The following is a 56,957-nucleotide window of genomic DNA, read 5'->3' as shown; positions in this document are numbered from 1 at the left end:
CGTCCCGGTGCGGCCCTCCTCCACGGCCGCCGCCAGCTCCCGCACGGCCGCCGGGATCCCGGGCGGCAGCGGCCGGCCCCGCAGGTGCGCGGCGGGCGCGGCCTCCACCAGCGGGATCACCACATTGAGCTGGGCCAGCATCCGCACCAGCGCGGGGCTGCGCCCGTGCACCCGGGCCCGGCGGCCCAGCACCAGGTCATAGGCCTGGTTGAGGGCCTCGGTGAGCTGCTGGCGGCGTTCCTCGTACGCGGGCCCGCCCGCAGCCTCCAGAGCGTCGGCGAGCGAGCGGTAGGTGGCGGCGACGGCGGCCCGCTCGGGGCGCCGGCCGCGCAGCGGCCAGCCCAGCAGGGTCAGCGCGAGGACGAACAGGCCTCCCGCGCTGAGCAGCAGCGGCGCCGTCCACCAGGGCCGGGGCAGCGGCAGCCCGGCCCCGACCACGGCGTTGAGGAGGAGCAGCAGCCCGGACACGGAGGCGACCGTGCCGATCGAGGAGATCATCCCGGAGACGAGGGCGATCAGGGTGAGGACGCCGACGGCGAGCCAGCCGTGCCCGAACACCAGGGTGCCGAGGGCGACGCCGACCGCCCCGAAGAACTGCGGTACGCCGATGTTCAGGATCCGCATCCGGTAGGCGTCGGCGGTGTCGCCGATCACTCCGGACAGGGCGCCCATGGAGACGAGCGCCCCGTACTCGGGTTCGTCCAGGGCGAAGCCCACGGCGAGCGGGGCGGCCAGCGCGATGCCCGCGCGCGCCGCGGCGGCCCAGGGGACGGGGGCGCTGCTCGGCCGGAGCCCCTTGAGCAGCCAGGCGGGCGGGGCCAGCGGATGCTGCCGGGGGCGCCGGAACGGTATGTGTTCGGTGCGTCGTTCGGTGGTCATGCCCGCTTCCGTGCCGCCGCTCGCGAATCGGTTCTTCTGTGGAGTAGTACGGAGTAGTACGGAGTAGTAGGGGGTTGTCGGTATGTTCCGAGCTTATGGGGTGCGGCGCAGCCGTCCCGCGAGCCAGGCGGCGAGTGCGGCGGCGAGCCCGACCGCGAGGATCAGCCAGGCGGTGGTGCGCAGGAACGCGGTGAGCGCGTCGTACACCGCCTCGGCGGCCCGGGGGTCGATGTCGGCCGGCAGATCGTCCAGGGTGAGCCGGCGGCAGACGTACACCGCGATCCACAGCAGTACGGCGCCGGCCGCGAGCCCGAGGCCGGTGGCCACCACGGCCCGTCGCCGCCGGACGGCGACGGCGATCGCGGCCGCGGCCAGGAGCACGGTCAGCACGGGAAGCCAGACTCCGGCGTTCTGGAGCATGCGGAAGCCCTTCCGGAGCGCGCCGAGATCGTCGTACTCCATGACCTTCACGGAGAGGCGGGTCACCGGGATGAGGTCGGCGAAGGGCACCTCGTCGGCGACGAGTTCCCCCTTGACCTGGGCGATGACCGGCGCGAGGTCGATGGTGAGCGCGTCCCCCTGGCCGGTGGTGAGGGCGTCGAGGAACGCGGCGTGCGCGGCGCGGTTCGCGGCGTCCCAGGCGGTGCGGTAGGCGGGGGTCCCGGAGAAGGAGCGCAGGGCCTCGCCGAGCAGGGCGTCCACCCCGCCCTGGAAGGGGCCCGCGTCGATCTGACCGGAGAGCGCGTGGGCGACCTGGGTGACGACGACGCCCTGCACGGACGGATTCTCGGCGAGCGGGGACATGGCGGCGGTGTAGCGGTCGGCGTCGCCCAACTCGCGGTCGGCCCAGTACGCGACGGCGCTCGTGGGCACGAGGAGGACCACGAGCGTGATGAGTACCGCCGAGAAGAACGTGCGCACGTCACCAGGGAAATGCGGTACGGCGCCGGGCGCGAGCGGTGTTGCTGCGGGCGGGTGGCGCCGGCCCCGGCGCTGCCGGATCCGGCGGGCCCCGCGGTTGATCCAGTTGCCGGTCGGGGGCGGCGGGTGTGCTCTGGAGGATGGGAGAGAGGAGCCCGTCATGGCACATGCGGCACCCACCGCCATGCGGCGGTACCGGCAGACCTCGACGGACGACACGAAACACCTGAGCTGGGTCTCCTTCGCGGGCCCCCTGGTCCTCGGACTCTTCTACGGGCTCTGGACCGCCTTCATCGACCGCGACAAGGGCCCGGTCACCGTGGCCAACGTCTTCTACGGGATCCTGTGCGGCGCGCTCTTCGCCGCCTGCGTGTACGGCCTCGACCGGATCGGCTCGCGGCTGATGCGGGAGGTGCACGCCGCCGCGTACGGCGCGTTCGCCGCGATCGCCATGGGCTACCTGTACAGCCTCAGCGGGCAGTCCGTACTCCGCTCCACCTGCATCGGCCTCGCCGTCGGTGCCGGCGTCGGGCTGGCGGCGTTCTACCGCTTCTACACGCGCGAGCCCTGAGGGCCGGGTTCCGCGCGTCCGGGCGGGCCCCCTGGAGGCCGCGCTGTACGTCCTGCCGAGCGGGAACCGCAGTACGCCCGAGGCGTGCGGCGGTTCCCGCAGCCGTGCGCCTACGCGGTCGAGTCGGCCGGGGCGGCCTGCTGCCGTTCGCTCTTGGACGCGGTGGCGGCGTCCTCGTCGGCCGCGGATGCGGCGGCGGGTGCGGTGTCGTCCTCGGCGGCGGGTGCGGCGGCGGGTGGGGCATCGGGTGTGGCCGGGGTATTCGCCGCGGGCGCTTCGGCCTGGCGGACCGGCGGGGAGAAGCGGGCGACCTCGGCGCGGATCATCGCGTTCAGCGCGGCGTACGGGTCGATGGGCATGGTGGAACTCCACGTGTACGAGGGGGAGCGTGGGGGGTGTGCGCTGCTGCTCGGCCCGCTCAGCAGCGCAGGACCACACTCCGGACCGTCCGCCGGGACAGCGCCGGGTCGGCCGTCCCGCACGGGCCCATGCGGGTGGGCCCGTGCGGGTGTTTCACGTGAAACACCGCCCGCGGTAGTTGCCGTACGCCCGGCAGCCCGCGCGCGATGGTCCGTACGGCGGCCCGTACTTCGGGGTCGGCGGCGGGGTCGGACGGACTCTCGGTGGGCTCGGTCGGGGCGGTCGGGGCGGTCGGGGCGGTCGAGGAGGCCGGACGGGAGTCCGCGGCCGTCGCGGCGACCGGTCCGACACCGCAGACGCACAGCAGGACGACACAGGCCACCATCAGGGCCTTTGCCATCACCGCCCAGGGGTACCGGGCGTACCGCGCGCCGCTCATGCCCGCTCTGTGCCCCGCCACACCGGGGACTTCCCGCCCGCACCGGGTTCGTCCCCCGACCGGGGGAGGAAGACACCCCCCTCGGCTGACAGCGGGACTTCGACGACAGGGCCGAGCGGGCCTCGGCTTCAGCCGGTGCGGTGGCGGCCGGTGAGCCGGGCCAGGACGGCGGTCTCGCCGCCGATCAGCCGCAGCCCGGCCCGCCGCTGCCCCGGCGCGGACCGGGACCGGGACGCGGGCGCGGACACCGCCGGGGAGCCGAACCCCGCCGGATCCGGCTCGGCGGCGCCGACTCCGGCGGGCGAGACGCGCTCCACGGTGAACACGGCCGTACGGTGGTCCGCGCGGGCGATCTCGACGGTGCTGCCCCGCCGCAGCCCGGCGAGTCGCAGCCCGTTCCCGGTGACGACGGCGATTCCGGCCGCGCCCGGGGTCGGGCCGCGGGTGTCCCAGGTCGCCCCGGGCCCCTCGCCGGGCCCTTCTCCGACCCCGTCCCGCAGCCCTGCCCCGGTCCCTGCCCCGGTCCCTGCCCCGGTCCCGTCCCGCACCGGGTACGCGGCCAGCGGTACGTCAACTCCCAGGCTCGGGATGCGCAACCGCAGCGGTCGTGACGCCCGGAGCGGAGCGATGCCGGCCCGCGCGGGCCGGGCCCCCTTGCCGGGGGCGTGCTCCCCCGCCTGCTCCAGCTGCCGGACCAGGCGCCGGTGGCCGGACAGGCCCAGCGCGCGCGAGGGCAGCGCGTCCGCGGTGGTCGTGGTCGTACGCGTGGCACCCTCCGTGCTCCGCAACATCCCTACGCCGGTGCAGAGCAGAGTGACCGTCAGCCCGCCGGCGACCCACTTGGCGCGGGGCATGGCATTCCCTCCTGGCCGCCCGGCTCGGGTGGCCGGGTCCTGTGAGCAGTGGATCGTTCTCTGCCCATCCGCACATCGGGAAACGCGCGAGACTGACGGAACGTCACCGGTGTGTCGGATCGGCCTTCGCACGTCTCCGCAGTTGGCGGCGGGTGCGGGGTGCCGTCCCGAGGAATGTCAGGCGTACCGCCGAACGGGTGAGAGCGGTCCCCCGTCATGGGCCGGGAGAGGTCAGACCACCACGAAGGCCACCGTCGCCCCGCTCATCAGGACGGCGGCGAGGTGCATCGCGGGGTGGCCGTAATCGCCGAACCAGAGGTGGCGGGCCAGGCCGCCGAGGGCGGCCAGGGCGGTGATGACGCCGATCTGCGCGAGCAGGGTGACGGCGGTGAAAGGGGCCAGGAGCAGAAGGACCGAGTTCAGCCAGAAGGGGGCAGCACCCGTCCAGCCTCGCCACGCACTGATCTCGGTCTGCATCTGCTCCGGCCCCTTGTCGTCAACCCGTCGGCTGCACAGCCTCCTTGGCCGCGACACCCGGCACAAGAGCGCGTTCGGCTAGATAACCGAAGGCCAGGCCGAAAGTCGTCCAGAGCGCGGCCTGGATGGCCAGGGACGCGAGCCGGAACTGCCAGATGAGGGCGGCCGGGAAGTCCGCCGGGACCTCGTTGATACCGGGCAGGAGCGCGTACGAGGCGCCGATCACCGCGACGAACGCGAGCGAGGCGACGACCGAGGCGTTCCAGTTGCCCATCCTGGGCGCGAGGCGCCGGCCCAGGATCAGTGCGGCCGCGGCCAACAGGGCACTCAGGGCGATCATCAGCAGGTAGAGGACGGTCCGCCGGGTGGCCGTGTCGGGGTCGCCCACGGCCGGCGGATTGGCGGGGTACTTGAAGAACGGCACCAGGGTCATGGTGACGAACAGACCACCGGTGACCAGCGCCGCCGTGGCCCGGGGGCCGAAGCGGCCGATCCGGCCCAGGGCGTAGCAGTAGATCAGCGCGGCGATGCCGCCGAGCGCGACGCCGTACAGCAGGACGCCGGTGCCGAGGCCGGCCGTGGCCTGGAGGGCCCGGCTGACCGGGGCCTCCTCGCCGTGGTCGTGCCCGGCCGCGGCCGCCTCCTCGATGGCGATCGCCGCGTCCACCTTGGATTCGCCCAGGAGGTACGCGACGAGGAACGCGGCCGCACCGGCCAGCAGACCGGCCAGCATGCCGCGCACCAGCAGTACGCGGGGGGAAATGGGATTCACTTTTCGGTTTCCCTTGCGGAGATCGTGAGCGAGATCAGTGGCAGGGGAAGCCGAGCAGGTGGCGGCCGTCGTGCAGCCACTCGTGGACGGTCTCGCCCTCGAAGACCGCGGTGGCGCCCTGCTCGACGCCGATGAAGTACAGCAGGACCAGCGTCAGGACGCCGGCGAACACCGCCCAAGGGGCCAGCGCGGAAAGGGAAATCGGGGCGACGGCGGCGGGAGCCGTCGTGGGCACGGCGGAGTGGGCCATGGCAGAACCTCCAGGGGGAACACGCGTCCCGGTCAGTGGTGCTCTTGACGAAGGTGGCGGGTCTGACTTCCCTCCCCGTGTTCGTGCGGGAGGTTTCACAGTGGCGCGACCGTGCCGGAATCTCACCGGTACTTCCGTCATACCTTCGTCATGTCGTCCGCGACCGTACCGCGCGCGTGGCTTGAACACCACGGCGTGTGTCCGCCGTCTCACGCCCCGGGCGCGCGCTCTACGCTTCCCACCATGGCTTCAGCGTCCTCGGCGTCCTCGGTACGCGTCCAATTGGTGACCGCCCCGCTCGATCTCGCCGCCCGCCAGGGCCGTTTCGGGTACGGGGACCCCTGCCCCGGTCACGACGGGCTGCGCAGCCCGGACACCGGGGCGTGGGCCGGCCGCACCCTGGACGAGGTGGCCGCCGAGGACCCCGCCGCGGTTCAACGGTGGCTCACGGACCCCTCGTACGCGCCCCCGGGCGGGGAGTCCCTGGCCGCGCTGACCGCGCGCGTGGGCGCGCACCTGGCCGGGCTGGCCCCCGGCACGCACCGCGCGGTGGTCGAGCGGGCCGTCGTACGGGCGGCCGTGGTGCACGCCCTGGAGCTGCCGGCGGCGGCGTTCTGGCGGCTCGACGTCCGGCCCGGCACCGTCACCGCCCTCAGCGGGCGCGCGGGGCGGTGGAACCTCCTCGTAGGACAGCCCGAGTAGCGGGCCTCGCGGGGCTCGCGGGCGGGCCTTAAGCGATTTAGCGACTCAAGCGACGATCCAGTCACTGGTGGCGATCACCGGCTGAACGCCGTCGCGGTGGACGGTGCCCTCGATGAGGCCGTACATCCGGTCCGCCGCGAAGTACACCTCGTTGTCGTTCTTGAGGCCGAAGGGCTCCAAGTCGACGAGGAAGTGGTGCTTGTTGGGGAGGTTGAGGCGCACCTCGTTGACCTTGGGGCAGGTGTCGAGCACCCGCTCGGCCATCTGGTTCAGGGTCTGCTGGAGCGAGTACGAGTAGGTCTCCGCGAACGCCTCCAGCATGTTCTTGCGGACCTTCTTGTACGCCTGGTCCCAGTCGTACGAGGCGTCGTCCGCGGCGAGCGCCGAGTGCGCCCAGCGCGCGGTGACCTTGGTCGCGAGGATCCGGTCGTACGCCTCCTGGAGCGTCGTGTACTTGTCCTTGATGTACCCGTGGAACTCGGAGTTCGTCGAGTTCATCACGGTCAGGTCCTTCAGCCCCGAGATGACCTGGAGGCCGGTCGTCTCGCTGTAGGTGATCTGCGCGGTGCGCACCTCCTGGCCCTTGCGGACGAAGGAGTGCTGCTCCTTGCGCGTCGGGACCGGGATGCGGTCCCACACGTACTCCTCGATGCGGATCTGCGCCTCGCGGATCGGCGCCTGCGAGGCGACGAAGTGCTTGGCCAGCAGGATGCCGAAGGCCTCGGGGGAGTCGATGCCGTGCTCCTTGCCGAAGGCGTACACCGTGTTCTTGGTGGTGTCGGTCGGCAGGCAGTTGGCGTTGTCGCCGGTCAGGTGGACGTCGCGGAACTCACCGCGGAGCGCGACGGAGACGTTGAGGTCGCGGATCTCGTGCCAGGAACCGTCGTTGCCCTTGCGGGTGACCTTGACGATGCGGTTCTCGGCCTTGCCGTACTGGTTCTGGGCCAGGACGTGCTTGCTCATGGTGTCTTCCTTCGGGTTCTCGGGAACACGGAGTCCGGTTGTCTGGATCCCGTACGCCCGGCGTCCAGCGCCCGCCCCTCGAAGGACGTCCCGCTCCCCGCCGTTCGGCCCCGAAGGGCCGCCCCGGGACTGACGTGCATCCCGGTCCGTAGGTGCTTGGTACTGCTGTGTGCCGCTCCACGGATTGCAACACGCGCGCGGCCCGATCTCCCCCGCACGGAACATCCGAAGAGCAGCACCCACGGATTGGGCGACCGCACAGAGAGGGCAGGTCAGGCCACGTGCGCGTCGGCGACGGACAGGGCCTCGTCGAGGATCTCCAGGCCCTTGGCGACGTCCTCCGGCGTGATGTTGCAGGGCGGCGCGACGTGCAGCCGGTTCCCGGCGGCCAGCGGCCACAGGCCGCCCTTCTTGCAGGCCGCCGCCAGCTCGGCCATCGGCGCGTTGTCGGCGCCGGCCGCGTTGTACGGGACGAGCGGCTCGCGGGTCTCCGGGTTCCGTACGAGTTCCAGCGCCCAGAACGTGCCCAGACCGCGGACCTCGCCGACCGACGGGTGGCGTTCGGCGAGCGCGCGCAGGCCCGGACCCAGCAGTTCCGCGCCGGTGCGGGCCGACTGGGCGACGATGCCCTCCTCCTCCATGACGTTGATCGTCGCGACGGCGGCGGCGCAGGCGAGCACGTGCCCGGAGTACGTCAGCCCGCCCGGGTAGGGCCGGCGGGCGAAGGTCTCGGCGATGGCGGCCGAGATGGCGACGCCGCCGAGCGGGACGTAACCGCTGGTCACGCCCTTGGCGAAGCAGATGAGGTCGGGCGTGACCTCCCAGTTGTCGGCGGCGAACCACGCGCCGGTCCGCCCGAAGCCGACCATGATCTCGTCCAGGATGAAGACGATGCCGTGCCGGTCGCAGAGCTCGCGCACGCCCGCCAGGTAGCCGGCCGGGGGCACGAGCACGCCGGGGGCGCCGCCGACGGTCTCCAGGATGATCGCGGCGATGGACTGCGGGCCCTCGAAGACGATGGTGTCTTCGAGGTGGCGCAGGGCGCGGGCGCACTCCTCGGCCTCGGTGGTGGCGTGGAAGGGCGAGCGGTAGAGGAACGGGCCCCAGAAGTGCACGACGCCGGCGGTCGCGGTGTCGTTGCCGAAGCGGCGGGCGTCGCCGGTGAGGTTGATCGCGGTGGAGGTGGCGCCGTGGTACGAGCGGTACGTGGAGAGCACCTTGGGGCGGCCGGTGTGCAGCCGGGCCATGCGTACGGCGTTCTCCACGGCCTCGGCGCCGGCGTTGGTGAAGAAGATCTTGTCCAGGTCGCCGGGGGTGCGCTCGGCGATGAGGCGCGCGGCCTCGGAGCGGACGTCCACCGCGAAGCCGGGGGCCACCGTGCAGAGCTTGGCCGCCTGCTCCGCGATGGCGGCGGCGACCTTGGGGTGCTGGTAGCCGATGTTCGTGTAGACGAGGGCGCTGGAGAAGTCGAGGTAGCGCTTGCCCTCGTAGTCCCAGAAGTACGAGCCCTCGGCCCCGGCGACGGCGAGCGGGTCGATGAGCTCTTGAGCCGACCAGGAGTGGAAGACGTGCTTCCGGTCAGCGTCTTTCACGGCGGCGAGGGCGTGGGCTGCTTCGGCTGCTGGGTTCATATCTTGAGGGTAATTGTCCAGGATGCGGACACATCGGTGACCTGGCGGAGCGTGGCGGAGCGGACCTGTCAGGTCCGGGCGACCGAGGCGTCATCGGCCTCGTCCGCGGAGCGCTCGGGGTCGTCGAGGCCGGGGTCCTCGTGTTCGGGGTCCGTGAGCAGGCCGGTGCGCAGTCGTGCCAGGGTCCGGCTCAGCAGGCGGGACACGTGCATCTGGGACAGCCCCAGCCGGTCCCCGATCTCCGCCTGGGTCAGCTCCTGCCCGAACCGCAGCGAGAGCAGGGTGCGCTCGCGGTCGGGCAGCTCGGCCAGCATCGGCTTGATGGACTCCAGGCACTCGATCCGGTCGTACGCGGTCTCCTCCTCGCCGAGCGCGGGCCCGCAGGCGTAGGCGGCGTGGTCGTCCTCTTCCTGGGAGGGGGCGTCCAGGGAGCGCGCGGAGTACCCGTGCGCCGCCTTCTGCCCCTCGGCGAGCTCCTCGGGGCTCACGTGCAGCCGGCCGGCCAGTTCGGTGTCCGAGGGCGGGCGGCCGAGGTCCTGTTCCAGGGCGTCGTGCGCCTTGGCGGCGTCGAGCCGCAGCTCCTGGAGCCGTCGGGGGACCTTGACGGCCCAGCTGGTGTCGCGGAAGAACCTCTTGATCTCTCCTGTGATGGTGGGCAGTGCGAACGAGGTGAACTCGACCCCCCGCTCGGGGTCGAACCGGTTGATGGCCTTGATCAGGCCGATCGTGCCGACCTGGACGATGTCCTCCATCGGCTCGCTACGGCCGCTGAACCGGCGGGCCGCGTAGCGCACGAGGCTGAGGTTGAGCTCGACGAGGGTGTTGCGGACGTACGAGTAGTCCGCGGAGCCCTCGTCCAGCTCGGCGAGCCTGCGGAACAGGGTGGTGGAAAGGGCCCTGGCCTCGTGGGTGTCGACGGCTGTGAGGTCTGTACGGTTCATCGCTCTGCGCTCCTCCGACGGATGGTCCCGGGCCGGGGCCGGCCGGGGCCGTCGTCGAGCTGTCCAGTTGACCTGTCCAGGGAGATATACCCGGCCGGGCCGGGCCGTACCCGGCCGCGTTCCGTGCGCGGGCCTGTGCGGGCAGTCGCCCCCGGTGGCGATCTTGGGGGCCCGCTGCCATGGTGATCCAGTCGGCCGACGCCCGAACGTGGCAACGAGCGGCAGGAGAGCGACGATGGATGGTTCTGTCTATCTGGCCTACGACTACCCCGTACTGGGGGCGTTCTGGACCGTGATGTGGATCTTCCTCTGGGTGTTCTGGCTGGTCCTTCTGTTCCGGATCATCATCGACATCTTCCGGGACCACGAGATGAACGGCTGGATCAAGGCCCTGTGGCTGCTGTTCGTCATGGTGATCCCGTTCCTCGGCGTGCTGATCTACGTGTGCGTCCGGGGCCGGGACATGGGCAAGCGGGAGATCAAGCACGCCCAGGAGCAGCAGGAGGCCTTCAGCGCCTACGTCCGGGAGACGGCCCAGGGCGCCGGCAAGGGCACCGCGGACGACCTGGTGCGGCTCTCGGAGCTGAAGGCGCGGGGTGAGCTCAGCGAGGAGGAGTACCAGCAGGCCAAGCGGAAGCTGCTCGCCTGAACGGCGCGGGCCGGCCCGGATGCCCCCCGGCACCCGGCCCGGCCCGTTCCGTCACCCCGTCACCCCGTCACCTCACCGGATGCTCAGGTGGTCGAGGTAGGAGCGGACGTTGCGGCGGGTCTCGGGGACCGAGTCGCCGCCGAACTTCTCGACGACGGCGTCCGCGAGGACCAGCGCGACCATCGCCTCGGCCACGATGCCGGCGGCCGGAACGGCGCACACGTCCGAACGCTGGTGGTGCGCGACGGCCGCCTCGCCGGTGGCCACGTCCACCGTGGCCAGCGCCTTCGGGACCGTCGCGATGGGCTTCATCGCCGCCCGCACACGCAGCAGTTCACCCGTGGTGAGCCCGCCTTCGGTACCGCCGGAACGGCCCGAGGTACGCCGGATGCCCTCGTCGGTGGCCACGATCTCGTCGTGCGCCTTCGAGCCCGGCACCCGGGCCAGGTCGAAACCGTCACCGACCTCCACACCCTTGATCGCCTGAATGCCCATCAGCGCGGCGGCGAGACGCGCGTCCAGACGCCGGTCCCAGTGCACGTGCGAGCCCAGCCCGACGGGCACCCCGTAGGCCAGGACCTCGACCACGCCGCCCAGGGTGTCGCCGTCCTTGTGCGCCTGGTCGATCTCCGCGACCATCGCCTTACTGGCATCGGCGTCGAGGCAGCGCACCGGGTCGGCATCCAGCTTCTCGACGTCGGCGGGGGTCGGGTACACCCCGTACGGGGCCTTGGCCGCGGCCAGTTCGACCACGTGCGAGACGATCTCGATGCCCGCGACCTCCTTCAGGAAGGAGCGGGCGACGGCGCCGAGGGCGACCCGGGCGGCGGTCTCGCGGGCGCTGGCGCGCTCCAGGATCGGGCGGGCCTCGTCGAAGCCGTACTTCTGCATCCCCGCGAGGTCGGCGTGACCGGGACGCGGGCGCGTCAGCGGCGTGTTGCGGCCGGTCTCCTTCAGCTCCGAGGGATCGACAGGATCGGCCGACATGACCTTCTCCCACTTCGGCCACTCACTGTTGCCGACCATCACCGCGACGGGCGATCCCAGCGACAGGCCGTGCCGGACACCCCCGAGGAAGGTGACCTCGTCCTGCTCGAACTTCATCCGGGCACCGCGGCCATAGCCGAGCCGGCGCCGCGCCAGGTGGTCGGCCACCAGTTCGGTGGTGACCGGGACACCGGCGGGAAGGCCCTCCAGCGTCGCCACCAGCGCGGGTCCGTGCGACTCTCCGGCGGTCAGCCAACGCAACCTGCTCAGCACTTTTCTGCACTCTCCTTGCCGCGAAGCCGTTCGCCGTGGAGCCAGGCGACCTTGTCGTACATGTCCTCGGCCGAGAGAGCGGACAGCATCGCGTTGCGTTCGCGCGCGCCCTCGCCCGCCGGGTGGAAGAGCCGACGTCCCATCTCGCGGGCGACCAGCTGGGTCTCGGCGGTGCGCTCGCGGCGCTCCGCGCTGTACTTCTCCAGGCGCTGCACGAAGTCGTCCGCGGGGCAGTCCAGCGCGTCGGCGATGACCACCGCGTCCTCCAGGGCCTGGCAGGCGCCCTGCGCCGCGTACTGGAGCATCGGGTGCGCGGCGTCGCCGAGGAGCGCGACGCGCCCGTCCGTCCACACGCCGACCGGGTCGCGGTCGCACAGCACCCAGGCCTTCCAGTCCCGGCCGAGTTCCAGCAGCCGCCGGGCGATGTCGCCCAGCTCCGGGAACTCGTTCAGCACGTGCTCGCGCGGGGTCGGCTCGCCGACGACGGCCTCCCGCGCGGCGTCGTCGCGGGTCGCGGCCAGGTTCAGGTGGGCGCCGCCGCCGATCGGGTAGTGGACGAAGTGCCACTTGGGGCCGGCCCACAGGGTCACGGTGTTCCACCGCAGTTCCTCCGGCACCAGCTCCATGGGGATCACCGAGCGGTAGATGGTGTGCCCGGAGACCCGCGGGTCCCCGTCGCCGACCAGCTGGCGGCGTACGGCCGAGCGGATGCCGTCGGCGCCGATGAGGGCGTCACCGGTGATCCGCTCACCGCCGGCGAGGACGGCCGTCACCCCGACCGGGCCGTGGCCGGCGTTCTCGTACGCGAGGACCGGGCTGTTGCCGCGCAGCTCGACCAGCGGGTGGGCGCGGCAGCCCGCCAGCAGCGGTTCGTACACGTCGGAGCGCTGGACGACGGCGTACGGGTTGCCGAAGCGGGCCCGGTAGTCGCCGGTCAGCGGCATGGAGGCGATCCGCTCGTCCGTGGTGCCGTCCATGAAGCGCAGTTCGTCGATGTAGACGGCCCGGGCGCGGACCTGAGCGCCCACGCCGAGCAGGTCGAGGGCGTGGAAGGCGTTGGGGCCGAGCTGGATGCCCGCGCCGAGTTCCGTGAAGCCGTCCCGGCGTTCCAGGACGGTCACCCGGTGGCCGCGGTCGGCGATGCCGAGCGCCGCGGCGAGTCCGCCGATGCCGCCACCGGCGATGAGTATGTCCGCCATCGTGGTTCAGATCCCTTGTGAGGTCGCGGGTGAGGTTGCGTGTGAGGTCGCGGCGCCGGGGAAGAGCCGGCGCAGTTCGTCGTGGAAGCCGGGGAAGGTCTTGCTGACGCAGGACGGGTCGTCGAGGGTGATGCCGCCGGTGCGCAGGCCGAGGACGGAGAAGGCCATCGCGATCCGGTGGTCGCGGTAGCAGGCGATCTGCGCAGGCTTCGGGGTGCCGGGGTGGATGGTGATCCGGTCCGGGCCCTCCTCGGTGTGGATGCCGAGGGCGCGCAGGTTGCGGGCGACAGCCTCGATCCGGTCGGACTCCTTGAGCCGGGCGTGGCCGATGCCGTGGACGGTGATCGGGCCGTCGGCGAGCGGGGCGATGGCGGCGAGCGTCATGAAGGTGTCGGAGATGTTGCCCATGTCGACGTCGAACCCGCCGGTCAGGCTGCCGTCGGGGCGGCCGGTGACGGTGGTCGCGGACTCGGTGATCTCCACGTGGGCGCCGGTGCGGCGCAGGACCTCGACGAAGCCGAGGTCGCCCTGGGAGCTGGCGCTGCCGAGGCCGGGCACGGTGACGCTCCGGCCGGTCACGGCGGCCGCCGCGAAGAAGTAGGAGGCGGTGGAGGCGTCGGGCTCGATGGGCAGGTCCGCGGCGGTGTAGCCGCCGGGCAGCACCGTGATCGTGCCGTCGCCGTGGTCCTCGGCGCGGGCCCCGAAGTGGTGCATCAGCGCGAGGGTCATGTCGATGTACGGGCGGCTGACCAGGCTCCGCGCGCGTACGGTCAGCGGTGCGGTCATCAGCGGGGCCGACAGCAGCAGTCCGGTGAGGTACTGGCTGCTGAAGGAGGAGTCGAGGGTGATGTCGCCGCCGGCCAGGCCGCTGGCGGTGACGGTCAGCGGCAGGCCGCCGTCGGGGCCGGTGGCCACCTCGGCGCCGAGCGTACGGAGGGCCTCGGCGAGGGGGCGCAGCGGGCGGGCCCGGAGCTGGTCGGTGCCGTCGAAGACGAACCGGCCGCGGCCGGCGGCGGCGAAGGGCGGCAGAAAGCGCGCGGCGGTCCCGGCGTCGGCGCACCACACGGTGCCGGCGGCGGTGGCGGGGCCGTGGCTGGTGGCGTCCGCGTCAGCGTCGGCGGCGGTGCCGGTGCCGGTTGCAGGGCCGGTGCCGGTGGCGGTGCCGGTGGCGGGGCCGTGGCCGGTGCCGGTGATCTCCCAGGTGTCGCCGGCGTCGGTGATGCGGATGCCGAGGCCGGTGAGCGCGGTGCGGAAGGCGAGGGTGTCGTCGCTGACCAGGGGTGCCCGCAGCCGGGTGACTCCGGCGGCCGCGGCGGCCAGCAGCAGGGCACGGTTGGTGATGCTCTTGGAGCCGGGGACCCGGGCGGTCAGCGGGGCGATGGGGGTACGCACGGCGCTGCGTGCTCCTTGGTGGGATCGGTGGGGCGGAAGAAGGCGGGAGGGGGGCGGATCAGGGTTTGTTCGGGGTGGGTGGGGTGAGGGCCAGGCCTTGGCCGGAGAGGGTGGGGAGGGAGAAGACGCCCTCCACCGTGGCTTCCACGTCGAACAGGGTGCGGTGTGCGGGAGGGCGGCCGATGAGTTCCGCCGCGCGGGCGGGCAGGGGAGCGGCGGCGGCTTCGGCGGACTCCCACAGGAGCACCGCGCCCCACCGCTCGGTCTCCGGGTCGGAGATCCAGAACTTCAGGCGCAGGCCCTCGATCCCGGCGAACCGGTCGACGGCCTCGTCCCGGAGGAACGCGCGCAGCGAGGCGATGGTCTGGCCCGACCCGGCCAGTTCCCACCACACGACCGCGGCCTTCACCGGGACGACCGCTCGCGGAGCAGGCCGGTGAGGGCCTCCCCGACGATCCGCGGGCCGTCCTCGGTGAGCACCGCCTCCGGGTGGAACTGCATGGAGCGGAAGCCCCAGCCGCGCAGCGCGTGCACCTCGCCGTTCTCCGGGTCCCGGCTGACCTCGATCACGCCGATGTCGCTGTCGGCCTTCTCGCAGTCGCAGCGCGAGGCGAACGTGTTGTAGAAGCCGACCCGTTCCCGCCGCCCGAAGAGGTCGATCTCGCGCTGCACGCCCTGGTTGGGGTGTTCGCGCCGGACCAGGTCGAGGCCGAGCCGCGCGCTGAGGATCTGGTGGCTCAGGCACACGGCCAGGAACGGCCGCTCCTGGGCGAGCAGGGTGTCGATGGCCTCGCGCAGGTGCGCGATCTTCGGGTGGGCGGCGTCGCGCGGGTCGCCCGGCCCGGGGCCCATGACGACGAGGTCGTACGGCTCGAAGGCGTACGGCTCGTCGAACCGGCGGACCGTCACCCCGGCGCCGAAGGAGCGCAGCAGGTGCTCGATCATCGCGGTGAAGGTGTCCTCGGCGTCGACGATGAGCACCTCGCGGCCCACGAGCTCGGGCAGCGGGGCCTCCCGGTCGGCGTCGTCGGCCAGCCAGAACGCGGAGATGTTCTCGTTGCGCCTGCCGAGGGCCTCGCGTACGCCGGGGTGGTCGGCGAAGCGGGCCGGGCCGCTCTCGCCGAGGACCGCGAGCAGCCCCGCCGCCTTGGCGCGGGTCTCGGCGACCTCGGAGAGCGGGTCGGAGTTGCGGACCAGGGTGGCGCCGACGCCGATCTTCATGCGGCCGCCGGCGTCGATGTCGGCGGTGCGGATGAGGATCGCGGAGTCCAGGGTGCGCGTCCCCCGCCCGTCCTGGCCGATGAGGGCGAGGACGCCGCTGTAGTAGCCGCGGCCCTGGGGCTCGTACCGCTTGATCACCTGGCTGGCGCTCTCCAGCGGCGAGCCGGTGACGGTCGGCGCAAACAGCGTCTCGTGCAGGATCTCGCGCGGGTCGCGGTCGGTGCGGCCCTCGATGAAGTACTCGGTGTGCGCGAGGCGGGCCATCTCCTTGAGGTACGGGCCGACGACGCGGCCGCCGCTCTCGCAGATCCGGGCCATCATCTTGAGTTCCTCGTCGACGACCATGTAGAGCTCGTCGCATTCCTTGCTGTCGGCGAGGAAGTCGAGGACGCCGGAGAGGGTGGGCCCGGAGGCGGGGTACCGGTAGGTGCCGCTGATGGGGTTCATCACGGCCCGGCCCTCGCTGACGCTGACGTGCCGCTCGGGGGAGGCGCCGACGAGGGTGCGGTCGCCCGTGTGGACGATGAACGTCCAGTACGCGCCCTGCTCCCGCTCCAGGAGGCGGCGGAAGAACCGCAGCGCCGAGCCGACGTCGTAGTCGGAGATGTCGGCGACGAAGGAGCGCTTCATGACGAAGTTGGCGCCCGCGCCGGTGCCGATCTCGTCGGCGATGACCTTGCGGACGGTCGCCGCGTAGGCGCCGTCGTCGATGTCGAAGGCGCCGCCCTCCGCCAGGTGCACGGGAGCGTTCGGGATCCGCCACAGCACCTCGGCCAGCGGCAGCCTCCGCTGCTCGGCGATGGTCATCGCGAGCAGCGGAGCCCCGTCGTCGGGCGCCTCGTAGCCGCGTTCGGCGATCTGCCGGTACGGCACCAGGGCGAGCACCTCCTGGCGGGCGCCGGCGGAGTCCGCCCGGCCGGCCGCGCCGACCGGGCCGGCGAGGTCCGGGAGCGGGATGCCGGCCAGGGTCCGGACCTCGGCGATCTCGCCGAGGAACAGGTCGATCTCGTCCGCCCCGGTGGTCTCGGGCCGGTGCACGAGCGCGAAGGCGGGGGGCCGTTCGCCGAGCACCCGGCCCAGCAGGTCGTCCGTCATGACCGCTCCTTCGAGCCGTCGGCGGCCGTCCCGGGTTCCGGGAGGGCGCCGAGCAGCGCCTTGGTGGAGGTGAGGGTGGCGCAGCGGGCCGCCGCGTACTCCAGGGCCATGCGGTGGTCGGCCCAGGTGAAGTCGGCGACGGCGTCGCCGACGAGGAAGGGCTGGATGTCGTGGCTGAAGGCGTCCACGGCGGTCATCAGCACGCCGACGTGCGCGTACACGCCGACGATGACGAGCTGGTCGCGGCCGGCGGCGCGCATGCGCTCCAGCAGGTCGGTGTGGTGGAAGGCGCTGTAGCGCCACTTGGTGAACACCCAGTCGTCTTCGGCGGGTGCCACCGGTTCCACGACCTGGCGGTGCTCGGGGCTCGGCCGCATGCCGGGGCCCCAGAAGTCCTTGAGCAGGCCCCGCTGCCGCGGGGTCATACCGCCGGGCTGCGCCGTGTACGCGACGGGCATGCCGAGCGCGGCGCAGCGGTCGCGCAGCAGCGCGCTGTTGGCCACCAGGTCGGTGACGGGCTGCTCGCCCGCCGGGAAGGGGGCGAGGAAGAACTTCTGCATGTCGTGCAGGAGCAGGACCGCGCGGTCCGGGTCGATCGTCCAGCGCGCCGGCCCTTGGGGCAGGTCGCCGTCGGCCGGCATGGGATACGCGTCGATCGCGGGAATGTACCTGGGAGCTGTTTCGGAGTCAGACACCGAGCGCCGCACCGCCGTCCACTGTGAGGTCGTGCATCGTGATGTGCGAGGCCGCGTCGGAGAGCAGGAAGACGACGGCGTCGGCGACGTCCTGCGGCTGGGCCAGCTTGCCCAGCGGGATTCCCACCCGGAAGGTTTCGGGGTTGCCGTCGATGGAGACCAGGGCGTGGGACTCGTCCGCCCACATGGAGGTCAGCATCGGGGTGTCGGTGGAGCCCGGCGCCACCAGGTTGGCGCGGATGCCGTACTTGGCGATCTCCAGTCCGAGGCACTTGGTGAACATGGTCGCGGCGGCCTTGGAGGCGGCGTACGCGGACATGTCGGCGCGGGCCGTGCCGGCGGCGTTGGAGGCGACGGTCACGAGCGCGCCGCTCCCGCGCGCCACCATGCGGTTGACCACGGCGCGCGACATGAAGAAGACGCCGGTGGTGTTGACGGCGAAGGTGACGGCCCATTCCTCGTCGCTGAGGGTGCGGGCCTGACCCATGCGCAGTACGCCGGCCGCGTTGACGAGGTAGTCGATCGGGCCGAGTTCCGATTCGATCTCGGCCACCACCTCGTCGACCTCGGAGCTGCGGGTGACGTCGGCGGGGAAGGCCGTGACGTGCAGCCCGTCCTCGACGGCGGCCTTGGCGGACGCGCGCAGCCGTTCGGCGTTCAGGTCGACCGCTGCGACCCGGACCCCCCGGGATGCCAGCGCGCGCACGACGGCCTCTCCGATGCCACCGGCGGCGCCGGTGACCAGAGCGGTCTTTCCTTGCATGATGGGTGGACTCCTTCTCGGCCTGTTCGGCCTTCTCGGCTTCTGGGCTTCTCGGCCTTCTCAGCCGCGCCAGGCGGAGGCGACTTCGATCGCCTGCTCGGGGTTGAGCCGGGGGTCGCAGAAACTGGTGTACTTCTCGCCCAGTTCGCCGACCCGGGACCCGTTGGCGACGCATTCGTGGACGGGGTCGGGGGTGGTCTCCAGGTGCAGACCGGCCGCGACTGCGCCGTTGTCGTTGACGGCGGCCTGGAATTCCTCGACCTCGCGGATGACGGTTTCGGTGAACCGGGTCTTGTAGCCGCCCGCGCTCACGGTGTTGCCGTGCATCGGGTCGCACATCCAGACGACGGGGTGTCCCGCGTCGCTCACCGCGCGGGCCAGTTCCGGCAGCCGCTCGGCGGCGGTGCCGGCGCCCATGCGGGAGATGAGCGTCAGCCGGCCCGGCTCCCGCTTCGGGTCGAGCCGCTCGCACAGGGCCAGCAGCCGCTCCGGGGTGGTCTTCGGACCGACCTTCGTGGCGACCGGGTTGGCCAGCTCGGCGAAGAACGCGACGTGGGCTCCTTCGAGCTCACGGGTGCGCTCGCCGATCCAAGGCCAGTGCGTGGACGTCAGCAGGGTGCTGCCGTCGGGCTCGGTGCGCAGCATCGGGCCCTCGTAGTCGAGGAGCAGGGCCTCGTGGCTCGTCCACACCGGGGCCTCGGCGGCGCTGCGGCGGGAGTCGCCGTGCCAGCCCAGCAGCTCCATCACGTCACGGGCGGCGAGGTAGCCCTCGTACAGCCGGTTGGGGTCGGGGCGGCGCAGTACGGGGTCGGGCTCGGGGCTGTTGACCATGTGGCCGCGGTACGAGGGGAGCTCGACGCCGTTGACGACCTCGGTCGAGCTGGAGCGCGGCTTGCCGAACTGGCCGGCGAGCCGGCCCACGCGCAGGACGGGCTTGAACGAACGGGACTTCATGACGGCCGCGAGCGAGTCCAGGAGCGCGGCCTTGCGCGCCACGTGGCCCCGGGTGGATTCGGCCGGGTCCTCGGCGCAGTCCCCGCTCTGGATGATCTGGATCTCACCGGCGGCGGCCCGGGCGAGGAGCGCGCGCAGGGCGCGTACGTCCTCGCCGCGGACGAGGGCGGGTGCGGCCGAGAGCGTGCCGCGCACCTCCTCCAGTACGGCCCGATCGGGCCAGTCCGGCTGTTGGCCCGCGGCTAGAGCTCTCCAGTGTGCGATCTCTTGCACGTGGTACCTCCCGGTGCGAACCTGCCGACGTAGATGCACGAGGAGTCTGTGAAGCTGCCCGTGGGGCGAACCACCGGCGGCGGTCCACTTCGTCATGTGGTGGGCACTTGGTCAAGTCCCGGTGGAGTGGCCGTGGACTGGCCGTGGAGTGGCCTGAACAGGCCGTTGCATCGCGGTGCGGACGCATGAAATGGGCCGACTTGACAACAAGTTGTGCGCATTCTGTTCAGGCCTGAAGCGTCCTCCTACGCTCGCCGCATGCTGAGACAACCGGCCATCGGGCTGCTGAAGCGGCTTGCTGCCGAAGGGGTTTCGCCCTGGATGACCGTGGCCGACGGGGAGGAATTCATTCCGGGTTTTCACGGCGCGGTGGCGCCGGTTCTCGCCCTGGAAACCGTCCGCCGGGCCTGCGATGCACTGGGGAATGCCTTCGTGGAAAGCGGAGGACGGCAGGGGCGGGTTTCCGTGCCGGTGGATCCCTGGCTCGGGCACGATGCGGAATCCATGGTGTCCGCGGCCCGATCCGTTCACGGCGACGTGGGGCGGCCCAATCTGCTCATCCGCATTCCGGCGACCGGCGCCGGACTCGCCGCGCTGGAGGAGTGCCTTTCCCTGGGCATCAGCGTGCACGCGGACCTGATCTTCTCGGCCGAGCGGTACGAGGAGGTCCTCGGCGCCTATCTCGCCGGAATGGAGCGGGCCCTGTCCAGGGGGCTGTGGCTACGGCGGATCGCGGTCGTGACCTCGGTGCCGGTCGGCGTGCTCGACGCGGAGGTCAACTCCCGGCTCGCGGCGCCGGCGAACCCCGGTTCGGCGAACCCCGGGGTGACGGCCGCCGGGGCCCGGGACACGGCCGCCGTGGCGGTGGCCCGTCAGCTGTACCGGGTGCGGGAGCAGCGGCTCGGCGGTGAGTGGTGGCGGGTGCTCCGGGTGGCCGGTGCGGCGCCGCCGGGACTGCTGTGGACCGAGGTGCGGCCCCGGCACGTCAGCTCGCTCGTCGGGTGGAACACGGCGCAGGCCGTGACCAGGGGCGTACTGGAGGCGGCCGCCGCGGCGGAGCAGCTGCGCGGGGACACGCTGCTGAACGCGCATGCGGAAGCCCGCCGGGCGCTGGACGCGCTCGACGGGCTCGGGATCCGCATGGCGGACGTGGCGCGGGAACTGGAGGCGGCGGAACTCGACCGCCTCCGGCGCTCCTGGACGCTCAGGCCCTGACCTTCGCCGTGCGGCGGCCGGGTCACCGTCCGCCGGCAGGCCGGATCTCGATCAGCATGTGCTCGACCATGTCCTGGCCGTACTCGCCCTCGCGCACCCGCTGGGCGCGCAGCGTCCGCAGCTCCCGCCCGGTCTCCTCGGCGATCCGGTGGAGCGCGGGCAGGTCGCCCCGGTCGCTGAAGTGCAGCAGCGCCGACCCGGTCGGGGTGAGCCAGCGCGGCGCCTGCTCCAGGTAGCGGCGGTGGGCGCGGTAGCCGGTGTCCACGTACGCGCGCTCGTGGACCGACTTGTACTCGTAGCTCTCCGGCGCCATCACGTAGTTGGAGCTCCAGAAGACGGTGTCGAACCGCTCGTTCTCGGCCAGGCCGGAGAACAGGTCGCTGTGGACGGCGCTGAGCCGGTCGTTCACCCCGTGGCGCTCGGCGTTGACGGCCGTGTTCTCCACCGCCCGCGGGCTGATGTCGGAGCCGACGACCCGATGGAATCCGGCCAGTGCGGCCATGACCGCCGTCACTCCGGAACCGCAGCCGATTTCCAGGAAGGAGCCCCCGGCGGGCGCGGCGGCGGCCGGCTCGTTCAAGCCGAGGAATTCCAGCGCGATACCGGTGGACGGGGAGAACACGGGCGCGAACACCTCATCCAGCAGATCCCACTCACGTCCGCACATCGTGAAGAGCTTCGGCCTGTCGGGCCGGGTCAGCGACATACGGCTGCGGTGGATCGAGCGCTCGAAACTCTGGACCTGCGTCATCGGACCCCTTGTAAAGAACTTTCGGAAGAGCGCCTGGTCACGGCACTGCTCCACAGGTTTATCGTCCGGAGGCGGTCCGCCAGAAGGTGGCCCGGCAACAGAGTCGTTCACACCTGGTGGTGCCCCAGACACACTCCGCCCCATCTGACCTGGCACTCTTCCTTTTGCAGAATGTTGACCTTGAGGGGCCTTGAGGGGGGCGAATGTGATGCCGGAACGCCGACAGCCATACGCGGAAGTGTCCGGGATGCTGGAGCTGCTGGCTCGGGAGGCGCACACGGAGGAGTTCGAGCGGCTGGTCCGCTCCGCCCGTGACGCCGGGGCGGACGCGGCGGAACTCGATCAGCTGACCAGGGCGAAGGACCTCTCGCTGAGCATCCGCAGCCTGTTCGCCCGGCGCCAGCAGCGCGAGGCGGGGCTGAGCGCCCTGGTCGACACGGCACGGGACCTCACCCTTCCGTACAACCTCGACGCGCTGCTCAAAGTCATCACCCGGCGGGCCCGGCTGCTGCTGGGGCTCGACATGTCCTGGGTGACGTTCCACGCGCCCGACGAGGGCGTCTCGTACGTCCGCGCCGCCGACGGCCACACCTCGGCGATCACCGTGGGCTTCGCCGTCCCGATGGCCGGCGGCATCGGCAGGCAGGCCCACCAGCGCTCCGCGCCGTTCTGGACGGCCGACTACCTCCGCGACGAATCGTTCGTCCACTCCGATGTCATCGACGACGTGGTGCGCGCCGAGGGCCTGCACGCGCTGATGGCGGTTCCGCTGTGCCACGAGGACAGCGCGCTCGGCAACCTGTACGTCGCCGGCCGCGGCATCCGGCACTTCGACCCGGACGAGCTCTCGCTGATGAGCTCGCTCGCCGACCTCGCCGCCGTGGCCATCGAGAAGACCCGGCTGCTGGACCAGGTCCGCAACGAGGTCGCGGGCCTGGAGCTCAACACCTCCCGCGCCATGAGCTCCTCCGCCGCCGAGCACCACCTGCGCAGGGTCCACGGCAAGCTGATCGACGTGGTGCTCGAAGGCGGCGGCCTGCCCGCCCTGGCCACCGAGGCCGCCACCCTGCTGGGCGGCTCCGTGCTGATACGCGACCACGCGGCCGGGACCTGGACGCCGCCGGGGAGTTCCCCGAGCTCGACGAGAGCGAGATCCGCGCGACCTCACTGGACGCCCACACCGAACGCCGCCCGGTCCGCTCGGCGGGCGGCATCTGGATCGCCCCGGCCGTCGCCGGCCAGGAGATGCTCGGCACGCTCCTGCTGGCCCCGGACGCGCGCGGCGCGGCGGCGGAGGCCGACACCGCGCACCGCAACCAGCTCCTGGCGCTGGTGGCCCAGGTCACCGCCCTGGTGCTGCTGATGCGGCGCAGCGCGGCCGCCGCCGAGGGTCAGGTGCGCGACGAGCTCTTCAACGACCTCCTCAAGGGCAACGGGTCGGCGGCCAAGCTCGCCGAACGCGCCCGGCGCCTCGGGGTGGACCTGAACGGCCCGTACGTGGTCGTCGTCGCCCGCCCCGAGGGCGGCTCCCTGGGCCGGGCCGTCATCTGGGCGTCCTCGTACACCCACCAGCTGTCCGGCCTCAAGGGCGTCGAGGGCGGCTGCGTCGTCCTGATGCTGCCCGGCACCGACGCGGGAACGGCGGCGCGCGCCGTCTCCGACGAGCTGTCCACGGCGCTGGGCCACCCGGTGACGGTGGGCACGGCCGGCCCGGTCAAGGACCTGACGGCCATCAGCGGCACGTACCAGGAGGCCCGCTGCTGCCTCGACGCGCTGACGGCGCTGGGGGGTACGGGCGGCACGGCCTCCCCGCGCGAGCTGGGCTTCCTCGGGCTGCTGCTCTCCGAGAGCCCCAACACGGGCCAGTTCATCAACAGCACCATCGGGCCCGTACTGGAATACGACGCCCAGCAGCGCACCGAGCTCGCCCGCACCCTGGAGGCGTACTTCGCCTCGGCCGGCAGCCCGACGCGTGCCGCCGAGAGCCTGCACGTCCACCCCAACACCGTCTCGCGGCGGCTGGAGCGCATCAGCGAACTGCTGGGGCCGGAGTGGCTGGAGCCCGCGCAGGCACTGGAGGTGCAGCTGGCCCTCCAGATGCAGCGCACCCGCCGCGCCCTGCTCGGGCGACGCCACGATCAGGCCGGCCGGGCCATCGGCTGAGGGTGCGGGTCGCGGTCGCGGTACTCGGCGGACAGGACGTGCGCGGCCGAGGCGAGCGTCGTGTGCCGGTGCCAGCCACCGAACGAGCGGCCCTCGAAGTCCACGACGCCCACGTGGGTGGCGACCTCGGAGAAGTCGGTCTCGACGCGGTGCGTCAGCTTCGCCAGGCGCAGCAGCGCACCCCACGGCACCTCGGTCATGTCGGTGAGCCAGCAGCGCTGCGGCCAGCCGCTCGGGCCCGTCCACTCGCCCAGCAGCAACAGCGGCCGGTGGACTCCGGGCAGGCGTACCCGGACGCCGGCGACCAGGCTCGTACGGCTCGCCGGGCTCGCCGGGTCGCACCAGGTCACCGGGCGCCGCAGCGTCCGTACCATCCGCAGGAGCTGATGGGCCGAGGTGCCGCGGCCGTCGTGGCCGAGGACGGCCGGGGCCGCCGGGACCACGGCGGTGGAGCCGTGGACGGACGCCAGGTAGGGCATCCCGGCGGCCGCGAAGCTCCGGGCCACGGCGGCCGGGCTGATGTCCGGGAGGTCCGCGACGACCGGGCGCGGCGTGCCGCCCGTCCAGGACCGCACCTCGGACGCGGCGCCGGCCACGCACTCCAGCGGGGTCGCGGCGAGCCGCGCGTCGTCCGGGACCGGCGCGGGGCCGAGCCGGTCGCCGTCCCGCCAGTCCTCGGAGAGCGTGAGCCGCCAGGTGACCGGGCTGCTCGTCTCCTCGTTGGCGGCCCAGACGCCGAACGCCTCCTGGCTGTTGACCACTTGGCCGAGGCGGGGCACGAACCGGCGGGCGACCCCCACCGTGTGCCGGCCCGCCTTGGGTATGACGACGGGGTGCACCACCCAGGCGCGGGGGCGCAGGGTTCGCTCCAGGTACTGGGCGAGCGCGGCGCGTACCGGGTTCCAGTCCCAGGTGGAGGCCGAGATGAAGTGGTGCAGGCTCTGTTCCGCCGCGCGGTCGCCGACGTGGGTGGCGATGTTCCGCATCGACTTGCGGCCGCCCGCCGACAGCAGCCCGCGCAGGTACAGCTCGCCCTTGCGCCGCTGGTCGCTGCGCGGCAGCGGCGCGAAGATCTCCGCGCACAGCCGGCCCAGGGCCCCGTCCGGCACCCGGTGGCCGACCTGTGCTTCGTGTTCTTCGTATACGAGCTGCATCTCCACGTCTCCCCGTCGTCTGTCGGATCGCCCGCTGGATTCCACGGGCCTCCACCGTGCTGTCCGGGGCGGCGGCTTGCCCAGGTGCGCCCGTCACACACCTGGGCGGAGGAGCGCGCGTTCCGGCCACCCGGGGCGCGCGCGAGGGCTGAACGGACGCCGCTCCGGCGGGGCCGTTCGGGGGCCGGTGGTGGCGCCACCACACGGGGCGGCGCCCGGGGCGGTGGCGCCACCGACGCGTACCAGGTCACATGCCGTACGGGCGCTGCGGCGGGAGCCGGGTCCCTGAGGCGCGGAGGTAGGGGGAACCCCGAGCGCGCCCTAGGGGATCGGGGTTCGCGGATCCACCGTGAGCCCGATGGGTGGGTGCCATCCGGTCCGGCACAGTCGTGTCGTGACCTTAACCGCCTCTTACACCAGCAGCGGGACCGCCGCTCCCGAGCCCGTCGGGCCGGTGATGGCCTTCGTGCGCTTCGTCGTCTGCGGCGGCGGCGTGGGCCTGCTGTCCAGCGGCGCGCTGCTGCTGGCGGCGGGCCGGCTGCCGCTCGCGGTGGCCAACGCGGTGGTGGCGGTGGTCTCCACGGTGGTCGCCACCGAGCTTCACGGCCGGTTCACCTTCCGCGGTTCCCGCCCCGGCGGTTCCCGCCCCGGCCGCCGCGAGCACCTGCAGTCGGCGCTGACCGCGGCCGTGGGCTACCTGTTCACCACCGGGGCGCTGCTCGCCCTCCACGCCCTGGTGCCGGCGCCGAGCGCGCTGCTCGCGCAGGCCGTCTACCTGCTGGCCTCCGCCCTGGCGGGTGTCGCGCGGTTCGCGGCGCTGCGGTTCGTGGTCTTCGCCTCCGCGCCGGTACCCGAGCCGGCCGTGGCCGTTCCGCCCGTGCGGCTGGTACGTGCGTCCGTGATGGCGGTGGCGTGATGGTGCGTCAATGCTTTTTAGACCACGTGGAATTGGCGTGGTTCTGGCTCGCGTCCCGCTCAAGCGTGACTCCGGTGGCAGGCAGCTGCCACCGCAGTGTCTTGACAGAGCCGACATCTGTCCCGCGCGTGGATCGCTCCGAGAATGGTGAAGCCGTGATCCGGCGTATTTCACCGTCACTCGGGGGGGACATGAAATTCAGGTTGCTCGGACCAGTCACAGCCGAACAGGACACCGCTCGCATCGCCCTGTCCGGCACGAAGATGCACACCGTACTCGCCACGCTGCTGCTCGACCGGGGGGAAGTCGTCTCCGACGACCGGTTGACGGAGATGCTGTGGGGCTGGGAACCGCCGGCCACCAGGAACGCCCAGATCTACACCTACGTGTCCCGGCTGCGCCGCCTGCTCGGCGGCGAGGTCTCGCTCATCCGCCGCCAGCCCGGCTACCAGCTCGTCACCCACGGCGCCCAGCTCGACATCGAGGAGTTCCAGCGGCTGGCCCGCCTCGGGCAGCAGGCGCTCACCGAGCGCCGCTACCACCAGGCCGGTGAGCTGCTCCGCGACGCCCTGGACCTGTGGCAGGGCCAGGCCCTGGCCAATGTCACCCCGCAGCTGGCCGAGGCCGAGCTCCCGTACCTGGAGGAGAACCGGGCCGCCGTCCTGGAGCACCGGATCGACGCCGACCTGGAGCTCGGCAGGCACCGTCAGCTGGTCTCCGAACTCACCGACCTCGTCGGCAAGTTCCCGATGCGGGAGCGGCTGCGGGCGCAGCTGATGACCGCCCTCTACCGGTCCGGCCGGCAGGCCGACGCCCTGCACGTCTACCACGCCGGCCGCAAGCTGCTCGCCGAGGAGCTGGGCGTCGATCCGGGCTCCGCGCTGAACCTCGCCTTCCAGGGCGTGCTCAACAACGACCTGGACCTGAGTCCCGTTCCCGCCTCCGCCGCCCCGATCACCGGGGGAGCCGTGGCCGCCCCCGTCCCCGCCGTCTCCGCCCCCGCCCCTGCCCTCGCGGTCGCGGTCGCGGCCCGGGAGCGGAGCGCCGCCCCCGCCATGCTTCCCCCGGACGCGGTCGGCTTCACCGGCCGGGAGCCCGAACTCCGCTCACTGGCCGCCGCGTTGGCCCCGAACCCGGCGGGCCGGCCCCGGCGCGTACTGCTGACCGGCATGGCCGGCGTGGGCAAGACCGCCCTGGCCGTACGGGCCGCGCACGCCGCGCACGCCCACTTCCCGGACGGGCAGCTCCACGCGAGCCTGTGCCACCCCGACGGCACGCCGAAGGACCCGGGCGCCGTCCTCGTGGAACTCCTGCGCGCGCTGGGCGAACCGGGCGGCGCCGAGCAGCGCGCCGGCGACCTCACCGACCTCACCGACCTGGTCCGCCTCTACCGCTCCCGCACCGCCGGCCGGCGGCTGCTGATCCTGCTGGACAACGCGGTGTCCTGCCTCCAGGTGGACGCGCTGCTGCCCAATACGCCGGAGGCCGCCGTCCTCATCACGAGCCAGACGCCGCTGGTGACCGTCACCGGCCGGCACATCCCCGTACGGCCCCTGCCGGCGGACGACTCGCTGGCGCTGCTCGCCGAGATCGCCGGTCCCGAGCGCATCGCCGAAGAACTCGACGCGGCACGCGAGTTGGCGGCGTACTGCGGCGGTCTGCCGCTGGCCCTGCGGATCCTCGGCTCCCGGCTGGCCGTCCGCCCGCACTGGACCGTCGCACGCCTCGCGCAGCGGCTCCACGACCCCTCCTCCCGCCTGCGGGAACTGCGCGTCGGGGACCTCGACGTCGCGCGGTCCCTGCAGTCCTCCATGTGGCGGCTGCCCGAGGAGGCCCACGACGCGCTGCGGCGGCTCGCGCTGCTCGGCCGGCCCACGTTCTCCCGGGCGCTCGCGGCCACGGCCCTCGGACTCCCCGAGGAGATCGCCGAGGAGGTCCTGGAGGACCTCGCGGACGCCGCCCTGCTCGACACCACGCCTTTGACCCAGTACCGGATGCATCCCCTGGTCCGCCTCTTCGCACACGGTCTCGAAACCCGCAGGCTCGCCGAGGTCTGCTGACCCCGGCGCCGCCGTCCGCGGCCCCCGAGACGCAACCGTTCTGCCGCGCAGCGTGGAACGTCCGTCCAACGTTCGATTGAGTGGAGTAAATGAACACCAACACCGTCGAGTTGCACTCGGTGAGCCGGACCTACGGATCGGGGGACAGTGCGGTCACCGCGCTGGACAAGGTGTCCCTCTTCTTCCCCCGTGGTTCGTTCACCGCGGTGATGGGGCCGTCGGGGTCCGGCAAGTCGACCCTGCTGCAGTGCGCGGCAGGCCTCGACCGGCCGACCTCCGGCTCCGTCATCGTGGACGGCACCGATCTGACCGAGCTGAACGAGACCAAGCTGACGCTGCTGCGCCGGGAGCGCATCGGGTTCGTGTTCCAGGCGTTCAACCTGCTGCCGTCCCTGACCGCCGAGCAGAACGTGGCGCTGCCCCTGCGGCTCGCCGGCCGCCGGCCTCCCAAGGCGCGGGTGCACGAGGCGCTGAGCCGCGTCGGCCTGGGCGACCGCGCCCGGCACCGCCCGTCGGAGATGTCCGGTGGCCAGCAGCAGCGGGTGGCACTCGCCCGCGCCCTGATCACGCGTCCCGATGTGCTGTTCGGGGACGAGCCGACCGGCGCGCTGGACTCCAGCACCAGCCGTGAGGTGCTCGGCCTGTTCCGGACCATGGTGGACACCGAGAAGCAGACCGTCATCATGGTGACGCACGACCCGGTCGCCGCCTCCTACGCGGACCGCGTGATCTTCCTCGTGGACGGCCGTGTGCACGACGAGCTCGGCTCGCCCTCCGCCGAGCAGGTCGCCGCGCACATGACCAGGCTTGAGGCTGCCCCGTGCTGAGCGTCGCACTGAACACCCTGCGCCTGCGGTGGGTCACGTTCGTCGGTACTTTCGTCGCCCTCGCGCTCGGTGTCGCCCTGATCGCCACGATGACCCTGGCGATCGCCTCCACCCTCGGTGCCAAGGAGAGGGACACCGTCCGTTTCACCTCGGCGCCGGTCATCGTCCGCGGCGAGGACACCCTGCGGGTGCCCAGCCCCATCGGCGACCGCACCAAGCCGCTCGCGCAGCCGCACTCCGTACCGCGGGAACTCGCCGACAAGCTGGCCGGTCTGGGCCGCGCCGTCCCGGACCGCAGCTTCGTCGCGAGCGTCTCCGGCAGCACCTCCGGGCCGGGCACCGGCCACCCGTGGTCGACCGCTGCCTTCACCCCGTACAAGCTGACGTCGGGCCGTGCCCCGGAGGCGGCCGACGAGATCGTCGTCACCGACGGGACCGCCGCGACCGGCGCCAAGGTCAAGGTGGCCACGCCGGCCGGGGCGGCCCCCCGTACGGTGGTCGGCACGGTGGCGCCCACCGCCTTCGAGTCGGCGGTGTTCTTCACCGACGCGGCGGCCGCCGAGATCCAGCCGCGGATCGACAACGTGGTGGTGGACGCCGACACCGCCGCCGTGCGCGAGGCGGTCAAGGGCTACCCGGGCGTACACATCCTGACCGGCCACGAGCGGCGGCAGGCCGACCCGGACCCGAACGCCGACAGCGAAGCCCTGCTGGAGACGATCATCCTGCTCGGCCTGGGCGGCACCATCACCAGCTTCGTCTCCGTCTTCGTCGTCTCCACCACCTTTGCCTTCGCGGTGGCCCAGCGCAGGCGCGAGTTCGGCCTGCTGCGCGCCGCGGGCGCGACCCCGAAGCAGATCCGGCGGTCCGTGGTCACGGAGGCCACCGGCATCGGCATCCTCGCCTCCACGGCGGGCTGCTTCCTCGGCGCCTACGGGGCCTCCCGCCTGGCCCAGGTCCTGGTGGACGAGCACATCGCACCGTCCTGGTTCACCATCGGGGACTACGCCTGGCCCTACTACGCGGCCTTCGCGACCGGCCTGCTGGTCGCGCTGGCCGGCGTCTGGGCGGCCAGCCGCCGGGCCGGCCGGATCGCACCGACCGAGGCGCTGCGCGACGCCGCCGTCGACAGCCGGGTGATGACCACCGGGCGCTGGATCCTCGGCATCGCGCTGCTGGTGGCGGGCGCCGCGTTCGTGGTCATGCAGCTGATGGAGGACCCGAAGAAGGTCCTCAACCGCAAGACGTACTCCACCCAGCCGCTGTACTGGATCACGGCGTTCGCGTTCATCTCGCCCGTGCTGATCCGGCCGCTGTTCCGGCTGCTGACCTGGCTCCCGAACCGGCTTCCCGGCGCCACGGTCATGCTGGCGCGGGAGAACGCGGTGGCGGGGCTGCGGCGTACGGCCTCCATCGTGGCGCCCGTGCTGATCACCGTCGCGCTCGCCGGTTCGCTGTTCGGGGCCGGTGCCACCGTACGCGGCGCCAAGGCCGACGAGGCCGCCGCGCAGACCACGGCGGACTTCATCGTCGAGGCCCGCGGCGAGAGCGGCCTGGACCCGAAGGCCGTGGCCCGCGTCCGGGAGATCCCGGGCGTCGAGGCCCTGGCCGTGGGCTCCACCTCCGTGTACGTACTGGAGGAGGGCGTCGCGCTGATCAAGGACGAGGGGAAGGTGGCCGAACCGGCCGACCTCGCGAAGATCGCCAAGCTCCCGGTCATCGCGGGCAGCGTCGCCGACCTCGACGACCAGAGCATCATCGTCACCGAGGAGTGGCTCACCCACGAGGTCGGCAAGAACGTGGACGTCTGGCTGGGCGACGGCACCAAGGCCTCGCTGCGCGTCGCCGCGGTCATGCGCAACGGCAGCGGCAACAACGGTGTGTACGTCACGCCGAAGAACGGCACCGGTGCGGGGATCGACCGGATCGACGTCAAGCTCCTGCCGGGGGCGGACGCGGCGGACGCGGCGGCCGTGGAGGCGGCGCTGCGCGAGACCGTCGAGCCGGTGGGCGGGAAGGTCGCGACCAAGGAGCGGTGGCTGGAGGACAGCTTCCCGGCCGTCAGCCGCCACATGCGCGTGGACATCATGGTCGTCCTCGGCATCGCGATCATCTACACGGGCATCGCCCTGGCCAACGTCCTGGTGATGGCGACCTCCGACCGGGTCCGCGACCTCGCGGTCCTGCAACTGGGCGGCGCCACCAAGCGCCAGGTGCTCTGGCTGATCTCGGTCGAGACGATCCTGGTGGTCGTGGTGGGCGCGGTCCTCGGCCTGGGCGTCACGGTGCTCAACCTGCTGGGCATTTCGAGCGCGCTCGCCATCCTGAGCATCTCGGCCCCGATGGTGATCCCCTGGGCCACGATCGGCATGATGGTCGCCGCCTGCGCCGTCCTCGGCGTGGTCTCCGCGGTGATCCCGGCGATGTTCGCCCTCCGCACCCGCCCGGTCGAACTGGCGGGCATGCGCGACTGACCGGCCCCGCCACCGCTCCGCGCCACCCCCTGGTGATCTGACCACCGGGGGGCGGCGCGGCTTTCATGCCGTCGGAGCAGGTACTGCGAGCGCGCCAGCCGGCGAAGAGTTCCCCAGAGGGGGGTTGTGGCCGGAACTTTCCTTGTGTTCTGACTCACTGCGGAAACCCTTTGGGTGGGGTCCGCGGGGCACGTTACGTTCATGGCGCATGCAACTCGCTGGCCCTGACCAGGCCAACTAGGCGCGTAGACATGGCCATTCGTGCGGGACCCGTCGCAACCCGAGAGGCCGTGGGACATGAGTAACCCTTCGCACTCCACGCAGGAGACGGAGAAGCCGGGATGGTCTCTGACAATGCTGTTCTTCGGCGCGGTCTTCGCCATACTCAACCACGGCGGCACTTGGTCATGGTGGGCTCTGCTGTGGGCCCCGTTGCTCTCCATCGCTATCGGGTCCATGGCGTATGAGTGGCGGCTACTGGCCCGTCGCCAGTGGCGCATGAACGCCCTGGAGTGGGTGTTCCTTGTGACCGCCCACGTCAGCCTTGCCGCCTTGCTGGCAGGCGCCCTCGGCATCCTCAGCCGCTGACCTGATGTTGCTGCGTACGTGCTCGGTCCGGGCGCGGGATGGGGGGACGTGGCTCGGATGCAGAGGGAGGCCTTCGACCTCTCGCGGCTCCAGATGGTGGTCGAGACGTCGAGGGCACATCCCCACGGGGTCTGCGCGACGGACCGCATGACGTGTGCCGGCTGCCGCCTGTCCGCTCCGATCGCGACGCTGCACGGCGGCCCCATGGCCGACTGCCGACTCTGCGGTTACGGCTGGGCCGTCTGGCATCACCCTGTCCGCTGCTGGCAGCGGTAGGGCCCGGGCCCCTCCGGGCCGGGCGCCCGAGCTGCCGCGGGTGTGCTTGCCGCGGTCCTGATCGGGGGTGCGTCGGCCGGACCCGCGACCGCCGCTGACAGCCGGCCCGGTGGTCGGCGACGGGGTGAGCCGTTCGCGGGCACGCGCGTGCCGACCGGAGCAGCCCTGTCGCGTGCGCGAGCGTGGTGCCATGGTGATGTGGATCCGCACGTATGACGAGGCCTTGGACCTGTGGCAGTACTTCGAGGGTGATGAGGAGGGGTGGGTTCTGCGGCAAGTGGACTTGCGAGGCGATGACGGCACCCCGGTGACCGCCGCCTCCCTGGAGGAGGTACTCCGGTATCAGGAGCGCGCGGACATCGCCACTATGAGCCGGTACGAGCAGCGGTACGGCCTCGTCGCCGAGGGCAGGCTCACGGGATGGGAGGAAGCGCCGCGCGCCGGCGCGATCTCGGCCGAGGACTTCGAGAGGGTATGGCTGGACGCCCGGCGGACCCTGGGTGCCACCGCACCGCCCCCGGACACGAACAGGTGACGGCCGCCCCCGCGTCCGTCCCGGTGCTACGAGTAGACACCCGAGAGCTGTTTCGCCAGACTCCACTGACGCGCAGCGATCAGCTGGTTCCACAGCCTCCGACCCGCCTCGCGATCCCAGCCAAAGACAGGCCCGGACTAGCGGACTAGCGGTCCTCGGACGCGTTCTGGGCCGTCTGGAGGGCCTGGGCGGCGATGGTGATCGCTTCCTGGTCGTGGCCCGCCGCCTTTGCCGCACGGGCCTGGCCGAGGGACACGCGGAGCAGCTCCACAGTGTGTTCGGGCAGAGCGTTGGATGCCTCCACGATGCCTTCCAGTGCGCGGATGGTGTCGGCTGCCAGGTCCTCGGGCATCGGGCCGTCCCTCTGTTGTGGATCAAGGAGGTGCGACGGTGCCATGCCGAAGTGGACAGGGCAAGGCGGCTTGCGGGAACGGCGGTGGGTTTCCAGCGTACGTCCCCGCCGCCCCCGGTGACCTGAACACCGGGGGCGGTGCGGTTTCCACTTCGGCTCCTGCCCACCACGATCCGCAACCACGTCAGATGCGGACCGGTTCAGGATGGAGCCGGATGCCCGTCGTGGCATGGACTCGGTCGGCCATGGCCGCGAGGGCCGCCGCGAAGCCAGTGGTCGTGGCCTCCCTGCGGGCGGTGAGGGTCAGGGTCCGGCGCTTAGAGGTGTGGATGCCCGGCTGGAGTTCCTGGCCCGGGTGGTGGCCGGAGTGTTCGAGGAGCCATCCGGCGCTGGTCCGGAGCACGTTGTCGCGGTCGTGGTGCAGGGGGCCGCCCGCGGCTCGTACGGCATCGGCCTGCGTGAGGGTGACGGACGGGTTCAGGAAGACGGAGCCGGCCTGGCGGGCGTCGTCCCCGGTCTCGGGGAGGAGGAGGCCGCGTGCGGCGCGGTGGTCGAGGACGGCTGCGGCGGCTTCGGCAAGGGGCGGGCGGGTGCAGAGCGGGACGGCGAGGTGGTCGGCGAGGTGCCGGTAGCCGACGGGGGCGGCGAGAGCGCTCCGGATGAGGCGAAGGTTTAGGGAAAGGATCGTGAAGCGGCCGGGCCGGGCCTTGAAGACGGAAGTGCGGTAGCCGAAGCCGCAGGCGGCGGGCGGGAGGTCGAGGGTATGGCCGGTGCGCCAGTCGTAGGCGGTGATCCGGGTGAGGGCGTCGGCTATCTCCTGTCCGTACGCGCCGGTGTTCTGGACCGGGGCGGCGCCGGCCGTGCCGGGGATCCCGGACAGGTACTCGATGCCGGACAGGGACTCGGCCACGGTGAAGGCCACCAGGTCGGCCAACGCCTCCCCGGCCTGCGCCGTGACCTCGACCGTGCCGGGCCCGGTGTGGCTGCACGTGATGCCCCGGGTGGCCATGCGGATGACCGTGCCGTCGTAGCCAGTGTCGGCGGCGAGGGTGTTGCTGCCGCCGCCGAGGGTGAAGGCCCGGCCCGGCTCCCGTCGCACGGTGCGGGCGAGGTCGGGCCAGGCAGTGGGGTCGGTGTGGGTGAACCAGTGGCGGGCGGGTCCGCCGAGGCGGAGGGTGGTGTGGTCGGCCAGCAGTTCACCCACGGCGGGGCCTCCGGTCAGGTCGCGGTGATCGTCTTGAGGATGAGTTCACGCAGGGGCGCGATGCGGGTGCGGGCGGTGCCGTTGTGGATCGCGTTGGTGGCGAGGGCGATGTACCGGCCGGTGGCGGGGGCGAGATAGAAGCTCGTGCCGGTGAAGCCGTGGTGGTAGGCGACCATGTTGCCGCTGGCGAGGATCCAGCCCAGGCCCCGGTGCAGCCCTGGCTCGATCTCGGCGTGCGGGGCCATGCTCGCACTCAGCCAAGTGCCGAGCGGGTTGTCTGGGCGGGGGTCGAGGAGGGCTTCGGCGTAGGTGGCCAGGTCGTCGGCCGTGGAGAAGGCGCCTGCGTGCCCGGCGGTTCCGCCCATGGTCGCCGCGTTCTCGTCGTGGACGGTTCCCCATAGGCGGGGCGCCCCCGGCCGCTGCTCGGTGGGCGCGATGCGGCGTGTGGAGGGCAGCGGACCGTACGTCGTGTCGTGCATGCCCAGCTCCGCCCACAGGTCGTCGGCGAGGAGGTTGAGGTGCCGCATGTGGACATGGGCAAGGGCGTACCCGAGGAGGATGAAGCCGCGGTTGATGTAGCGGTGGCCGCCAGCCGCCGACTCCAGCGGCTCGCGTGCGATCAGCTCGTACAGCGGCCGGTCGGCCCCGGCGTAGAGGTCGAGGCGGGTGGAAGGACGAAGGCCGGAGGTGTGGGAGAGCAGCTCGCGTACGGTCACGTCGGCGCTCGGTGTCGGGCCGTCCATCAGGGGGAGGAACTCCCGTACCGGGGAGTCCAGGTCGAGCAGGCCCGTGTCCAGGGCCCTGCCGACGAGCGGCCACGTCGCTACGACCTTCGTCAGCGAGGCGATGTCGTAGACCGTGCGCTCGTCCGGGGCCTGCTTGCTGACCTCCGGGGAGATCACTCCGGCGGACAGGACGGTGCGGCCGTGGCTGGCCGTGCCGCACACCACGACGCCGCCTGGGCTCGCGCCGTCGGCGATGACCTGGCGCAGGCCGTCGTGCAGGAGGCTGGTGTCGGCGGTGGTGAACGGTAGGGCCTGGCTCATGTTCTAGTCCTCCGGTTCGGTGCTGATCTCCGCCCCCAGCGTGGCGAGGCCGTCGAGCAAGTGGCCGTAGCCGCGCCGGAGATGATGCAGGCCCCGGATCGTAGAGGTGCCGTCGGCCGCCAGGGCGGCGATCAGGAGGGCGGTGACCGCGCGGATGTCGGCGGCTTCCACCTCGGCCGCCCGCAGCGGCGTCCCGCCCCGGATTCGGATGAGGCTGCCGGTGGAGTGGATGTTCGCGCCGAAGGCCTGGAGCGGGTTCACGTGGGTGTCGCGTTGGGGGTAGATCCGTTCCCGGAGCAGGGAGGTGCCCTGGGCCTGGGTGAGCATCGCGGCGAGCTGAGGAGCGGTGTCGGTGGGCAGCCCGGGGTGAGGCCCGGTCTGGGTCTCGATGGCCGTCAGCGGCCCTGGGGCCACGTTCACGGCCGCACGCATGTGGGGTCCAGCGGCCTGGGTGAGTGTGAGGCCTGCTTTCGCGAGCGGGATCGTCAGCCCGTCGGGCAGGTTGGTGAGGTTGATGCCGTCGAGGGTGACGTTGCCGCCGGTCGCGGCGGCGGCCATGGCGACGGTGGCGGCCTCGATCCGGTCTCCGGCGATGGTGAAGGTGCCGCCGGGGATGTAGTCGGTGCCGGTGATCGTGAGACTGCCGGCATCGAAGGCGATGCCGACGCCGCGTTCGGACAGGAAGCGGGCCGTTTCGGTGACCTCGGGTTCAATGCTCGGGCTGGTGATCAGCGAGGTCCCCTCGGCGCGGGCCGCGAGGAGCATGGCCGTGACTGTGGCGCCGAGCGAGGGCCCGTAAGGGGTGTTCACGTCCACGGTGAAGGGGCGAACGCCGTGGGTGCCGGTGAACGCGCGGACCCCCGTGTCGGAGGTGATGATGTCGGCTCCGGCGGCCTGCATCGCGGCCAGGTGCCGGTCGATGAGTCGGGGGCAGAAGGCGTCGCCGCCCGGGTACGGGAAGGAGACGATGCCGGTACGGGCGAGGACGGCGGCGGCCAGGACGGCTGTCGTGCGGACCTGGTGGCCGATGGCGGGGTGGATGACCGGGCACATCTGGGCGGCCGGGCCGGTGGTGAAGGTGGAGCCGTCGAAGTCGGCGCCCATGCCGGTGTGCTGGAGGATCCGGGCACACACCCCGGTGTCCACGATGGCGGGCGCGTTGTGCAGAGTCACAGGGGCGTCGGTGAGCATGACCGCCGCGTACAGGTGCAGGGCGATGTTCTTGCTGCCCTGCACCGGGTAGTGGCCCGCGAGCGGGGTACGGCCGGTGACCTTGATGAGGGAGTCCGGGGTCATGGCGGTCACCGGGCCCGGGAGCCGGCGGGGAGGAAGCCGCCGATCTGGTTGCGGGGGTAGAGGCTGGTGCCGGGGCCGATGAGGGTTCCCGGGGAGAGGGTGGTACCGGCCGGGAGGGCGACCTCGTCGCCGATGACGGCCCCGAACTTGGTCTGCCCAGTGCCGATCCGCCGGCCGCCCAGGTTGATGGTGATCTCCTCTATGGCCGGTTCGGCGACCGGGCCGCCGTCGCAGCGCAGGCCGGTGGTGGAGCAGAACGCCCCGAGGTTGACGCGACGGCCGACCACCGAGTCCCCGATGAAGCAGGCGTGCTTGGCGAAGATGTGCCCGGCCAGCAGACTGCGGGTGATCTCCGCGTTGAAGCCGATACGGCAACCGGGCCCGACCACCGTGTGCTCGCGGATCAGGGCGCCCGCGGAGATCACGGAACCGGTGCAGATCAGTACGGGACCGAGGACCATCGCGCCCTTCTCGACGCGGGCGCCGGCCTGCACGATGACCTCGCCCTCGACGAGGGCGCCGGGCGAGATGTGGCCGTCGCGGTCGGCATTCAGGCCGGACGCGGCGGGGTCGTCGAGGTCCGCGGTCAGCAGCGGCTTGATGTCGAAGACGGTCGTGCAGCGGGCCAGCAGGCCGGTGATGTAGTCGCCCAGGCCGTCGGGGTCGAGGTAGTAGCCCGTGGTGAGCCGGATGTCCTTCGTCTCGGCGGCGGGGGGAGTGGTGATGGGGCGCACGGAAACCTCCCAGGTGAGGGTTGCGGGAAGTGAGCGAAGTGGGGCTTGGGTTCCGGCGCCGGTACGGCTGGTCGGGTGCCGGAGCGGTCTACACGCCGTCGTCAGCGAAGCCGGTGTCGTCGGCGCTGAGCGCGGGGACGGCTGCGAGCCGGGCGGCGTCGGCGTACTCGCAGTGGGCGAGGATGCCGAGCATGGTCAGCCCGGCTGCGGTGCCGAGTGCCCACAGCCATGACAAGGCCGTCTCCAGGGGATCCGATAACTCGGGGCGGCTCACGCCACCGCCTGGTCGGTAAGCGTCTTCTGCCGCCGGTCGATGGCCTGCTCCAGCTGGATGCTCAGCAGCTCCACCCGGCCGGGCCCGACCCTCAGCACAGACCGCGCGGTGGACCCGTCACGTAGGACGACGTCCACCGGCAGCAGCATCTCCCCGGAGGAGCGGTCGTAGAGCAGATCCCGGTATGCCGGGACGACGTGGACGATGAATGGACGGGCACCTCCCGGCACCTCGTCGGCGGAGGCAGTGTGCGACACCTCTCCGTCCGCCGACGGCGGTGGGGCCTCGCGGGGTTCGGAGCGGACTCCATGGCCATCGCTGACGTCCTTTCGCATCCGGGCAGCACGAACAGGCCCTGAACTGGGCCGATTCGAGCCAATCGAGGTTGGTGCGGGTGACGTTCAGTCAACGACCGTCCGCAGTCACAGGACAGAGCCCACGATGTAGTCCTGCGTAATCCCGCGTAATCCAGGTGGGGAGGGTGACGGGGTGCCGAAGAACCCGGCCGTCGCGGAACTGATCAGGCAGGCGTGTGAAGCACGGGCGTGGGGCCCTTCCGACCTCGCACGCGCCCTTGGTCTGGCGGAAAGCGGCGACCCTCGCCGCCTGCAGCGCCAGCACGCCCGCCGCTGGATCGAGGGCGAGCGGACCCCGGATCACTGGTGGCCGTACATCGCCCAGGTGTTGGGACTGGATCCCGAGGCGATCAACCTCCCAGAGACCATGCCGGTGGCACTCCACGCCGATACCGTGGCATCAGTCTTACACCTGGGAAGGAGCGACGTGGACCGCCGGAACTTCATCGTCGCGTCCAGCGGATACGCCCTGTCCGCCCTCGGCCTGCCCGACATGGACAGCATCACTCGCAGGACCAAGACGGCTTCCCCCGGGGCCGTCCGTGTCGGCCGGGGCGAGGTGGCGGCCGTGCGCCACATGGTGAAGGCCCTCGGCGACTCGGCTTCCGAACTCGGCGGCGGCCACGCCCGCCACCTGGCCGTCCGCTACCTGACCCAGGACGTTGCCCGCTGGCTGGACGGCAAGTTCACCGAAGCCACCGGCCGCGAATTGTTCGCCGCGACCTCCCAGCTCGTCCACCTCGCCGGCTGGATGGCCCAGGACGAGGGCGACACCCCTGAGCTGCGCGGGCTGGCCCAGGGCTACTACGCGCACTCCTTCCGCCTGGCCGCAGAGGCCGGCGACCCGGAGCTGTCCGCCACCGCCCTACGGGGACTCGCCGTGCAGTGCGTCGACCTGGGCTACCGGGCCGAAGCCGTCCAGCTCGGCGAAGCCTGCGTGGACTACGGCCGGCACCTCGACAACCCGCGAGCGGTCGCCTACTACGAGGCCACCCTCGCCAACGCCGCCGCCCAGGACGACGACCGGCGCATGGCCACCAAGCACCTCGCCATGTCCGAGACCGCCATCGGCAAACCGGCAGCCGCGAGCGGCGACTCCTGGGCCGCCCACTACTCCCCTGGCCGCTGGGCGCACGAATCCGGCATGATCCTCTCCCGCCTCGGCGACCTCGACGCCGCCGAAGAGCACCTCCACCTCGCCCTCGACATCCACGGGCTCGACCGCCGCCGCACCCGCGCCATCGTCCTCGCCGACCTGGGCGGCGTACGCCTGCGCCAAGGCGACGTCGACGGCGCCATGGCCACCTGGCGCGAGTTCCTCGACTGCGCTGACGGCATCCGCTCCGTGAAGGTCCAGGCCGCCCTCCAGGACATGCGCGTACGCCTGCGGCGATACAACGGCGTCCCGGAGGCCCAAGAGCTCCGCGAGCGCGCAACCCGCGTCGCGGACTAGCTGGCGAGATCCGGGACCAGCGTCTTCTCGTACGCGGAACGACTGCCGCGTCGCCAGGGTGCACTCATTCCAGGCCGGTGGCTTCAAGGTGGGCAAGGAAGGCCGCGACCAGCCGAGGCCGCGTCACTTCGGGGACAGCGGCGTCAGGCAGATCCTCTTCCAGCCCCCATGCGGTGTTGAACGTCATCGCCACACCTTCCGGGACGACGTTGCTCCCGGAGCCAGCCGACGAAGTTCGCAGCCGCCTGGGCGGTGGCGTCGAGGATCGAGATGCCTTCCGGTTGCACCCGTGCGTACCCTTCCAGCTCTTCTCCGTCGAGGGTGATGCTGTAGTGCATGGCCGAGCCTCGGATCTGCCCGCCTTCCTGGTTCCGGATGAACTCATCCGGATCGCGCTCCAGGAGCCTGGCCTTCAAGCTGTCGTACGTCAGCCCCCTGGTCTGCCCCTCTATGGGAGTGAAGACGTACATGGTGCCAACGGCGGTGCCGCCCCTCGGTGACTGGTGCCGGGGGGCGGCAAGGCCTTGAGGGTGGGGTCAGGCGGAGGGGTCGGCCATGGCTACTGCGATTTTGCGGGGGCCCGTGAAGGGTTCGCGGCCGTGGGCGGCCAGCATGTTGTCCACGACCAGGACGTCGTCACGCTGCCAGTCGAAGCGGGTGGACGCCGCTCGGTACGCCGAGCGCAGGTGGTCCATGACCTCGTCCGGGATGCGGCCGCCGTCGCCGTAGTACGTGTTGGTCGGCAGGTCCTCCTCCGGGAAGATCTCCCGCAGTCCCTCCCGTACCTCCGGGGCCAGCGAGGTGACGTGGAAGAACGTCGCGTGGTTGAACCAGACGCTGTCCCCGGTCACCGGGTGGGTGTGGACGGCCCGGCGCAGCGCGGTGGTGCGCAGTCCGCCGTCCGGGCGCCAGAGCGGCGCCAGCCCCTTGCCCCGGCAGTACTCCTCCACCGCGGCCCGGTCGTCCGTGCCGAAGGTCTCCTGCCACGGAACGCCGAAGTCGGTGTGGAAGTTGCGCACGACCCGCCAGCCCCGGCGCTCGAACTCCTCGCGGACGGCCGGGTCGATCGACCGGTACACCTCGCGGATGTCCGCGAGCGGGGTCGCGCCCCGGGTGAGGGCCGGCTCGATGCAGTAGAAGTACAGGGTGTGCGGCCAGGCCGCCTGGTACGAGTTCTCGTTGTGGAGGAAGATCTCCTCGTCCGGCGGGTAGTCGGTCGAGGTGTACACCTGGCCCTTGATGGTGCTGCGCGGCGACGACCGCTCGGCGTACGTCAGCGGGGCCGAGCCGGAGAAGGCGCGGACGACTCCGTCGAAGCCGTCCACCCCGCCGACCCCGAAGCCGCGCAGCAGCACCGCCCCGTGCTCGATGAGCAGGGACCGCAGCTTGTCGCGGTTCTCCTCGATGTAGCCGTGGATCCCGGTCTCGGGTGACCCGGTGATCTCGATGGCGACGCTCATGGTGGGTTCACTTCTCCCTTCGGCAGTCAGTCCGACATTGCGACTAGTACGCGGCGGTCGCCCGTGAACGGGCGGCGGCCGTGGGCGAGCAGCAGGTTGTCGATCAGCAGCAGGTCGCCGGCGCGCCAGTTCACATCGACCGCGTTGTCCAGGCCGCGGTCGCGGATCTGCAGGACGTACGCGTCGGGGATCGGGCTGCCGTCGGCGAAGGTGACGCTCTGGGGCAGCTCGTCGGGCGGGAGGATCTGGGCCAGGGCGGCGGCGGTGTCGTCGCCGAGGCCGGCCGGGTGCCACTGGTCGGCCTGGTTGAACCACACCTCGGTGCCGGTCACCGGGTGGTGGACGGTGGACGGGCGGACCGAGGCGATACGGATGCTGCCGTCGCGCTTCCACTCCCAGGTGGCGCCGGTGCCGGAGAGGAACTCCTCCACCTCGTCACGGCTGGTGGTCTCGAAGGTGTCCTGCCAGCTCTTGCCGAGGCCGTAGCCGTCGTGCAGGTTCTGCATGTAGCGGACGCCGCCGGCGAAGGCCTCGCGGACCTCGTCGTCCAGGGCCTCCAGCCAGCGGGCCGCGTCGAGGACGGGGGTGGCGCCGCCGCCGCCGGGACGCACCTGGCAGTAGAACGCCAGCCGGGCGGGCCAGGCGTGCGCGTAACTCATCTCGTTGTGCATCGAGATGGTGAATTCCTGCGGGTATTCGGTGGACGTGTAGACATTGCTGCCGACCTTGGTCCGCGGGGAGTTCCCGTGCACGTAGGCCAGGCGGTTGGGCAGGATCAGGTCGAAGACCGCGTCGAGGTTCTCGGGGAGGATCCCGAAGCCGCGGAAGACGAGCGCCTTCTCCTTCACGAGCAGGTCGTCCAGCTGGTCGCCGAGGCCGTTCAGCCGCTCGACGAGCTCCTCCGCGCTGCCCTTTCCCTCCGCCTCGAACTCCAGGGGCGACCAGGTCTGTGCACTCGTCATGGGCTCAGTTCCTCCAGATCCTTGATGATGTCGTCGATCAGTTCCGCTTCCTGCCCGGCCAGGTAGAAGTGGTCTCCGGGATAGGTACGCAGGGCGAACTGCCCGGCCGAGGTCAGGTCCGACCAGGCGATGACGTCCTCCAGCACGCAGCCGGGGTCGCTGTCGCCGAGGTAGGCGGTGATCGGCGCGCCCACCGGGGAAGGCCGCTCGGGCCGGTAGCCCTCGATCAGCCGGTAGTCGGCCCGCAGGGCCGGCAGCAGCAGTTCGCGCAGCTCGGGGATGTCGTAGACCTCGGACCCCAGGTCGCCGAGGCGGCGGACGCCGGCGATCAGGGTGTCGTCGTCGCGTTCGTGCAGGCCGGACACCTTGGCCCGGTGGGGGGCGGAGCGGCCGGAGACCATCAGCCGCCGGGGGGTCACCCCGTACCGGGCCTCCAGGCGCAGGGCCGTCTCGTACGCGACGGACGCGCCCATGCTGTGGCCGAACAGGGCCAGCGGCCGGTCCAGCCAGGGTTCCAGGGCAGCGGCGACCGCGTCGGCGAGGACGTCCATGGACTCCGGGAACGGCTCGTGGAGCCGGTCCTGGCGGCCCGGGTAGCGGACCGCCAGGACCTCTACGTCGTCCGGGAGGCGGGCGGCCCAGCCGTGGAACAGCTGGGCGTTGCCGCCGGCGTGCGGGAAGCACACCAGCCGCAGCCGGGGCGCCCCGCCGAGCCGGTCGAGCCGGTTGCTGCGGTAGTGCCGGAACCAGCTGCCCGCGGGGGACACTTCAGGTCGAGCGGGTGGCGAGGGCCGTGAAGTCTGTGAGGTCATCGGCTCGCTCCCCCTTCCGGACGGGGCCGACGGCGGCGAACACGGCCAGTGCGGCCATCGAGACGCCCACCACGGCGATGGTGGGACCGGCCCCCAGGCCCGCCAGGAGCACACCGCCCAGCAGGGCGCCCAGCGAGTTGGTCCCGGAGCCGATCAGGTTTCCGGTGGCGGCCACCCGGCCCTGGAGCTCGTCCGGGGTGGCACGGACCTGGTAGACGGCGGCGACCACGTTGAACGCGGCGCCCACGGAGGCGGCCCCCGCGTAGAGGAAGCCGAGCAGGACGGGATTGCGGACGAAGTACATCGCGCCCATCAGCAGCGCCCAGCCGGTGATGCCCCGGACCATGACCGAGCCGAGGCTCTTGTCCCGCAGCCAGCGCCCGGCGGCGAGCGCCCCGAGGATGCCGCCCACGCCGCTGATGCCCATGATGACCGCGAGCCAGGAGGGCGAGCGGCCCTGCTCCTTCACCAGGACGATCATCGCCATGCCGAGCAGCGTGAACAGGATGTTGGTGGCGGCGATGCAGCCGAGCACCGCCCGCATGAACCGCCGCTTCCACAGCCAGCGCAGGCCTTCGGCGACCTCGCCGACCAGCTTCTTCGGGGCGCCGGCCGTCTGGCGCTTGCCCTGGAAGTCCTTGCGGATCAGCAGCAGGGAGAGCAGCGAGAGGGTGTACGCGACCGCCGAGAACAGGAACGGCGCCCAGCGGACCAGGCTCTGCAGCAGGATGCCGCCGGGCTGGCCCAGCAGTCCCGCCGCCCGCCCGCGCGCCTCGTTCTGCGAGAGCGCGGTGGACAGGTGGTCGGGGTGCACCAGGTTGCGTACCGCGCCGCGCTCGGCGAGGCGGTAGAAGACGGCGAAGCTCGCCTCCACGAAGGCCACCACGGCCAGGTGGACCACCCAGACCCGGCCGGTGGCGAGGGCGGCCGCGACCGTGCCCACCGCCAGCACCCGGCCGGCCTCGCAGGCCAGCATGACCTTGCGCCGGTCCCACCGGTCGACCATCGCCCCGGCCGGCAGCTGCACCAGCAGGAGCGGCAGCAGCGCCGCGAAGGCGACCGCGGACATGGCCAGCGGTGAGTCCGTGTGCCAGAGCACGATCAGCGGGTAGGCCGCGGTGGTCACCCGGGTGCCGAGGAACGACATGCCCGCACCGGACCACAGGAGCAGGAACTCCCGGTTCTTGCGCAGCGGTCCGGGCGGACCGGGCGGCCCGGTCTCGTGCCGGGCCACGTCGGCGACGCTCACGGGCGCGCCGCCGGGGCTGCCGGTGCCGACGGGGCCGCCTCGGGGGCCAGCGCGCCGCGGCACCATTCCAGTACGGCCATCGCGCTGTGCATCTTGTTCTCCGCCTGCTCGAAGGCGATGCTGGCCGGCCCGTCCAGGACCTCGGCCACCACCTCGTCGCCGCGGTGCGCCGGCAGGTCGTGCATGAACACGGCCTTCGGGCTGTGCTCCCACAGCGCCGGGGTGACCTGGAAGGGCGCGAAGAGCGTCCGCCAGTCCGGGTCGGGCTTGGTGGTCCCGGTGGTCTGCCAGCGGGTGGTGTAGATGACGTCCCGCCCGGCGGGCAGGTCGTCCATGTCGTGGCGCTCGCGGAACACCGCGCCGGACGCCGCGGCCTGCTCGCTCGCGCGGGCGGCGAACGGCGCCTCCAGGCCGTAGCCCGGCGGGGTCCGCAGGTCGAGCTCGACCCCGGGGAAGCGGGTCAGGGCGAGCGCCAGGGCGGAGGCGGTGTTGTTGCCCTCGCCCACGTACAGCACGCGCAGGCCCTCGACGCGGCCGAAGTGCCCCAGCAGCGTGGTCAGGTCGGTGAGCGCCTGCGTCGGGTGCTCGTCGGCGGTCATCGCGTTGACGACCGACATCCGGTCCTGGCTCGCCCAGCCGCGCAGCTCGGCCGGGTCACCGGCGGTACGGGCCACCAGGACGTCCAGCATCCGGGACATGACCCGTCCGGTGTCCTCGGTGGTCTCGCCGGTGTTCAGCTGGAGGTCGCCGGGCCCGTACGAGACAAGGCGGCCGCCGAGGCGGAGCGCCCCGCTGGAGAAAGCGGTACGGGTGCGGGTCGAGGTCTTGGCGAAGTACACGCCGACGATGTCCTGCGCGAGGGCGCCGGCCGGCCGGGCCTCGCCGGCCGAGAACGCCGCGCCCCGTTCGACGATCGCCCGCAGGTCCGCGTCGGTGAGGTCGTTGATCGATATCAGATGCCTGACGGCGGTGCCGCTCACGCGTTCCTCCGGGGGGTGGTCGGGCTGGTCGGGCTGGTCTGGCTGGTCGGGTTCTCGTCCTCGGCTTCGGCCGCGGCCCGGTCCTCGTCGGTGATCACCGGTGCGAGGACGGCCAGGGTCGAAGTGCTGCTGTCGCCGGTGGCCCATTCGGAGGCCAGGCGGCCGGTGGCGAAGGACCGGTCCTGGCGGCCCATCACCTCGGTCAGGAACTTGGCGACGGCCTTGCCCGAGTCGGCGTTGGTGAGCGCCACGAACCCGGAGCCGCCGCCGAGCCGGCTCATCGCCATGTTCCAATAGCCGGTCGGCTCACCGCCGTGGCCGAACTCCCGGTCGCTGCCGGTGTCGTCGACGATGGTGCCGAGCCCGTAGAAGTCGCCGGGCCGCGACTGGAGCAGCTCCTCGGCGAGCTCCCGCGGCAGCATCGCGCCGGGGTGGCCCAGCAGCGAGCGGCGCAGCTCCCGGGTGACCTGGGCGACATCGCCCGCCGTGGTCCACAGCCCGGCGGCGGCGAGGTGGGCGCGCTCGCGCCAGCCTCCGGCCAGGGCCGAGCCGCGGGAGTCGTGCCCGAGGGCCACCGGGCGCCCCGAGGTCAGCGGGAAGGCCTGGTCGAAGCTGCTGCCGGTCATTCCGAGCGGGTCCAGGACGAGCCGTCGCATGAGCGTCTCGAAGGACTCGCCGGTGACGTCCTCCAGCACCTGCTGGAGCACCCAGTAGTGCGTGCTGCTCTTACGGAAGACCGAGCCCGGCACCAGCTCCCGGCGCACCCGCGGGGTGTTCACCAGCGACCCGCCCTCCAGCAGGTCGAGCAGGGTGGGCACCGGCTCGCCGGGCCGGAACCCGACGCTGCGGTGGCGGGCCAGGCCCGCCCGGTGGCCGAGCAGGTGGCGCGGGGTCACCGGGCCCGGGGCGGCCGGGTCCTCGTCCAGGTGCCAGCTGGTCAGGTACTTCTCGATGTCCGCGTCGAGGTCGATCGTGCCGTCCGCGACCAGGCGCAGGGTGGCCAGCGCGGTGACGTGCTTGCTGATCGAGCCGACCTGGAACAGCGTGTCCGGGGTGACCGGTGCGGGTTCGCCGGAGGCGAGGACGCCGACGCCGTGCAGGGCGGTGATCTCACCGTCGTGGAGGACGGCGACGCTCACACCGGGCACGTGGTGCTCGGCCATCAGCTCCGCGAGTTCCTCCAGCGGAAGACCGGGCCGGGCAGCAGCGGGAGTTACCGCACCCGCCGCACCCGCCGCACCCGCCGCACCAGCCGTGCCCATCAGGCCGGCGAGTTCGGCCAGCGGGCCCTCGGCCAGCTTGCTCGCGTCACCGCCCGAGGCCTGCCGGAGCAGGGTGGCGAGGAGCTCGGCCGAGACCTCCACCGTGGCCGGCACGGCCGGTTCCGGCTGCGCCGCCTGCGCCGCTGCCGCCTGGGCGGCCGCCTCGGCGGCGACGGCCGCGGCCTCCTCCGCCGCGTCCTCGTCGACCGCGGCCGCGAGGTCGGCCAGCGTCTCGTGCTGGTACATCCGCCACACCGAGATCGTCAGGCCCGCCTGGCGGGCCGCCGCCAGCACCCGGATCATCAGCAGCGAGTGGCCGCCGAGGTCGAAGAACCGGTCGTGGACGCCGATCTGCTCCACCCCGAGCACCTGCGACCAGATGCCGGCCAGCAGCCGCTCGGTCTCGGTGCGCGGCGGCACGTGCTCGACCTCGGACAGCAGCGAGCCGCGGTCCGGGGCGGGCAGGGCCCGCCGGTCCACCTTGCCGTTGGCGTTCAGCGGCATGGCGTCGAGAGCGATGAACGCCGACGGCACCATGTACTCGGGCAGCCGCAGCCCGGCGTACTCGGCGAGCTCCACCGAACCGGGGCCCTCGCCCCCCGCCTCTGCGTCCGCCTCCGCGTCCGGCACGTAGTGCGCGACGAGGCGCTTGTCACCCGGCACCGGCTCGTGGACCCCGATGACCGCCTCGCGCACCGAGGGGTGCCCGGCCAGGACGGCCTGGATCTCCCCGAGTTCGACGCGGTAGCCGCGGATCTTGACCTGGTCGTCGATACGGCCGAGGAACTCGACGTTACCGTCCGGGAGTTGGCGTACGAGGTCGCCGGTGCGATAGAGCCGGGCACCGGGGGTTCCGTACGGGTCGGGGACGAACCGCTCGGCCGTCAGGTCGGGCCGCCCCGCGTAACCGCGGGCCACACCCGTACCGCCGACGTACAGCTCACCCGTCACGCCGACCGGCACCGGCTCCAGCGCCGCGTCCAGGACGTACATCGCCATGTTCGGCAGCGGACGCCCGATCGGGACGATGTCCTGGGCCACGGGGGAGAGCACCGGGAAGACCGAGGTGCCCACGGAGGCCTCGGTAGGACCGTATTCGTTGATCAGCCGGTCGGGGCCGAGGGCGTCCAGCGTGCGGTTGACCACCGCGCCCGGCAGCGCCTCGCCCGCCACCACCAGCACGCCCGCGAGCTCCGCGGCCTGCTCCGTGGTGAGCTGCTCGGACAGCACGTCGAGGTGGCCGGGGGTCAGCTTGATGAAGCTGTACGGGCCGCTCGCCAGCAGGTGCTCGGCGAGGTCGCCCGGTGCCGTGTCCTGGGGGACGGCGTGCACGGTCTGGCCGGTGACCAGCGGCGCCCACAGGTTGGGGACGACGAGGTCGAAGGCGACCGAGGAGAACAGCGGCGCGCCGCCGGTGCCGCGCGAGGCGAGTTCGCGTGCCGCCCAAGCCACGTGGTTCACCAGGCCCCGGTGCGTGACCTCCACACCCTTCGGCAGGCCGGTCGAACCGGAGGTGAAGATGACGTACGCGAGCCGGTCCAGGTCGTCCACCCGCGTCGGCGCGGTCGCGGGCTGGGCGCCGATCGCCTCGGCGTCCGCCTCCGTCACCAGCCTCACGGACGCGGCGAACCGGTCCGCGTAGCCCGACCGGGTCACCGCGATGGCGGCTCCGGACGTCTCCAGCATCGCCGCGATCCGCTCCGCCGGGTACGACGGGTCGATCGGCACGTACGCGCCGCCCGCCTTCCACACGCCGAGCAGGGTGGCCAGCAGCTCCGGCCCCCGGTCCAGCAGCACGCCGACCCGCGATTCGGCGACGACTCCGAGCCCGCGCAGGTGGTGGGCCACCCGGTTGGCGCGGGCGTCGAGCTCCGCGTACGAGACGGCCGAGCCCTCGAAGGTGACCGCGACGGCGTCGGGACGCGCGGCGGCCTGCTCCTCGAACAGCGCCCGCACGCTGTGCGGGGCGAGCTCGTGGGCGGTGTCGTTCCACTCGACCAGCTGCCGCCGCCGCTCCTCCTCCGGGAGGCACGCGGCGCGGGCGTCGCCCTCGGGGTCGGCCGCCATCGCCGTCAGGACCCGCTCGTACAGCCCGGCCAGCCGCTCGGCGGCCTCCCGGGACAGCGCGTGGGTGTGCGTGGTCAGCAGCAGGTAGCCGGAGGCGGCCGAGACCGCGAGCCCGAACTCGGTCGCGCCCTCACCGGAGCTGTCCTCGACGTCCACCCGCTCGGTGTCCACGTGGTCGAAGTCCTGGAAGCTGAAGCGGACGTCGAGCAGGCGGTCCATGCCGGCCTCGCGCTGGATCGCCGGCATCGGGAAGCGCCGGTGGGCCCAGATGGTGCCCTCCCGGTCGAAGACCTGGCGGACCAGCTCCTCCCAGGTACGGGCGCCCCGGTCGTGCGCGATCGGCAGGGTGTTCAGGTACATGCCGTAGACGCGGTCCGCGCCCGGGGCCTCGGGCCTGGCGCTGAACACCAGGCCGGTGAAGAAGGCCTCCTCCTCGGTGAGCAAGCTCATCACCTTGAGGTGCGCGGCCAGCAGCACGCTCTTGACGGAGACCCGGGCCCGGGCGGCCAGGCCGCGCACCCCGGACTGGAGGTCGCGCAGCGGCACCACCGTACGGAACTTCTCGCGGGGGGCGGAGGTGTCGCCGGCCCAGCCGGCCGGGAGGGAGAAGCGGGCGTTGCGGCCCACGACGTCCCGCCAGTAGCCGCGGTCCTCCTCGGAGGTCAGCGAGCGCTGCTCGGCGGCGATGAAGTCGGCGTAGCGCACCGCCGGGGGCGCCGGGTGGTCCTCGGTGACGCCGTCGCGGTGGGCCCGGTAGGCGTTGACGAGCTCCATCAGCAGGCCGCGGTGGCTCCAGCCCTCGGTGATGGCGTGGGCGACGGTGATACCGAGCCGCCAGGTCGTGTCGTCCTCGACGAGCGCGGTCATCCGGAGCAGCGGGGCCTGCTCCAGATCGAACAGCGCGGCGCGCTCCTCGGCCATGAACGCCGCCACCGCCGCGCGCCGTTCGTCCTCCGTGAGGCCCCCGAGGTCGCGGACGGCTACGGGGATCTCCGCGGCGGCACGCACCACCTGGAGCGGCACGGACCAGGAGTCCAGGTGGAAGGAGGTGCGCAGCATCTCGTGGCGCGCGGCGACGGTGTCGGCCGCCGCGCGCAGGGCCTCCGGGGAGAACGGCGCGTCGTCGTTGATCCGGAAGGCGGACACGTTGTGGTACGCGTGGGTCTCGCGGTCCGCGAGCATCTCCAGGAGCATGCCGAGCTGGACCTCGGACAGCGGATAGGCGTCGATCGCGTCGGCGGGCAGCTTCGCCCGGTCGTCGGCGTCGATCTGCGCGAACGGCTCCACCGGGACGTCCACCTCGCGGCGGGCCGGGCGGCCGGTGAGGAACTCGCTCAGCTCGGCGACCGTGCGGTACTCGAACACGTCGCGGACACCGACGTCGAAGCCGGCCCCGCGCAGGGCGCCCACGAGGGCGACGGCGCGGATGGAGTGGCCGCCGAGCTCGAAGAACCCGTCCTCCACACCGACCTTCTCCAGGCCCAGGACCGTGCCCCAGATGTCGGCGATCTGCTGTTCGGTGACGGTGCGGGGGGCGACGTAGCCCGAGTCCTGCTCCGCCTCGTCGCTGCCGTCGGGCGCGGGGAGGGCGCGGCGATCGACTTTGCCGTTGGCGTTGAGGGGGAGGGCGTCGAGTGGGGTGAAGGTGGCGGGGACCATGTAGTCGGGCAGGCGGGTGGCGCAGTGTGCGGCGAGGTCGGTGATGTCTTCGGCGCTTTCGGCGGGTACGTAGTAGGCGGCGAGTCGGGGTCCGGCGGGCCCGTCGTCGAGGACGATGACGGCTGCTTCGCGCACGGAGGGGTGGCCGGTCAGGGTGGCTTGGATTTCGCCGAGTTCGATGCGGTAGCCGCGGATCTTGACCTGGTCGTCGATGCGGCCGAGGAACTCGATGTTGCCGTCGGGGAGTTGGCGTACGAGGTCGCCGGTGCGGTAGAGGCGGGCGCCGGGAGTGCCGTACGGGTCGGGGACGAACCGCTCGGCCGTCAGGTCGGGCCGCCCCGCGTAACCGCGCGCCACACCCGTACCACCGACGTACAGCTCACCCGTGACACCGACCGGCACCGGCTCCAGGGCCGCGTCCAGGACGTACATCGCCATGTTCGGCAGCGGACGCCCGATCGGGAGGACCTCGGCCGATATCGCGGCCGGGACCGGGAAGATCGAGGTGCCGACGGATGCCTCGGTCGGGCCGTATTCGTTGATCAGCCGGGTTTCCGGCGCGAGCGCGCGCCAGCGGTCCAGCGTCGCCGAGGTGAACGCCTCACCGGCGACGACCAGGACGGAGGCGAGCCCCGCCGCCTGCTCGGCGGTGAGCTGCTGGACTAGGACGTCCAGATGGCCCGGAGTCAGCTTGATGAAGCTGTACGGCGCGCCCTCCAGCACGTGCCGGCCGAGGTCGGCCATGTCCACGTCCTGGGCGACGGTGTGCACCGCCTGCCCCGTGACCAGCGGCGCCCACAGGTTGGGGACGACCAGGTCGAAGGCGACCGACGAGAACAGCGGCGCCCCGCCCGTCCCCTGCGAGGCCAGTTCCCGCGCGGCCCAGGCCACGTGGTTCACCAGGCCCCGGTGTGTGACCTCCACACCCTTCGGCAGGCCGGTCGAACCGGAGGTGAAGATGACGTACGCGAGCCGGTCCAGGTCGTCCACCCGCGCCGGTTCCGGGGCGGTCACCGGCTGTCCGGCGATCACGGCCGCGTCCGCGTCGGTCAGCAGCGCCACGGCGCCGGCCGTCGCGACGATCGTCTCGACGCGCTCCGCCGGGTACGAGGGGTCGATCGGCACGTACGCGCCGCCCGCCTTCCACACGCCGAGCAGGCTCGCCAGCAGCGCGGGGCCGCGGTCCATCAGGACACCGACCCGCGATTCCGGGACGACCCCCAGCCCGCGCAGGTGGTGCGCCACCTGGTTGGCCCGGGCGTCGAGCTCCGCGTACGAGACGGCCTCGCCCGCGTGGACCACGGCGGCCGCCTCCGGCGTACGCAGCGCCCGCGCCTCGAACAGCTCCAGCACGCTCTGCGGCCGCTCCGGCTCGTGCGCGGTGTCGTTCCACTCCACCAACTGCCGCTGCCGCTCCTCCTCCGGCAGGTACGCCGCCCGCGCGTCGCCCTCGGGGTCGGCCGCCATCGCCTCGATGACCAGCCGGTACATCGCCGCGAGCCGCTCGGTGCCGGCCCGGTCGAGAACCCGGCGGCTCGCGGTCAGGACCAGGTTGCCGATCCGGGCCGAGACGCCCAGCGGGAACTCGGTGGGGCTGTCGTCGAGCGTCGCGAGGAAGTCGATGCGGTCGGGGTCCACCTGGTCGAAGTCGTGGTAGCTGAAGCGCACGTTGACCAGGCGCTCGCCCTCACCGAGCTCGCGGTGCAGCACCGGCATCGGGAAGCCGCGGTGCGGCCACAGCTCGATCTCGCGGTCGAAGACCTGCCGGACCAGCTCCTTCCAGGTGCCGGCCGAGCGGTCGTGGGCGAACGGCAGCGAGTTGAGGTGCATGCCGTAGACCCGGTCGGCGCCCAGCACCTCGGGGCGGGCGTTGCACACGAGGCCGGTGTAGAAGGCCTCCTCCTCGGTGATCAGGCTCATCACCTTGAGGTGCACGGCGTGCAGCACGCTCTTGAGCGGGACGCCGGCCTTGACCGCCAGCGCGCGCAGCCGGTCCTCCACGTCGTGGAACGGCACCGCGACCCGGTGCGGAGCCCCGGACGCGTCGGAGGCACCGGCCCCGGAGGTCCCGGAGGCATCGGCCCCGTCGCCCGGCTGCCAGGCCGCCGGCAGGTCGAGCCGGGCGTGCCCGGCCAGCGTCCGCTCCCAGTAGCCGCGGTCCTCCGCCGAGGCGAGCGACTCCAGTTCGGCCGCGATGAAGTCGGCGAAGCGGACGGCCGGCATGGGCGCGGGCTGCTCGCCGGCGCCGTCACCGATGCGGCGGTAGTGGTCGACGATCTCCATCAGCAGGGAGTGGTGGCTCCAGCCGTCGAGGATCGCGTGGCACTCGGTGATGGTGATCCACCAGCTGCCGTCGTCCACCAGGTGCGCGAACAGGCGCAGCAGCGGTCCCGTCTCCAGGTCGATCAGCCGGGTCTTCTCGGCGTTGTTGAACTCCCGCATCGCGCCGATCAGTTCATCCTGGCTCAGGCCGGACAGCTGCCGCGTGCCGAACGGGATCGTCAGGTCCGGGTGCACCAGCTGCATCGGCACCGAGTACGTGTTCAGGTCCACCGAGGTACGCAGCACCTCGTGGCGGGAGGCCGTCAGGTCCACCGCGCGGCGCAGCGCCTCGGGGTCGGCGGGCCGGTCGTCGCGCACCCGGAAGGAGGTCACGTTGTGGTACGGGTGGCGCTCGTCGTCGGCGAGCATCTCCACGACCATGCCCAGCTGTACCTGCGACAGCGGGTAGGCGTCGGCGAGCCCGGCCGGGAGCTTGGCCCGGTCCTCGGCGGACAGCAGCGCGAACGGCTCGACCACCCGGTCCGCGTCGGCCGGGGCGGGCCTGCCGGTCACCACCTCGGCCAGCCGGGCGACGGTGCGGTACTCGAAGACGTCGCGGACGGAGATCTCGTACCCGGCGGACCGCAGCCGGCCGACCAGGTTGACCGCGCGGATGGAGTGGCCGCCGAGGTCGAAGAAGCCGTCCTCGACGCCCACCCGGTCGAGCTGGAGCACCTCGGCCATGACCTCGGCGATGCGCTCCTCCACGACGGTGCGCGGGGCGACGTACGCGGAGGCGGCGCCGAGCGCGTCCTGCGCCGGGGCGGGCAGCGCGCGCCGGTCCAGCTTGCCGTTCACGGTCAGCGGGAGGACGTCCAGGACCACGAAGGCCGCCGGGACCATGTACTCGGGCAGGGCCGCCGCGAGCGCGGTGCGCAGCTCGCCGGGGACCGGGGCGGTCTCGCCGTGCGGGGTGACGTAGGCGACCAGGCCGCCGTCCCGGACGGTCACGACGGCGTCGCGGACCCGCGGTTCGGCGGCGAGGCGGGCCTCGATCTCGCCGAGCTCGATACGGAAGCCGCGGATCTTCACCTGGTCGTCGACGCGGCCCAGGAACTCCAGACCGCCGTCCGCGAGCCGCCGGGCCAGGTCACCGCTGCGGTACAGCCGGGCACCGGCCGGGCCGTACGGGTCCGGGATGAAGCGCTCGGCGGTCAGCTCGGGCCGGTTCAGGTAGCCGCGGGCGACGCCGCGGCCGCCGACGTGGATCTCGCCGGGCACGCCGACCGGCACGGGGTTGCCGTACGGGTCGAGGAGGTGGATGCGCAGGTCGCCGAGCGGGGCGCCGACGGGGCTGGCGGTGGGCCGCTCCAGGTCCCGCGAGGTCATCCGGTGGTGGGTGACGTGCACGGTGGTCTCGGTGATGCCGTACATGTTGACCAGCTCGGGGGCGTCCAGCCCCAGCCGCTCCGCCCAGGGCTGAAGCTCGGCGGTCTCCAGCTTCTCGCCGCCGAAGATCACGGTGCGCAGGGCGAGTTCACCGATCCGGGCGTCGCCGTCGGCGGCGGCGCCGGCCAGGGCGCGGAACGCGGACGGCGTCTGGTTGAGGACGGTGACCCGCTGCTCGACCAGCAGGTCGAGGAAGTCCTCCGGCGAGCGGGACACGTCGAACGGCACGACCACCAGCCGGCCGCCGTACAGCAGCGCGCCCCACAGCTCCCAGACGGAGAAGTCGAAGGCGTACGAGTGGAAGAGCGTCCACACGTCCGACGGCCCGAATCCGAACTGCGGCTCGGTGACCGTGAACAGCCGCAGCACGTTGGCGTGCGTCAGGGCCACGCCCTTGGGGCGGCCGGTGGAGCCCGAGGTGTAGATGACGTAGATCAGGTTCTCGGCGGTGGAGAGCGGCGCCGGGTTCCCGGACGGCCGGGCGGACAGCGCCTCGGCCTCGGCCTCCCGGTCGATGACCACGAGGGCGCCGCCGTGCACCCCGGACACCTTCTCGACGTGCGCGTCCTGGGTGACGACCACCGACACGGCCGCGTCGTCGATCATGAAGCCGAGGCGGTCGGCCGGCTGGGCCGGGTCGAGCGGCAGGTAGGCGCCGCCGGACTTCAGCACACCGAGCAGGGTCGGCACCAGGCCGCTGTCACGGTCCAGGCAGACACCCACGAGCGAGTCCGGGCCGACGCCCAGGCCGCGCAGGTGGTGGGCGAGCCGGTTGGCCCGCTCGTTGAGCTCGCCGTACGTGAGCTCCTCGCCGCCGAGGACCACCGCGACGGCGTCCGGCGTCCGGCGGGCCCGCTCCTCGAACGCCTCGTGGACGGTGCCGAGGACGGGCGCGTACTCGGCCTCGGCCGCCGGGGCGGCCTGGAGCGCGAGCTCGGCGTCGTCCAGGAGGTCCAGCGCCGACAGGCGGCGGTCCGGGTGGGCCACGGCGTCGGTGAGCAGCCGCACCAGGTGCCCGGCCATCCGCTGGACGGTGGCCCGGTCGAACAGGGCGGTGGCGTACTCCAGGTGGCCGCCGAGGGAGCCGTCGGCGGCCTCCCGCAGCTGGAGGTCCAGGTCGAACTTCGAGGTGCTGCCGACCGCCGCGAACGGCTCGGCCTCGATGCCGGGGAAGTCGAAGGCGGAGGTGCGTTCGCCGTGCATGGTGAACGCCACCTGGAACAGCGGGGTGCGCGACAGGTCGCGCTCCGGCTGGAGCTCGTCCACCAGCTGCGCGAAGGGCACACCCTGGTGGTCGAAGGCGTCGAGGACGGTCGCCCGCGCACCGTCGAGCAGCTCGCGGAAGGCCGGATCGCCCTCCCAGCGGCCACGCAGCACCAGGCTGTTGATGCAGTAGCCGAACAGGCCCTGGAGCTCCGGACGGCCGCGGCCGGACACGACGGTGCCGACGGCGACGTCCGAGCTGCCGCTGTAGCGGGCGAGCAGACCCTGGAAGGCGGCGAGCACCACCATGAAGGGGGTGGCCTCGTGCCGGACGGCCAGCTCCCGGATGTCCTGGGCGAGCCCGGCGGGGAGGGTGAACTCCACGGAGTCGCCGGCCCCGTCGCGGACGGCGGCGCGCGGCCGGTCCGTCGGCAGTTCCAGCGGCTCCAGACCGGCCAGCCGGTCCTTCCAGTGCGCCAGCTGGCGGCCGAGCGCGTCACCGGAGAGCTCCGCGCGCTGCCAGGCGGCGTAGTCGGCGTACTGGAGGGGCAGCGGCTCCAGCGTCGGGGCGCGGCGGGTGCTGTACGCGGCGTACAGGGCGCTCAGTTCCCGCCCGAGGACGCCCATCGACCAGGCGTCGCACGCGATGTGCTGGAAGGCGACGACGAGGAGGTGCTCCTCGGGGGAGAGCCGCACGAGCCGGCCGCGCACCGGCCAGTCGCGGCCGAGGTCGAACGGGGCGAGCAGCACGCTCTCGACGACGGCGTTGACCCGGCCGTCGCGGTCCTCGGGGGCGATCGCCGTCAGGTCCTCGACGGGCAGCGCGATGCCGCGCGCCTCGTCGATGACCTGCACCGGGTCGTCGCCGTCGAGGACGTAGCGGGTGCGCAGGATCTCGTGGCGGGTGAGGAACTCCTGCCAGCCGCGGCGCATGGCCAGGATGTCCAGGGGGCCGTTCAGGCGCAGGACCAGCGGCACCATGTACTCGGTGCTCTCCGGCTCCAGCCGGTTCAGGAACCACATCTGCTGCTGACCGTGGGCCAGCGGCAACGGGCGGTCGCGGTCGGCGCGCGGGATGGACGGCGTCTTGCGACCGGCGCCCCGTCCGGCGAGCCGGTCGCGCAGCAGCTCCGCGCGCCGCGCGTCGGCGGCGGTGCCGGTGCCCGTCCCTGTGCCCGTGCCGGTGGCCGTTCCGACAACGATGTTGTCGAGTTCGCCGGTGCTCATGCCGTGTGCTCCTTCGCCAGCAGTTCGTCAGTCATCAGTTCCGAGTCGGGAAGCGCGGCGATCTCCGCCCGGATGCTCTCCTCGACAGCGGCCGCCATGCGGGCGACCGTGGGGCCCTCGAACACGGTGCGGACCGCGAAGGGGACCTCGAAGTCCTCCTGGATCCGCGAGATGAGGCGGATCGCGAGGATCGAATTTCCGCCGGCCTGGAAGAAGTTGTCGTTCGCGCCGACCGTGACGCCGAGCAGCTCGTGCCAGATCCCGGCGATGTGCTCCTCGGTCACGGTGCCGAGTGGGACGTGGCCGGCGTCCTGTTCCCTGCTGGTCCCGTCGGGGGCGGGGAGGGCGCGGCGGTCGACCTTGCCGTTGGCGTTGAGGGGGATGGCGTCGAGTGGGGTGAAGGTGGCGGGGACCATGTAGTCGGGGAGGCGGGTGGCGCAGTGTGCGGCGAGGTCGGTGACCTCTTCGGCGTCTTCGGCGGGTACGTAGTAGGCGGCGAGGCGGGGTCCGGCGGGTCCGTCGTCCAGGACGATGACGGCCGCTTCGCGTACGGAGGGGTGGCCGGCGAGGGTGGCCTGGATTTCGCCGAGTTCGATGCGGTAGCCGCGGATCTTGACCTGGTCGTCGATGCGGCCGAGGAACTCGACGTTACCGTCGGGGAGTTGGCGTACGAGGTCGCCGGTGCGGTAGAGGCGGGCGCCGGGGGTTCCGTACGGATCGGGGATGAAGCGTTCGGCGGTGAGGTCGGGTCGGCCGGCGTAGCCGCGGGCTACGCCGGTTCCGCCGACGTAGAGCTCTCCGGTGACGCCGACGGGGACGGGCTGGAGGGCCGCGTCGAGGACGTACATGGCCATGTTCGGCAGCGGGCGGCCGATCGGGAGGACCTCGGCCGAGACTTCAGCCGGGACCGGGAAGATGGAGGTGCCGACGGATGCCTCGGTCGGTCCGTATTCGTTGATCAGCGGCGTGTCGGGTGCCAGCGCGCGCCAGCGGTCCAGTGTGGCCGAGGTGAACGCCTCACCGGCGACGACCAGGACGGAGGCGAGCCCCGCCGCCTGCTCGGCCGTGAGCTGCTGGACGAGGACGTCCAAGTGCCCGGGAGTCAGCTTGATGAAGCTGTACGGGGCGCCGGCCGCGACATGGCGGCCGAGCTCGCCCATGTCCGCGTCCTGGGGAACCGTGTGGACGGCCTGCCCGGTGACCAGCGGCGCCCACAGGTTGGGGACGACCAGGTCGAAGGCGACCGAGGAGAACAGCGGCGCGCCACCGGTGCCGCGCGAGGCGAGCTCGCGCGCCGCCCACGCCACGTGGTTCACCAGACCCCGGTGCGTGACCTCCACACCCTTCGGCAGGCCGGTCGAACCGGAGGTGAAGATGACGTACGCGAGCCGGTCCAGGTCGTCCACCCGCGTCGGCGCGGTCGCGGGCTG

At 72.4% G+C, this 56,957-nt stretch carries 50 protein-coding genes (1 of these 50 running past the window's edge); 14 read left to right on the top strand and 36 right to left on the bottom strand.

What is annotated here, in order from left to right; translation table 11 throughout:
• Both MTF65_RS14600 and MTF65_RS14595 read right to left on the bottom strand, forming a co-directional pair.
• Nucleotides 1–879, bottom strand: the 5' portion of a protein-coding gene (locus MTF65_RS14600) for an FUSC family protein (protein ID WP_243629122.1). Its footprint begins 1,119 nt before the window's first position; 879 of the gene's 1,998 nt are visible here — the first part of the coding sequence; it begins with the start codon at nucleotides 877–879; the stop codon falls past the left edge of the window.
• A gap of 93 nt (nucleotides 880–972) precedes the next feature.
• Nucleotides 973–1,800 carry a hypothetical protein gene (locus tag MTF65_RS14595; protein WP_243629121.1) on the bottom strand — a complete coding sequence of 276 codons (828 nt, stop codon included), beginning with the start codon at nucleotides 1,798–1,800 and terminating at the stop codon, nucleotides 973–975.
• A 160-nt stretch (nucleotides 1,801–1,960) separates the two neighbouring features.
• On the opposite strand from MTF65_RS14595, the gene MTF65_RS14590 reads away from it, so the two are divergent.
• Nucleotides 1,961–2,371 (top strand): hypothetical protein, encoded by a 411-nt coding sequence (locus MTF65_RS14590; protein WP_243629120.1) that lies wholly within the window; start codon nucleotides 1,961–1,963, stop codon nucleotides 2,369–2,371.
• A gap of 110 nt (nucleotides 2,372–2,481) precedes the next feature.
• Here the strand turns inward: MTF65_RS14590 and MTF65_RS14585 are convergent, their stop codons facing one another.
• The 6 genes from MTF65_RS14585 to MTF65_RS14560 all read right to left on the bottom strand — a co-directional run bounded on the left by MTF65_RS14585 (nucleotide 2,482) and on the right by MTF65_RS14560 (nucleotide 5,523).
• A complete protein-coding gene (locus MTF65_RS14585; RefSeq protein WP_243629119.1) occupies nucleotides 2,482–2,730 on the bottom strand; it encodes a hypothetical protein in 249 nt (82 codons plus the stop codon).
• A gap of 59 nt (nucleotides 2,731–2,789) precedes the next feature.
• Nucleotides 2,790–3,170, bottom strand: coding sequence for a hypothetical protein (locus tag MTF65_RS14580; protein WP_243629118.1), 381 nt, complete (start codon nucleotides 3,168–3,170; stop codon nucleotides 2,790–2,792).
• A 128-nt stretch (nucleotides 3,171–3,298) separates the two neighbouring features.
• A complete protein-coding gene (locus MTF65_RS14575) occupies nucleotides 3,299–4,024 on the bottom strand; it encodes a class F sortase (protein WP_243629117.1) in 726 nt (241 codons plus the stop codon).
• A 231-nt stretch (nucleotides 4,025–4,255) separates the two neighbouring features.
• On the bottom strand, nucleotides 4,256–4,501 hold the full coding sequence (locus MTF65_RS14570; RefSeq protein WP_243629116.1) for a hypothetical protein: 246 nt from the start codon (nucleotides 4,499–4,501) through the stop codon (nucleotides 4,256–4,258).
• Nucleotides 4,502–4,520: 19 nt separating this feature from the next.
• Nucleotides 4,521–5,273, bottom strand: a complete 753-nt coding sequence (locus MTF65_RS14565; RefSeq protein ID WP_243629115.1) for a CbtA family protein — start codon at nucleotides 5,271–5,273, stop codon at nucleotides 4,521–4,523.
• A gap of 34 nt (nucleotides 5,274–5,307) precedes the next feature.
• Nucleotides 5,308–5,523 carry a CbtB-domain containing protein gene (locus MTF65_RS14560; RefSeq protein ID WP_243629114.1) on the bottom strand — a complete coding sequence of 72 codons (216 nt, stop codon included), beginning with the start codon at nucleotides 5,521–5,523 and terminating at the stop codon, nucleotides 5,308–5,310.
• Between the two features lie 243 nt (nucleotides 5,524–5,766).
• Between MTF65_RS14560 and MTF65_RS14555 the strand changes: the two genes are divergently transcribed.
• A complete protein-coding gene (locus MTF65_RS14555; protein ID WP_243629113.1) occupies nucleotides 5,767–6,225 on the top strand; it encodes a histidine phosphatase family protein in 459 nt (152 codons plus the stop codon).
• Between the two features lie 45 nt (nucleotides 6,226–6,270).
• On the opposite strand, the gene pucL is transcribed toward MTF65_RS14555, so the two are convergent.
• From pucL to MTF65_RS14540, 3 genes are all read right to left on the bottom strand, one after another.
• The gene (gene pucL / locus MTF65_RS14550; RefSeq protein WP_243629112.1) at nucleotides 6,271–7,188 is read right to left on the bottom strand and encodes a factor-independent urate hydroxylase; all 918 of its coding nucleotides are present in this window, start codon (nucleotides 7,186–7,188) and stop codon (nucleotides 6,271–6,273) included.
• A gap of 272 nt (nucleotides 7,189–7,460) precedes the next feature.
• Nucleotides 7,461–8,819, bottom strand: a complete 1,359-nt coding sequence (locus tag MTF65_RS14545) for an aspartate aminotransferase family protein (protein ID WP_243629111.1) — start codon at nucleotides 8,817–8,819, stop codon at nucleotides 7,461–7,463.
• Nucleotides 8,820–8,887: 68 nt separating this feature from the next.
• Nucleotides 8,888–9,760 (bottom strand): SigB/SigF/SigG family RNA polymerase sigma factor, encoded by an 873-nt coding sequence (locus tag MTF65_RS14540; RefSeq protein ID WP_243629110.1) that lies wholly within the window; start codon nucleotides 9,758–9,760, stop codon nucleotides 8,888–8,890.
• Between the two features lie 235 nt (nucleotides 9,761–9,995).
• Between MTF65_RS14540 and MTF65_RS14535 the strand changes: the two genes are divergently transcribed.
• Nucleotides 9,996–10,409: an SHOCT domain-containing protein gene (locus MTF65_RS14535; protein ID WP_243629109.1), complete on the top strand. Its 414-nt coding sequence runs from the start codon at nucleotides 9,996–9,998 to the stop codon at nucleotides 10,407–10,409.
• 72 nt (nucleotides 10,410–10,481) lie between these two features.
• On the opposite strand, the gene aroC is transcribed toward MTF65_RS14535, so the two are convergent.
• The 8 genes from aroC to MTF65_RS14495 form a co-directional block, all read right to left on the bottom strand.
• Nucleotides 10,482–11,666: a chorismate synthase gene (gene aroC, locus MTF65_RS14530; protein WP_243629402.1), complete on the bottom strand. Its 1,185-nt coding sequence runs from the start codon at nucleotides 11,664–11,666 to the stop codon at nucleotides 10,482–10,484.
• Entirely contained in the window at nucleotides 11,663–12,868 is a 1,206-nt protein-coding gene (locus MTF65_RS14525; RefSeq protein WP_243629108.1) for a 3-hydroxybenzoate 6-monooxygenase, read from the bottom strand. Before MTF65_RS14525 ends, aroC begins: the two co-directional genes overlap by 4 nt.
• A gap of 6 nt (nucleotides 12,869–12,874) precedes the next feature.
• Nucleotides 12,875–14,239: a 3-phosphoshikimate 1-carboxyvinyltransferase gene (gene aroA, locus MTF65_RS14520; RefSeq protein ID WP_243629401.1), complete on the bottom strand. Its 1,365-nt coding sequence runs from the start codon at nucleotides 14,237–14,239 to the stop codon at nucleotides 12,875–12,877.
• Nucleotides 14,240–14,318: 79 nt separating this feature from the next.
• Nucleotides 14,319–14,669: a hypothetical protein gene (locus tag MTF65_RS14515; RefSeq protein ID WP_243629107.1), complete on the bottom strand. Its 351-nt coding sequence runs from the start codon at nucleotides 14,667–14,669 to the stop codon at nucleotides 14,319–14,321.
• Nucleotides 14,666–16,576, bottom strand: a complete 1,911-nt coding sequence (locus tag MTF65_RS14510; protein WP_243629106.1) for an anthranilate synthase family protein — start codon at nucleotides 16,574–16,576, stop codon at nucleotides 14,666–14,668. Before MTF65_RS14510 ends, MTF65_RS14515 begins: the two co-directional genes overlap by 4 nt.
• Entirely contained in the window at nucleotides 16,573–17,217 is a 645-nt protein-coding gene (locus MTF65_RS14505; RefSeq protein WP_243629105.1) for an isochorismatase family protein, read from the bottom strand. The genes MTF65_RS14510 and MTF65_RS14505 overlap by 4 nt, the downstream gene beginning before the upstream one ends.
• Before the next feature lie 46 nt (nucleotides 17,218–17,263).
• Entirely contained in the window at nucleotides 17,264–18,034 is a 771-nt protein-coding gene (locus MTF65_RS14500) for a 2,3-dihydro-2,3-dihydroxybenzoate dehydrogenase (protein WP_243629104.1), read from the bottom strand.
• 60 nt (nucleotides 18,035–18,094) lie between these two features.
• Nucleotides 18,095–19,300, bottom strand: coding sequence for a 3-deoxy-7-phosphoheptulonate synthase (locus tag MTF65_RS14495; protein ID WP_374207231.1), 1,206 nt, complete (start codon nucleotides 19,298–19,300; stop codon nucleotides 18,095–18,097).
• 219 nt (nucleotides 19,301–19,519) lie between these two features.
• Here MTF65_RS14495 and MTF65_RS14490 point away from each other — a divergent pair, with 219 nt between their 5' ends.
• Nucleotides 19,520–20,476: a transaldolase family protein gene (locus tag MTF65_RS14490; RefSeq protein ID WP_243629102.1), complete on the top strand. Its 957-nt coding sequence runs from the start codon at nucleotides 19,520–19,522 to the stop codon at nucleotides 20,474–20,476.
• A gap of 22 nt (nucleotides 20,477–20,498) precedes the next feature.
• On the opposite strand, the gene MTF65_RS14485 is transcribed toward MTF65_RS14490, so the two are convergent.
• Nucleotides 20,499–21,227 carry a methyltransferase domain-containing protein gene (locus tag MTF65_RS14485; protein ID WP_243629101.1) on the bottom strand — a complete coding sequence of 243 codons (729 nt, stop codon included), beginning with the start codon at nucleotides 21,225–21,227 and terminating at the stop codon, nucleotides 20,499–20,501.
• A gap of 208 nt (nucleotides 21,228–21,435) precedes the next feature.
• On the opposite strand from MTF65_RS14485, the gene MTF65_RS14480 reads away from it, so the two are divergent.
• A complete protein-coding gene (locus MTF65_RS14480) occupies nucleotides 21,436–22,590 on the top strand; it encodes a GAF domain-containing protein (RefSeq protein ID WP_243629100.1) in 1,155 nt (384 codons plus the stop codon).
• Nucleotides 22,473–23,390: a CdaR family transcriptional regulator gene (locus MTF65_RS14475; protein ID WP_243629099.1), complete on the top strand. Its 918-nt coding sequence runs from the start codon at nucleotides 22,473–22,475 to the stop codon at nucleotides 23,388–23,390. Before MTF65_RS14480 ends, MTF65_RS14475 begins: the two co-directional genes overlap by 118 nt.
• Here MTF65_RS14475 and MTF65_RS14470 read toward each other — a convergent pair.
• Nucleotides 23,366–24,544 carry a transposase gene (locus tag MTF65_RS14470; RefSeq protein WP_243629098.1) on the bottom strand — a complete coding sequence of 393 codons (1,179 nt, stop codon included), beginning with the start codon at nucleotides 24,542–24,544 and terminating at the stop codon, nucleotides 23,366–23,368. The two genes, MTF65_RS14475 and MTF65_RS14470, sit on opposite strands and share 25 nt — an antisense overlap.
• A gap of 394 nt (nucleotides 24,545–24,938) precedes the next feature.
• Between MTF65_RS14470 and MTF65_RS14465 the strand changes: the two genes are divergently transcribed.
• The 7 genes from MTF65_RS14465 to MTF65_RS14435 all read left to right on the top strand — a co-directional run bounded on the left by MTF65_RS14465 (nucleotide 24,939) and on the right by MTF65_RS14435 (nucleotide 32,220).
• Nucleotides 24,939–25,460 (top strand): GtrA family protein, encoded by a 522-nt coding sequence (locus MTF65_RS14465; protein ID WP_308407167.1) that lies wholly within the window; start codon nucleotides 24,939–24,941, stop codon nucleotides 25,458–25,460.
• Nucleotides 25,461–25,663: 203 nt separating this feature from the next.
• The gene (locus MTF65_RS14460) at nucleotides 25,664–27,520 is read left to right on the top strand and encodes an AfsR/SARP family transcriptional regulator (protein WP_243629097.1); all 1,857 of its coding nucleotides are present in this window, start codon (nucleotides 25,664–25,666) and stop codon (nucleotides 27,518–27,520) included.
• Nucleotides 27,521–27,609: 89 nt separating this feature from the next.
• On the top strand, nucleotides 27,610–28,347 hold the full coding sequence (locus MTF65_RS14455) for an ABC transporter ATP-binding protein (RefSeq protein ID WP_243629096.1): 738 nt from the start codon (nucleotides 27,610–27,612) through the stop codon (nucleotides 28,345–28,347).
• On the top strand, nucleotides 28,341–30,821 hold the full coding sequence (locus MTF65_RS14450; RefSeq protein ID WP_243629095.1) for an FtsX family ABC transporter permease: 2,481 nt from the start codon (nucleotides 28,341–28,343) through the stop codon (nucleotides 30,819–30,821). Before MTF65_RS14455 ends, MTF65_RS14450 begins: the two co-directional genes overlap by 7 nt.
• Nucleotides 30,822–31,175: 354 nt before the next feature.
• Nucleotides 31,176–31,409, top strand: a complete 234-nt coding sequence (locus MTF65_RS14445) for a hypothetical protein (RefSeq protein ID WP_243629094.1) — start codon at nucleotides 31,176–31,178, stop codon at nucleotides 31,407–31,409.
• A gap of 48 nt (nucleotides 31,410–31,457) precedes the next feature.
• Nucleotides 31,458–31,685, top strand: coding sequence for a hypothetical protein (locus MTF65_RS14440; RefSeq protein ID WP_243629093.1), 228 nt, complete (start codon nucleotides 31,458–31,460; stop codon nucleotides 31,683–31,685).
• Between the two features lie 190 nt (nucleotides 31,686–31,875).
• The gene (locus MTF65_RS14435; protein WP_243629092.1) at nucleotides 31,876–32,220 is read left to right on the top strand and encodes a hypothetical protein; all 345 of its coding nucleotides are present in this window, start codon (nucleotides 31,876–31,878) and stop codon (nucleotides 32,218–32,220) included.
• Between the two features lie 145 nt (nucleotides 32,221–32,365).
• On the opposite strand, the gene MTF65_RS14430 is transcribed toward MTF65_RS14435, so the two are convergent.
• From MTF65_RS14430 to MTF65_RS14400, 7 genes are all read right to left on the bottom strand, one after another.
• Nucleotides 32,366–32,572: a hypothetical protein gene (locus MTF65_RS14430; protein WP_243629091.1), complete on the bottom strand. Its 207-nt coding sequence runs from the start codon at nucleotides 32,570–32,572 to the stop codon at nucleotides 32,366–32,368.
• Nucleotides 32,573–32,756: 184 nt separating this feature from the next.
• Nucleotides 32,757–33,776, bottom strand: coding sequence for a UDP-N-acetylmuramate dehydrogenase (locus tag MTF65_RS14425; RefSeq protein WP_243629090.1), 1,020 nt, complete (start codon nucleotides 33,774–33,776; stop codon nucleotides 32,757–32,759).
• A gap of 14 nt (nucleotides 33,777–33,790) precedes the next feature.
• Nucleotides 33,791–34,822: a serine hydrolase gene (locus MTF65_RS14420; protein WP_243629089.1), complete on the bottom strand. Its 1,032-nt coding sequence runs from the start codon at nucleotides 34,820–34,822 to the stop codon at nucleotides 33,791–33,793.
• 3 nt (nucleotides 34,823–34,825) lie between these two features.
• Nucleotides 34,826–36,118 (bottom strand): UDP-N-acetylglucosamine 1-carboxyvinyltransferase, encoded by a 1,293-nt coding sequence (locus tag MTF65_RS14415; RefSeq protein ID WP_243629088.1) that lies wholly within the window; start codon nucleotides 36,116–36,118, stop codon nucleotides 34,826–34,828.
• A gap of 5 nt (nucleotides 36,119–36,123) precedes the next feature.
• On the bottom strand, nucleotides 36,124–36,852 hold the full coding sequence (locus tag MTF65_RS30530) for a hypothetical protein (RefSeq protein WP_243629087.1): 729 nt from the start codon (nucleotides 36,850–36,852) through the stop codon (nucleotides 36,124–36,126).
• 88 nt (nucleotides 36,853–36,940) lie between these two features.
• The gene (locus MTF65_RS14405) at nucleotides 36,941–37,087 is read right to left on the bottom strand and encodes a hypothetical protein (protein WP_243629086.1); all 147 of its coding nucleotides are present in this window, start codon (nucleotides 37,085–37,087) and stop codon (nucleotides 36,941–36,943) included.
• A 35-nt stretch (nucleotides 37,088–37,122) separates the two neighbouring features.
• Complete coding sequence (locus MTF65_RS14400) at nucleotides 37,123–37,383, bottom strand: hypothetical protein (RefSeq protein WP_243629085.1); 261 nt, start codon at nucleotides 37,381–37,383, stop codon at nucleotides 37,123–37,125.
• 526 nt (nucleotides 37,384–37,909) lie between these two features.
• On the opposite strand from MTF65_RS14400, the gene MTF65_RS14395 reads away from it, so the two are divergent.
• A complete protein-coding gene (locus MTF65_RS14395; RefSeq protein WP_243629084.1) occupies nucleotides 37,910–38,935 on the top strand; it encodes a tetratricopeptide repeat protein in 1,026 nt (341 codons plus the stop codon).
• Nucleotides 38,936–39,078: 143 nt separating this feature from the next.
• On the opposite strand, the gene MTF65_RS14390 is transcribed toward MTF65_RS14395, so the two are convergent.
• From MTF65_RS14390 to MTF65_RS14350, 8 genes are all read right to left on the bottom strand, one after another.
• Entirely contained in the window at nucleotides 39,079–39,405 is a 327-nt protein-coding gene (locus MTF65_RS14390) for a hypothetical protein (protein WP_243629083.1), read from the bottom strand.
• Between the two features lie 66 nt (nucleotides 39,406–39,471).
• Entirely contained in the window at nucleotides 39,472–40,395 is a 924-nt protein-coding gene (locus MTF65_RS14385) for a TauD/TfdA family dioxygenase (protein ID WP_243629082.1), read from the bottom strand.
• 26 nt (nucleotides 40,396–40,421) lie between these two features.
• Nucleotides 40,422–41,357: a TauD/TfdA family dioxygenase gene (locus tag MTF65_RS14380; RefSeq protein WP_243629081.1), complete on the bottom strand. Its 936-nt coding sequence runs from the start codon at nucleotides 41,355–41,357 to the stop codon at nucleotides 40,422–40,424.
• A complete protein-coding gene (locus MTF65_RS14375) occupies nucleotides 41,354–42,124 on the bottom strand; it encodes a thioesterase II family protein (protein WP_243629080.1) in 771 nt (256 codons plus the stop codon). The genes MTF65_RS14380 and MTF65_RS14375 overlap by 4 nt, the downstream gene beginning before the upstream one ends.
• Nucleotide 42,125: 1 nt before the next feature.
• On the bottom strand, nucleotides 42,126–43,418 hold the full coding sequence (locus MTF65_RS14370) for an MFS transporter (protein WP_243629079.1): 1,293 nt from the start codon (nucleotides 43,416–43,418) through the stop codon (nucleotides 42,126–42,128).
• Nucleotides 43,415–44,398, bottom strand: coding sequence for an ornithine carbamoyltransferase (locus tag MTF65_RS14365; protein WP_243629078.1), 984 nt, complete (start codon nucleotides 44,396–44,398; stop codon nucleotides 43,415–43,417). The genes MTF65_RS14370 and MTF65_RS14365 overlap by 4 nt, the downstream gene beginning before the upstream one ends.
• A complete protein-coding gene (locus MTF65_RS14355; RefSeq protein WP_279399086.1) occupies nucleotides 44,395–55,527 on the bottom strand; it encodes a non-ribosomal peptide synthetase in 11,133 nt (3,710 codons plus the stop codon). Before MTF65_RS14355 ends, MTF65_RS14365 begins: the two co-directional genes overlap by 4 nt.
• A partial coding sequence (locus tag MTF65_RS14350; RefSeq protein WP_243629077.1) for a non-ribosomal peptide synthetase occupies nucleotides 55,524–56,957 on the bottom strand: 1,434 nt, incomplete at its 5' end. The genes MTF65_RS14350 and MTF65_RS14355, both read right to left, overlap by 4 nt.

Source organism: Streptomyces sp. APSN-46.1, from assembly GCF_022815725.1.
Classification (GTDB): domain Bacteria; phylum Actinomycetota; class Actinomycetes; order Streptomycetales; family Streptomycetaceae; genus Streptomyces.
This window is presented reverse-complemented; position numbering and strand designations above follow the sequence as displayed.

Excerpts from the sequence above, each read along its gene's own strand:
- MTF65_RS14580 (WP_243629118.1), bottom strand. The coding sequence starts at position 3,170 with ATGAGCGGCGCGCGGTACGCCCGGTACCCCTGGGCGGTGATGGCAAAG.
- MTF65_RS14510 (WP_243629106.1), bottom strand. The coding sequence starts at position 16,576 with ATGACGGACGACCTGCTGGGCCGGGTGCTCGGCGAACGGCCCCCCGCC.
- MTF65_RS14435 (WP_243629092.1), top strand. The coding sequence starts at position 31,876 with ATGGTGATGTGGATCCGCACGTATGACGAGGCCTTGGACCTGTGGCAG.
- MTF65_RS14575 (WP_243629117.1), bottom strand. The coding sequence starts at position 4,024 with ATGCCCCGCGCCAAGTGGGTCGCCGGCGGGCTGACGGTCACTCTGCTC.
- pucL (WP_243629112.1), bottom strand. The coding sequence starts at position 7,188 with ATGAGCAAGCACGTCCTGGCCCAGAACCAGTACGGCAAGGCCGAGAAC.
- MTF65_RS14570 (WP_243629116.1), bottom strand. The coding sequence starts at position 4,501 with ATGCAGACCGAGATCAGTGCGTGGCGAGGCTGGACGGGTGCTGCCCCC.
- MTF65_RS14480 (WP_243629100.1), top strand. The coding sequence starts at position 21,436 with ATGCCGGAACGCCGACAGCCATACGCGGAAGTGTCCGGGATGCTGGAG.
- MTF65_RS14445 (WP_243629094.1), top strand. The coding sequence starts at position 31,176 with ATGCTGTTCTTCGGCGCGGTCTTCGCCATACTCAACCACGGCGGCACT.
- MTF65_RS14525 (WP_243629108.1), bottom strand. The coding sequence starts at position 12,868 with ATGGCGGACATACTCATCGCCGGTGGCGGCATCGGCGGACTCGCCGCG.
- MTF65_RS14355 (WP_279399086.1), bottom strand. The coding sequence starts at position 55,527 with ATGAGCACCGGCGAACTCGACAACATCGTTGTCGGAACGGCCACCGGC.
- MTF65_RS14430 (WP_243629091.1), bottom strand. The coding sequence starts at position 32,572 with ATGCCCGAGGACCTGGCAGCCGACACCATCCGCGCACTGGAAGGCATC.
- MTF65_RS14380 (WP_243629081.1), bottom strand. The coding sequence starts at position 41,357 with ATGACGAGTGCACAGACCTGGTCGCCCCTGGAGTTCGAGGCGGAGGGA.
- MTF65_RS14505 (WP_243629105.1), bottom strand. The coding sequence starts at position 17,217 with ATGCCGGCCGACGGCGACCTGCCCCAAGGGCCGGCGCGCTGGACGATC.
- MTF65_RS14555 (WP_243629113.1), top strand. The coding sequence starts at position 5,767 with ATGGCTTCAGCGTCCTCGGCGTCCTCGGTACGCGTCCAATTGGTGACC.
- MTF65_RS14545 (WP_243629111.1), bottom strand. The coding sequence starts at position 8,819 with ATGAACCCAGCAGCCGAAGCAGCCCACGCCCTCGCCGCCGTGAAAGAC.
- MTF65_RS14390 (WP_243629083.1), bottom strand. The coding sequence starts at position 39,405 with ATGTACGTCTTCACTCCCATAGAGGGGCAGACCAGGGGGCTGACGTAC.
- MTF65_RS14540 (WP_243629110.1), bottom strand. The coding sequence starts at position 9,760 with ATGAACCGTACAGACCTCACAGCCGTCGACACCCACGAGGCCAGGGCC.
- MTF65_RS14585 (WP_243629119.1), bottom strand. The coding sequence starts at position 2,730 with ATGCCCATCGACCCGTACGCCGCGCTGAACGCGATGATCCGCGCCGAG.
- MTF65_RS14475 (WP_243629099.1), top strand. The coding sequence starts at position 22,473 with ATGCTCGGCACGCTCCTGCTGGCCCCGGACGCGCGCGGCGCGGCGGCG.
- MTF65_RS14455 (WP_243629096.1), top strand. The coding sequence starts at position 27,610 with ATGAACACCAACACCGTCGAGTTGCACTCGGTGAGCCGGACCTACGGA.
- MTF65_RS14500 (WP_243629104.1), bottom strand. The coding sequence starts at position 18,034 with ATGCAAGGAAAGACCGCTCTGGTCACCGGCGCCGCCGGTGGCATCGGA.
- MTF65_RS14415 (WP_243629088.1), bottom strand. The coding sequence starts at position 36,118 with ATGACCCCGGACTCCCTCATCAAGGTCACCGGCCGTACCCCGCTCGCG.
- MTF65_RS14590 (WP_243629120.1), top strand. The coding sequence starts at position 1,961 with ATGGCACATGCGGCACCCACCGCCATGCGGCGGTACCGGCAGACCTCG.
- MTF65_RS14470 (WP_243629098.1), bottom strand. The coding sequence starts at position 24,544 with ATGCAGCTCGTATACGAAGAACACGAAGCACAGGTCGGCCACCGGGTG.
- MTF65_RS14535 (WP_243629109.1), top strand. The coding sequence starts at position 9,996 with ATGGATGGTTCTGTCTATCTGGCCTACGACTACCCCGTACTGGGGGCG.
- MTF65_RS14560 (WP_243629114.1), bottom strand. The coding sequence starts at position 5,523 with ATGGCCCACTCCGCCGTGCCCACGACGGCTCCCGCCGCCGTCGCCCCG.
- MTF65_RS14490 (WP_243629102.1), top strand. The coding sequence starts at position 19,520 with ATGCTGAGACAACCGGCCATCGGGCTGCTGAAGCGGCTTGCTGCCGAA.
- MTF65_RS14420 (WP_243629089.1), bottom strand. The coding sequence starts at position 34,822 with ATGAGCCAGGCCCTACCGTTCACCACCGCCGACACCAGCCTCCTGCAC.
- MTF65_RS14485 (WP_243629101.1), bottom strand. The coding sequence starts at position 21,227 with ATGACGCAGGTCCAGAGTTTCGAGCGCTCGATCCACCGCAGCCGTATG.
- MTF65_RS14385 (WP_243629082.1), bottom strand. The coding sequence starts at position 40,395 with ATGAGCGTCGCCATCGAGATCACCGGGTCACCCGAGACCGGGATCCAC.